Below are 57,105 nucleotides of genomic sequence, written 5' to 3'. Positions count from 1 at the left end.
GGGGGGGCGAGGGGGGCGGTGGCGGTGCCGGGGAGCGGCGTGGCTGGTGGGGCGGTGTGGGATAGGGGGTGGGTGGGGGGGGGGGTGGGGGGGTTGGGTGCTCGGGTGTCAGTGGTGGGGGTTGGTGGGTGGGTGGCGGGTGGCGAGGAGGAGGGAGATGTCGTCGGGGCGGTGGGTGGTGTGGCGGGCCAGGGCGGTGAGGCGGTCGGCCATGCCGGCGAGGGTGCGGCGGCTCGGGCGGGTGGCGGGGGCGCCGACCTTTGACAGGGCGACGCGCAGGGCGGTGATGCCGTCGTCGATGTCGACGCCGGGGCGTTCCACGAGCCCGTCCGTGTAGAGGGCGAGGACGGCGCCGGGCTCGATGTGGAGTTCGGCGACGGGGTAGTGGGCGTGCGGATCCACTCCGAGTACGACGCCGCCGGGCAGATCCAGCACCTCGGTGTGCCCGTCCGGCTGCCGCAGCAGCGGCGGCGGATGTCCGGCCCGGGCCACCCGTGCCTGACCGGAGGCCGGGTCCAGCCGGATGTAGCAGCAGCTCGCGAACTGGCCGGGGTCGAGGTCGATGAGCAGATGGTTGGTACCGCTCATCACCTCGTCCGGCGCCCGGTCGCCGAGCGCGAACGCCCTTACCGCACTGCGCAGTTGACCCATGGTGGCCGCCGCCTGCACACCGTGCCCCTGCACGTCGCCGATGACCAGCGCCAGCCCGTCGCCCGCCTCGACGACGTCGTACCAGTCACCGCCCACCTCCATGCCCTGGGTGCCGGGCAGATACCGCCCGGTGGCCTCCACCTGCGGGTGCACCGACAGCCGGCGGGGCAGCAGCGCCTGCTGCAGCCCCCGCGCGAGCGCCGCCTCGGTCTCGTAGCGCTGGGCCTTCTCCATCGCGTGCGCGATCAGGCCCGCGAGCGCGGTGAGCACCGTGCGCTCCTCGGTGCTGAAGCTGCGGGAGCGGTCGAAGCCGAGGATGCAGGAGCCGACCGGACGCCCGGAGGCGATCAGCGGCAGGAACGCGCGCGCCCCCTCGTTCGCGTCCAGCGCGATCCCCGGGTACGCCTCCTCCAGCTGCCTCATCGAGTCGAAGAAGATCGGCCGGCCCGTGGTCAGGGTCTCCACCCCGGGCAGCCGGGCGTCCAGGCCCACTCCCTCGAAGGGCGCGAGGAACCCCTTCGGGAAGCCGTTCTCCCAGGCCAGATACAGATGGCGGTCCTGCACCAGATAGATGGCGAGCCGGCGTCCGCCGAACGCCGGCAGCACCTCCCGCGTGACCACGGCCGCCACCTGACGCGCGGTGACCGCCTCGGTGAGCGCGATGGCGAGCACGATGGGCCGGTACAGCGGGGCCATGGACGGGCTCGCGGGTGGCGGGGAGGGGGGTGGGCCGGTCGGCGACACGGCTGTGGCCGACTCGGAGTCCGACTCCGACAGCCCCACCCCCGGCTGTGACGCGAGTTCCCCGGCCTCCGTCACACGGCTCGCCGGACGGAACACGCACGTCAGAACGTCAGGCCCTGGATAGACGCACACATCGAGCCGGTCACCTTCGTACGTGCCCGGATCGCGCTCCCCGCCGGTGGGAACCGGCCGCTCCACATGGAAGCGCACCGGGTCGGGGCAGAGCAGCGCGCTGCGCAGATGGTCCTCCACGGCGGGCTGGTTCAGCCAGGGCACGCCGTCCCAGAGCGAGTGGCTGAGCAGCTGGGTGCGGGAACGCCGCAGCAGCTGGCCGGCGCGCGGGTTGGCGTAGAGGATCAGCCCGAGCCGGTCCAGGCAGAGCACCCCCTCGGGCAGCAGGTCGGCGGCGGCGTCGGCGGCCGCGCCGGGACCTGGATCGACGACGAAGCCGCGCACGGGATGTGCGCCGGAGGGGGTGCCGGGCGGGGACGGGGAGGCGTACGGGCTCCACAGTTCGACGAGCCGCAGGGCGCCGTCCTCGGACCGTACGTACAGGGGCAGCGGGGGTGGTCTGCCGCCTGCCGTCTCGCGCAGCGCGGTCAACACTCGCTGCGCCTCGGCGGGGGCTACGGCGTCCGCGAGCGCCTGCACGGACGTGGCGAACTCGTCCGCGGGCACCCCGAGCAGCGCGGGCAGCCGCTCGTCCGCCGTCACGACGTCCGTCACCGGGTCCCAGGCGAAACCCCCGGCGCGCCCCGCGGGCGGGCGGGCGCCCGGCGGCCGTACGCACACGGGCTCGCCGTCCCAGGCGACCGACGACCTGCCGCCGTCCTCCAGGCGCCGCAGCGACGCGCCCAGGTCCTCGGCCAGTCGCACCATACGGTCGCGGTGGTGCAGCAGTTCGGTCGCGTCCGTAGCGGAGGGGCACAGCACGGTCAGCACGCCGAAGGTCGTCGTACCGGCCACGACCGGGACGTACAGCGAGCCGAACTGGAACGGCAGACCCGCCGCGAACTGGGGATAGCGGCGCATCGTTTCCGTGGCGTTCGGCAGGACGACCTGGAGGCCGAGCCGGTAGGCGTCTGCCACCGGGAACGGCCGGTCCACATGCATCCGCCACCACGGCCGGAACAGCGGGCCCGGAAGTCCCGTGAGCACCGCCAGGCGCAGCAGACCGGGCGTGCCGGAGCGCAGATAGACCCCTCCCGCATGGCCTCGGGTCGCTCCGACCGCCTCCGTGGAGACGTCGATCAGCAGCGAGGCCAGCTGACCGGGCATCCGGTGTGCGTCCTCCGCGCTCCCACTCATCGGCCCTACCTCGTCCATGCCCGCCGCCCGACGGGTGACACAGCAAGAATGCGCCACGAGGGGGCCCGGGCGCACCTGGGCGGACGCAGCCCGCAGGAGAATCACGCCTCCCGGCATCGCACGGGTGCGCCGCCATGGCCGCGGACCGAGACCTCACCTCCGGCACGGAGCACCGGGGCGTGACCGGGCTTCCGGGCGGGCGTCGCGAACCCGGGGTGCGGTTGATCAGTGCGGAGCGTGATCCAACCTTCTGGGGCATGACCGGGTCCGTCGGGCGTGGCGAACCGTTCCGGATGTGATCGCCCCCTCTGGAGCGTGACCGCACCCACAACAACCCCCACCCCCCAACACCAACCAACACCCAAGCAACACCCCGGTGTTCCAAGTCACGGCTTGGCCAACTCCTCCCCGTGCATTGGCCGCATGTTCATCAGCAGCCCCTGACGGGCCCCGTCGTCCCGGGCGGAGAGTGATCGACGGCCCGCGACCCCCCCGGCGGGCCGGCCCTCACTCCGCAGAGCTCGTTTCGCTCAAGAAGGGGCAATCATGGCCGAGTTGACACGCCGTAGACTCCTGGGTTCGGCCGCCGGTGCGCTGGGCGGTGCCGCGGCCCTCTCCCTCCTGCCGCCGAGCGTCCAGAAGGCCGTCGCCGCCGAGCCGCCGAAGAACGGCTCGCTGCGCGACATCGAGCACGTCGTCATGCTGATGCAGGAGAACCGGTCCTTCGACCACTACTTCGGCACCCTCTCGGGTGTCCGCGGCTTCGGCGACCAGCACGCGCTCAGGCTCGACAACGGGCGATCCGTCTTCTACCAGCCCGACTCCGTGAACCCGAAGGGCTATCTCCTGCCCTTCCACCTCGACACGCACAAGTCCAGCGCACAGGCGATCCCCTCCACCAGCCACGCCTGGTCCGTGCAGCACCAGGCCTGGAACGGCGGCAGGATGGACCAGTGGCTGCCGGCCCACCGCAAGGCCGACGGCGTCAACGGCCCCTACGTCATGGGCTATTACACGCGCGAGGACATACCGTTCCAGTTCGCGCTCGCCGAGACCTTCACCATCTGCGACAACTACTACTGCTCCGTCTTCGGCCCCACCTGGCCCAACCGCCTGATGTGGATGACCGGTTCGATCGACCCGGGCGGCACCCAGGGCGGCCCGATCATCAGCAACGTCGCGCCGACGCCGTACCGCTGGACGACGTACGCCGAGCGTCTCCAGGCCGCGGGCGTCAGCTGGAAGGTGTATCAGCAGGACGACGACTACGGCTGCAACATGCTGGAGCAGTTCGCGACGTTCAAGAACGCGCAGCCCGGCTCCGACCTGTATGAGCGCGGCGTACGCCCGCAGCCCGAGGGCACCTTCGAGGACGACGCCCGCAACGACCGGCTGCCGGCGGTCAGCTGGATCATGCCGACCAGCTACCAGTCCGAGCACCCCGACTACCTGCCCGCCGCGGGCGCCGACTTCGTCGCCTCGAAGATCGAGGCGATCGCCGCCAACCCCAAGGTGTGGCGCAAGACGGCGTTCATCCTCAACTACGACGAGAACGACGGCCTGTTCGACCACGTGGCGCCGCCGACGCCGCCCGCGGGGACGCCCGACGAGGTCATCCAGGGGCTCCCGATCGGCGGCGGGTTCCGGGTCCCGGCGATCATCATCTCGCCCTGGACCGTGGGCGGTTGGGTCGCCTCGGAGGCCTTCGACCACACCTCCGCGCTGCAGTTCCTGGAGCGCTTCACAGGGGTCGAGGAGCCCAACGTCAGCGACTGGCGGCGCGAGACCTTCGGCGACTTCACGACGGCCTTCCGCTTCCGAGACGCCCGCCCGCGCTCGCCGCGCCTGCCCGACGACACGGCGGAGCAGCTGGAGAAGGCGAAGGAGGAGGTGGCGACCCTCCCCAAGCCCACGCTTCCCGGGGCCGACCAGAAGTTCCCGCACCAGGAGCGGGGCCGCCGACCGCACGTGTGACACCGGCGCGAGGGCCCGGGCCCAACGCCCGGGCCCTCACCCGCACGGCAAGGGCCCGCGCCCGCACCCACACTCTTGTGGGAGCGCTCCCAAAGGGGCGACGATGCTGCGATGACTCCGACTCCCGCCATCCGCCCGTACCGCCCCGACGACCGCGCGGCCCTCGACGACATCTGCATCCGCACCGCGCACAACGGCCAGGACAGCAGGCCCGTCTACGCCGACCCCACCATCTTCCCGACGATCTTCGCGGCTCCGTACGTCCACCTGGAACCGGAGCTGGCCTTCGTCCTCGACGACGGAGAGGGTGAGGCGGTCGGCTACGTCCTCGGCACCGCCGACACACCCCGCTTCGTCGAGGCCTTCCGCTCGAAGTGGCTGCCCCTGGTCGCGGACCGCTACCCGGAGCCCGCCGGACCGCCGCGCACCCCGGACGAGGCCATGATCCCGCTCCTCCACGAACCGGAGCGGATGATCGTCCCCGAGGTCGCCGCGCACCCGGCCCATCTGCACATCGATCTGCTCCCCGCCTGGCAGGGCCGCGGTCACGGCCGTGCCCTGATGCGCACCCTCCTCGCGGCCCTGCACGACCGGGGTGTGCCCGCCGTGCACCTGTGCATGGTCACGGCCAACACCCCGGCCAGGGCCTTCTACGACCGTCTCGGCTTCCACGAGATCGATGTGCCGGACCCCGGCCCGGTCACCTATCTCGGCCGTACGACAGGGGAGTTGGAGACGCTGTGACGACCACGAGCTCCCACTCCCGTCTCAGATCCAGGTGTCCAGCCACATCCGGGCGTGCCAGTCGGAGTACGGGATCGTCGTGCCCGTGTAGATCGGATAGAAGTAGATGAAGTTCCACACGATCAGCAGCACCAGCACGCCCGCGCTCACCGCTCCGACCAGCCGGCGCCGCTCGTTCGCGCCGGACGGCCCGAGCAGGGCGCCCACCATCATGGCCACGGCCAGACAGAGGTACGGCACGAAGGCGACGGCGTAGAACGAGAAGATCGTGCGGTCCTGGTAGTTGAACCAGGGGAGATACCCGGCGGCCACCGCGCACAGGATCGCGCCCGCACGCCAGTCCCGGCGCAGCGCCCACCGGAACAGGAGGTAGACCACGGCGGCGCAGGCCGCCCACCACAGCAGCGGGGTGCCCAGGCCGAGGATCTCCTGCGAGCAGCCGGAGGCCGCGTGGCAGCCCTGCTCCCCGGACTTGGGCGACTCGTAGTAGAAGGCCACGGGCCGCCCCTGGACCAGCCAGCTCCAGGGGTTGGACTGGTAGCGGTGCGGGGTGTGCAGGCCGATGTTGAACTCGTAGACGGCATGCTCGTAGTGCCACAGGCTGCGCAGCGGAGCGGGGATCCACGACCAGGTGCCGCCGCGGCCGTCCGCCCAGTGGCGGCCGTAGCCCTTGTCGGAGAGGAACCAGCCGGTCCAGGTCGCCAGGTACGTCAGCACGGCGACCGGGACCAGGGAGAGCACCGACCAGCCGAAGTCCTTGCGCAGTACGGCCTGGTAGGGGCGGTGGGCGCCCGCCACGCGGCGGGAGCCGACGTCCCACAGAAGGGTCAGGGCGGTGAAGAAGACGAGGAAGTACAGGCCGTTCCACTTGCTCGCGGCGGCCAGCCCCAGCAGGACTCCGGCCGCGAGCCGCCAGGGACGCGGGCCGAGACCGACCCGCTCACCGGTGTGCTCGTCGGGCCGTGCGAAGCCGTCCTCGCCGACGGGCAGGGCTGCCGCGAGGCGGGCCCGCGCCCGGTCCCGGTCGATGAGCAGACAGCCGAAGGCCGCGAGCGCGAAGAACATGACCACCAGGTCGAGCAGGGCGGTGCGGCTCATCACGAAGTGCAGACCGTCCACCGCGAGCAGTGCTCCGGCCAGACAGCCCAGCAGCGTCGAGCGGAACAGCCGGCGTCCTATTCGGCACAGCATGAGCACCGACAGCGTGCCGAGCAGGGCCGTCATGAACCGCCAGCCGACCGGGTCGAGGCCGAACAACTGCTCCCCGACGGCGATCACCCACTTGCCCATCGGCGGGTGCGCGACGAAGCTGCCGGTGTCGGAGAGCGGGATCACCTGCGGGTGCGCCAGGATCTGCGGATCGGCGACCTTGCGGTCGGGCCAGCTGCCCTCGTAGCCGAGCCGGAGCATCGACCAGGCGTCCTTGGCGTAGAACGTCTCGTCGAAGACCACGGCGCGCGGGCTGCCGAGCCGCCAGAACCGGAGCACTCCGGCGAGCACGGCGACGAGGACCGGGCCCACCCAGCCCATGGATCCCGCGACGCGCCGGGCCAGGTCCGGCCCCAGGCCCAGCGTTCGCCAGACACGGGTGCCCGGTTCGGGGAAAGCGGGAGCCAGGTGCTCGCGGGTGTCGGTGCGTGAGGCCGGCGTATAGCCGAACCGGCGCAGGCGCTGTGCCCAGGAGGTGGCCGCGGGCTGCGCGGCGCGGCGGGCGTCCTCGTCGGTGCCGGCCCGTGTGGGGGTGTCACTCGTCACCGGTTCATCGTAGGGAACGCCTGTACGGCTCCCGGACGGCCGTCGGGGATCAACCGGGCGAGGGCGAGGGCGAGGGCGCGGGCAGCAGGCCGACGGCCTCGGCGGCCGGCCAGAACCCGGACGGGACCGGGGTCGCACAGCCGGATGCCCGACCGCCAGGCACGGTCGAGGACGGCGGTGGCGTCCCGGTCGGTGACGGGCGTGAACAGCCCGCCCAGTGACGCGAGGCCCAGGCCGAGACGGCTGACGCGCAGCCCGGTGCGGCCCGGCGGCACCGGCTCGTCGGCCCTCATGGCGACCTCCCGGGGCGGCCGTCGTCCACGCAGTGGTGGCATACGACGGCCGCCGTTCAGCATGCCGGGAGGTCGGGGGTTCGCAACCCGGCCGGGCTCAGCTCACTCGGGCAAAGTGGCCGGGTTCGTCGCCCATTGGGTGTTCGGCTGTTCCGCGAGCCGGAAGTCGAGCCGTCCGCCGGAGAGGGGCAGGCCCGGGCCGGTCCACGACCGGTCGAGGGTGCGGCCACCGAGGCGTACGGCGTCGACGTAGATGTGGGTGTCGTCGGCGTCCGGTGCCGTGATCACGATGTCCTTGCGGCCCGGCCGGTCGATCACGGCCGAGGGGAAGACCGGTGCGCCCAGCAGCATGCGCGCGGTGCCCGGTGTCTGCGGGTAGATGCCGAGCGCGGAGAAGACGTACCAGGCGGACATGGTGCCCAGGTCGTCGTTGCCGGGCAGGCCCGAGGGCCCGGTGCCGTACACGGTGTCGACGATCTGCCGCACGGTCGCCTGCGTCTTCCAGGGCTGTCCCAGGGCGTTGTAGAGCCAAGGCGCGTGGATTCCGGGCTCGTTGGTGGGGTCGTAGCGCAGCGCGTCGCCGCCCCGCACCGACCAGGAGCCGTCGGCCTTGTGGAAGAAGCCGTCGAGCCGGTCGGCCCCCGCCTCACGTCCGCCCATCGCGTCGGCGAGGCCCTGGACGTCCTGCGGCACCATCCAGGTGTACGTCGCGCTCGTGCCCTGTGCGAAGCCGAGGTCGCTGCCCGGGCTGAACGGCGTCACCCACGAACCGTCGAGCTTGCGGGCCTGGATGTACCCGGTGTCCGGGTTGAAGACGTTGCGCCAGTAACCGCCGCGCTCGCTGAAGACCTTGGCCTCGGTGTCCCGCCCCAGCAGCTTCGCCCACTGGGCGAGCGCGGAGTCGGCGACGGCGTCCTCCAGGGTCTCGGCGGCCCCGCCCCAGCAGTGGCACACGTCCTGGGCTGCGTAGTGGGAACTCAAGTACTGGGCCAGATTGGGGCGTTGACCGACGCACTGGCCGGGGCAGCCGGCGTCCGAGAGTCCGTCGGGGTTGGGCACCGTGGCCTGCCGGACCAGGGAGTCGAAGGCGCCCTTGTAGTCGAAGTTGCGCACCCCCATGGCGTAGAAGGTGGCCAGGGTCGCCGCCGAGGGGTCGCCGGTCATGACGTGGGTGGCGCCGCTGATGTGCACCCAGCGGTCCCACACTCCGCCGTTCTGCTGGGCGAAGTTGTAGAGGGACTGGGCGAAGTCGCCCGCCACGGTGGGCTTGAGCAGGGCGAGCAGCTGGATCTGGGCCCGGTACTGGTCCCAGCCCGAGAAGTTGCTGTACTGCGCGCGCTGTCCGCGGGCCAGCCGGTGGACGGCCTGGTCCATGCCCCAGTAGCGGCCGTCGGTGTCGCTGATCAGGTTGGGCTGCATCAGGGAGTGATAGAGCGCCGTGTAGAAGGTCTGGCGGCGGGCCGCGCTGCCGCCCCGCACGCGGACCACGTCCAGTTCACGGTCCCAGGCCCGCGCTCCCGCCTCGGCGACCTGCGCGACGCTCGCGTGCGCCGGGATCTCCTCGCGCAGATTGGCCTCGGCGCCCTTCTGACTGACGTAGGAGATGCCGATCCGCATGTGGACATCGTTGTCAGCGCTGGTGTCGAAGCCGACCCAGCCGCCGGAGCCGCGCCCGGCCCGGTCCGCGCCCGTCGCATAGCCCTCCCCGCCGGAGGCGGAGGTCGAGCCGGGGGAGACGGTCGCGTCCTTCCAGGTGCCGGTCGAGGAGAAGGCACGGTCGAAGGAGGCGCTGAAGTACAGCTTGTAGTAGCTCTTGCGGTTGTTGACCCCGCCGTTGGCGCGGCGCCCGCAGAACGCGCCGGTCAGCACCCAGCCGGTCACCTTGCGGTGCGCGGCGTCGATGTCGACGTGCGCATCCTCGCTGCCGTTCAGGGAGTTGGAGACACGGAAGAGCAGATTGGCCGGACGGTCGTCCGGGAAGCTGAAGTCGGCGACGCCCGCGCGCTCGCTGACCGCGAGGTCGGCCTTGGCGCCGGACGCGAGGCCGAGGGTGTAGCGGCCCGGCGTCGCCTTCTCGTCGGCGTGCGAGAAGTTGGACGCGTAGACGGCGTCCTTGGTGTCCGCCGACGGCGAGGACGTGACATCGCCGACGAACGGCATGATCGGTACGTCCCCTGCCGCGCCGGGGTTGCAGCCGGCGCCGTTGACATGGGTGAGGCTCAGACCGCGGATGCGGGTGGCGTTGTACTCGTAGCCGTTGGCCGCCCCGGTGCTCGTCTGGTCCCCGGTGGTGCTGGTCGGCGACCAGCCGATCATCCCGTACGGCAGGGTGGCGCCGGGATAGGTGTTGCCGCCGCCGGAGGAGCCGATCAGGGGGTCGACGAGCGAGGACGGACGCTCGGCGGCGTCGGCCCCCACGGACGGGAACGGAACGCTCAGGGCCACGGCCGTGGCCAGGAGGACCGCCGCGGATCTTGCACCGGATCGCCGTGCTGCGCGCAGCCGTTGAAGGCGCATGCGTGAGCCTTTCGATGACGGGACGTGGGCCCGGAAGGCTTCCGGGCCGCGCGCCAGACTAGGAGCCCGTCGGATGAAAGGGGAGCGCCCGTGGGGTCGTTGTGGTGAAGGCGGGGTGAACGGTGCCGGTACTCAGCTCTGAGCCGTCAGCTGAAAACTCTGTGCCGCCGAGCCGTCGCAGGTGCGCTGGGTGAGCCGGAGACCGTCGGCCGCCGTCGCGGCCGCGCTCAGACATCTGCCGCTGTGCCGGGCGACGAAGTGATAGCGCCCGGCGGCCTCCCGCACGGGCTGCCACTGCTGGTTCTGTCCGCCGGAGTACGACCACAGCTGCACCGGTGCGTTGTCCGCCGTGGAGCGGTCGGTGACGTCGAGGACCTGCTGCGGGTTGCCGCGTGCGGAGACGCGGACGTAGCCGCTGTCCGTGGTGCGGAACTGGTACTGCTGCGCGGTGGTGCCGTTGCACGCGTACTGCTGGATGGCCGTGCCGTTGGCGGTGGCCGCCGCCTTGGCGTCCACGCAGGTGCCGTTGGCGGTGTTGCGCACCGTGTACCAGGCGGTCTCGGAGATCGAGTCGGCCGGGGGCTGGGTGGAGTCCGCGCCGCCCAGCCATTTCAGACCGTCGAGCAGGAAGCGGTTCTGGGTCGCGCTGGCGAAGGTCGACGACAGGGTGGTGTTGGTGTCGTAGTCCATCGCGTTGTGGCCGAAGTTGGCGTACAGCATGCGGTACTTCGTGTTGGTCCACAGGATCGGGTAGTAGCCGTCGTACCAGGTCTGGTTGGGGTCGGTGCCGAGCGGGAAGCTGCTGGGGTCGACCGAGGCGAGGATCTTGATGTCGGGGTTCTTGCGCAGGTCGTTCGACCAGCTGTACCACTCGCTCACGGACGAGGTGAAGGTGTCCGGCAGGTTCTTGGTCGCGGGGTTGGTGTGGTCCTCGACCTTCAGGACCGCGGTGGTCGGACCCCAGGTGTTGGAGACGAAGTTGCCGCTGCCGAGGAACTGGTTGTGGTACCAGTCCCAGCTCTGCGCGTCGGTGGTGAAGGCGGAGACGTGGAAGCCCATCCAGGCGCCGCCGCCGCGCATGTAGCTCTCGAATCCGGTGCGTTGGGCGGCGGTCTGCGGCAGGTCGTCGAGGAACAGCACGACCTGGTACTGGTTGACGCCGCCGTTCGCGAGCAGGTCCCAGTTGTTGCTGGCCGTGTAGGTGAAGCCGTTCTGCGCGGCCTGCTCGGGGAACCACTCGTTGGCCTCGTGGACGAAGCTGATGTGCGCCGCGTCGTAGGTGCCGTTGTAGAGGGCGAGCACCTTGAACGGCTGGGCGGCCGCGTGGGCGCGGGGGACACTCAGCGCGGTCAGCAGGATCGCCAGCAGGGCGAGGATGCGGAGGGTGCCGGATCTTATGGCGTGCATCGGGTGATGCCTCCTCTCCGGGGCCGGCCCGGGTTCAGGTCCGGGCCGGCCGCGGGTCAGGGTCCGGTTCGGGGATACGGGTCAGGTCCCGGTTCAGGGATAGCTGACGAGATCGGCCACGTTGGTGGACGAGTTGGACGGCCCGCCGCGGTCGTTGACGACGTGGCGGATGGTGCCCGTGCCGCCGAGCGAGACGGTCACCATGTCGGTGAAGCGGACGTCCGGCTTGTTCGGTGCCTCGATGGCGTGCTCGGCCGTCACGCTCGGGTTGGCGTTGAAGAAGCAGTAGCTGCCGAAGCCGTAGACCTGGTGGCTGGTGACGGAGTCGGCGACCTTGTAGGCGGCGTAGCCCTCGGTGGAGCCGTTCATCCAGGCGGCCTGGTCCGGCGGGTCGTAGGGCATCTCGTTCTGGTAGAAGTACGTGCGGCCGCCGTTGCCGTTCCAGATGGTCTGGTGCTTCTGGTAGTGCTCGACGAAGAGGCCGTACATCGTCACGTCGTCGCCGTCGACGACGAGCCCGGTGTCCGCGGTGTTGGTGTTCCAGCCGACCCCGTCGCCGTGGTCGGCGCGCCAGATCCACAGATGGTCGCCGATGACGTCGTCGCTGTTGACCGTCAGGCTGGTGGTCGCCTTGCCGACGCCCGCGCCGCCGACGCGGAAGAACACGTCGTGCAGGGAGCTCGGATCGCCGCTGTGATCCGCGGACGAACCGCTCGGGCCCATCTCCAGCAGCTGCTCGGAGTTGGTGGTGCCGGCGTCGATGAGCAGCCCGGCGAGCTGGACGCCGCTGACGTCGGCGACGGTCATGGCGGTGATGCCGTTGTCCGGGACGAGCGTGGCCAGCCCGAGGCCCAGGACCACGGTGTCCGGTTTGGTGACCTTCAGGGTCTGGTCGAGGTGGTAGACGCCCGGGGTGACCAGCAGGTGCTTGCCCGCCGCGAGCGCGTCGTTCATCTGGGCGGCGGTGGCGCCGGGCTTGACGACGAAGAAGTCCGACAGGGGCAGCGACGTTCCCTCGGGCGTGCCCGAACCCCAGCTGACACCGCTGGAGTTGGTCCGTGCCGCGGGCACGAACACCTTCCAGGCGCTGTCGGAGTCGACGTACAGGAACGGCTTCTCACGGGTCACCGGGCTCTTGTCGACCGTCGTGTACGGCGGCTGGGGGAAGCTGGTGGCGGGCACGCCCTGGCTGCCGACGAAGACCATGTTCCAGTTGGAGCCGGTCCAGCTGCCCAGCTGGGAGTTGCGGGTCAGCCACTGCTGCTGTGAGCCCGAGCGGACCTGGCCGTCGACCTTGGTGTCGGCCATGTACCCGCCGCTGGACCAACCCCCGTCGTCCAGCGCGAGGTTGCCGCGCAGATGCATCCGGCGGTACGGCGCCGCCTGCGAGACCGCCCAGCGGTCCGTGCCGGAGGCCGGGGTGACCGAGAGGTTCTCCGCCGAACGCCAGAAGTTCTGGGTGGCGTTGCCCTGGAACCAGTCGGCCTCGGCGTGCACCGCGCCCTTGATGTTCACGTCGTCGGGGGACAGGCCGAGACCGGCGACCTGGGTGTAGAACCCCACGTTGGCGTCGGCGTCGTAGGTGCCCGGCTTGAAGAGGAACGCCTTGCGGGCGGTGCCGAACTGGTTCTTCTCCTGCTCCTTGAACGTGCTGTCCAGGCTGTTCTGGATCGTGTCGGCGGGGGTCGACGGGTCGAAGACGGTGACGTTCGGGCCCAGGTCGGGGTCGGTCGCCGCCGCCTGCGCGCCCTGGGTGAGGTGCGGCAGGACGACGGCGGCACCGGACCCGGTGGCGGCGAGGACCAGAGCGGTCAGCAGAATCCGCAGACGGCGGCTTCCGGCGTGTCTCTTGCTTCTGAACACGGCTGTCTCTCTTGGGGTGTGGGGGGTGGCAACTGGGAGGGACCGCAGCGGAGTTGAGCGGGCGGTGCAGTTCAGCCGGTGTACTGCGCGAAGACGCTCGTGTACTCCCAGTCCTTCTGGTCGACGCCGGAGCAGCTGTCGGCGCTGCCTCCGGTGCAGGGGCGGTCGCGGTTGGCGGACCAGAAGGTGAGCCGGGCCAGGTGGTGCTGCTGGGAGTAGCCGAGGATCGTCCTGAAGTCGTCGACGGTGACGGTCTCGTTGTTGTCGGTGATGCCGTTCATCGACGAGATGCCCATGTCGCGGTAGGCCTGGTCGTCGCTGTAGCCGTAGGCGCTCTTGAGGGCGTTCTTGAGGCCTTCGGCGGCCTGGGTGGTGAGGGTGCCCATGTTCTGGCCGGCGCCGCCGAAGTCGAACGGCATGATCGCCCAGGCGTCGACCGACAGGCCGGAGTCGGCGGCGCGGTTGATGAGGCTGGTGTCGGGTCCGTTCTGGCCGGTGCCGATGGTGATGTAGACCTTCAGGCCGTCGTTGTTCGCCTTGATGGTCTTCAGGGCGTCGACGGTGCGCTGCTGGACGGTGGGGTCGCTGTAGGCGTCGGCCTCGATGTCGATGTCGATCGCCTTGAGGCCGTAGGCGTCGATGACCTTCTGGTAGGCGCCGGCGAGTGCGTCGGCGCTGGAGCAGGAGCTTTCCAGCTTGTTGCCGCTGTAGCCGCCGAAGGACGGGATGACGTCGCCGCCGTTCGCGCGCACGGTGTCGATGGTCTGCTGGTCGACGCCGCCGCTGAGCGGACGGCTGCCGTCCCATTGCGGGTTGCAGGTGCCGTTGCTGAGGACGAAGGCGAGGGTGAACCACTTGACGCCGGTGGCGTCGGTGATGGTGCTCGGGTTCGGCGGGTCGCCCCAGCCGTTGTAGAGGTAGGGCGCCACGGCCATGGGCGCGGGCTCGGCGGCTCCGGCGGGACGGGCGTTGAGTGTCGCGGCGGAGAGCGCGACCAGAGCCACGGCGAGGCCGCCGCGCAACGCGGCCGCTTTGGTGGGGGACTTGAAGGTCATGAGTGGGGTCACAGCCTTTCGGCAGCAGCGGACGGTGGGGGGAGCACTCCCAGACGTGCAAGGCGTTCATGTGGGTGAACCTTGGGCGTGCTTGTGAAGCTGCGTGACCCGGAACCTAAAGGTCTGAACCAGACACGTCAAGAGATGAAGCAGGCGTTCGTCGCGAAGAGTTGGGGCGTACACGGCATGAAGACGGCCGTGCCGCCCACCTGACGCGTGTCGAGTGCGGTGCTCGGTGAGGCGGACGCGGTGTTCAAGAAATAGCGGTGTCCCTTACGCGGTGCGCAGGGTCCGCTTCGCCAGTTCGAAGGCGGGCAGCATCGCCCGGTGTTCCTCGGCGTCCAGTCCCCCGAGGTGCACGACGACCGGCCCCCGCGCGGTGGTGACGGCGAGGGCACGCTCCGGTTTGGTCTCGTCCAGGAGCTCGCTCGTGTACTCGTACGACACCTCTACGCCGTTAAGGCCGCCCGCCTTCACCTCGCGGTACTCGGCGTGGCTCGCACCGTCCTCGGCCGCCACGAAGGCCTTCAGCACGGTGCGTGCGTCGTCGTCGCCGGGCTTGCCGGTCCAGACGCGCAGGAAGCCGATGTTGCCCGCCGGTTTGGCGTCGACCTCGCACGCGGCGGTGACCGGGCCCTGGCGCAGAAGGGCGTCGGAGGCCGCCCCCGCGTCGACGGCCTCGGCCTTCCAGCCCTTCGCGATGTCGAACGTGACGGGAAGCTCGCAGGCCGAGCCGGACGCCCCGATCGTCCCGCCCCGCTCGGCCACGGCACCGCTCCCGGCCGACGCCTCGGATGCCGTGTCCGACGCCTCGGACGTCGCGCCCGGCGCCGACGAGGTCGCCCGGGTCTCCCCGTCCGACGCCTGGCTGCAGCCCGCCAACACCCCGGCCAGCAGAGCCACTTGGACCATCCTCCGCCGTGCCGTCCCCGCCCCGACCAGCATCGCGCCGTCTCCTTCCGACCAGGCGCGACACCATATCCGAGAGCCCGCCGAGGATCCGACTGGCAGGATGAACCGGTGACCTCACTGACCTTCGACGACTACTGTCAGGCGATCGTCTCCCAGACCGATCTGCTCAGCCGCCGTATCCGAGGGGCGGACACGGCCACCCCGGTGCCCACCTGCCCGGGCTGGGACCTCGGCCGGCTGCTGCGGCACGTGGGCGGGGACCACCGGTGGGCGGAGGAGGTCGTACGGACACGATCCGTCGAACCCGTCCCCGCCGACCCCGTCGACGACCCGGCCGTCTACGCCCACCTGGACGGCGACGCACTGGTCGACTGGCTCGGTGAAGGCGCCGAGGCCCTTGCCGCCGCCCTCCGCGCCGCCGGACCCGGCACCCGGGTCTGGACACCGGCGCACGAACGCTCCACCGCGCTGTTCTGGGCCCGGCGCATGACCCACGAGACCGCGCTCCACCGCGCCGACGCGCTCCTTGCGACCGGCGCGGAGTTCACCCTCGACAGCGCTCTGGCGCTGGACGCGGTGGAGGAGTGGCTGGAGTTCTCGACCGTCCCCGAGGCGTACGAGCCCACCCCGGAGGCGCCCGGATTGCTCGCCCCGGACCGGACCCTGCACTTCGAGGCCGACGGTGCCGGCCAGTGGCTCGTCGACCTCACCGGCGAACAGCCCACTTGGCAGCCCTGGCAGCAGGGCACCGCCGACGCCGCCGCGACCGTCCGCGGCCCGCTGACGGACCTCCTTCTGTTCCTCTACCGCCGCCCCGCGCCCGCGGTGGAGACCCGGGGGGACAAGGACCTGCTGGAACTGTGGTTGAGGCGGACGGGGTTCTGGCTGGAGGCGTAAGCGCGCGGCGCCTCCGGGCTCGGTGGTGGACGACCTCGGCCGTAGGCCTTCACGTCTTCGCGCCCTTGCGTCCCCGCACCGCCCAAGCGCGCGCCCGCAACGCGATCGAGCCGTCCGCTCCTTCCGGTACCCGCTCGCGCAGTTCGTCCCGCAGACGCTCCCGGGCGGCCGGTGCGAGCGCGGTCACGTAGCCCGGCGCGGGGCCCTGTCCGGCCAGGAACGGGTCCCAGAGGTCGGTGAAGTCGCCGAAGGCGGTGGGGACTTCGACGGGGGCGACGTGGACGTCGGTCAGCCCGGCCGCGGTCCAGAGTGCACGCAGGGGGGCCGGGCGGCACAACGGGAAGCGGCGGCCCTCGTCCAGCGCTGCCGCCGACTCCGGGTCCACCGCGGCCACGGCGTCCCAGAAGTACCGTAGGAACCCCATGCCTTCGGCGTAGTCCCACACATACGCGGCGACCAGTCCACCGGGTGCCACCGTGCGAGCCGCCTCCGCCACCGCTGCACCGGGGTCGGGCAGGAAGTTCAGGACCAGCCCGCTGACGGCCGCGTCCACCGTGGCGTCGGCCACCGGCAGCGCCTGGGCGTCGGCCAGGACGAAGTGCGCCGGGGGAGGGGTGTTCGCCCGCGCCGCGGCCGCGAACCCGGCGGATCGTTCCACGCCGAGCAGCGCCCGGGGCCGGCAGCGGGACGCCACCGTCGCGGTCAACGCGCCCGAACCGCAGCCGATGTCGAGCCAGCGCGCGTCCGGTGCGCACGCCAGCCGGCCGAGGAACTCGTCGGCGACGAGCCGGCTCCACCGTCCCATGTACCGCTCGTAGGCATTTCCGGCGGTCCATACGTCAAAGTCGCGTTCGGTCACGTTTTCACTTTTCCGTGCCGTGCGACGGCGCGCCACAGGAGAACGCGTGCGCGCACGCGCTTACTGGGAGGTTCCTATGAATCTCCGAGAGGTTTCTATGAATCTGTGAGGCGGTTGAACACCCACGGGCCGCCGTCCGTATGGAGCGAGGGATTTTCATGCTTGACCGCCGTGATCCGTAGGAGATTTCTCGTGGGACGCAATACGCGCAGACGCCCGACAGGCCCGCGCCGTGCAACCTTTGCGGCATTCGCGCTGATGCTGGGTGGAGGCGGCCTGGTCGCGGCCAACGTCTACGCCTCGGCGACGGAGGACGGCTCGGGTACGGATGCGCAGACGCGCAGTGCCGCGGCCGCCACGATCGACTGCCCCGACGTCGGCAACAAGTTGACGGAGGTTCCGGAGAAGGCGCGCGGGGACGTCGACAAGGAACTCGCCACGCTGGACCAGCAGGTGGCCGAGGCGTACCGGCAACTGCAGTCGGCGACGCCCGAGCAGCGCCAGGACAGTGGCTACACCGACGAGAACGTCATGAAGCCGCTGAAGGAGAAGCGGAGCGAGACGCTCGACCGCATTGGCAACGCCATGGACCAGGCCGGGCAGCGCCCCGACGGGCTCGACTCGATGGCCGACTGCTCGATGCGCACCTGGCAGAACGGCGGCCAGGACAACGGCCAGAACGGCGACGGTCAGGGCGACGGCCAGAACGGCGACGACCAGAACGGTCAGAACGGCCAGGACGGCAACGGCGATCAGCAGGGCGGCAACGGCGGCCAGGCAGGCAACGGCCCCGTCGCGGCCGACTTCGTGGACATCACCAAGGTCGCTCCGAACGTCCAGGCCAAGCCGCAGAACTCGAACAACGCCTCGACCGGTTCGTTCACCACCAACTGCGGTGTCAACGCGAACAAGAACTTCAACAGCGACAACGTCATCGCGGCGCCCGGTGTGACCAACGGCGCGCACCACACGCACGACTACGTCGGCAACCAGAAGATCAACGCGTTCTCGTCCAACGACAACTTCCTGCAGGGCGGGACCAGTTGTGACAACAAGGACGACCTCTCGTCCTACTACTGGCCGGTGGTCCGGCTGCAGGACGGCACGCAGGAGTTCGACCAGAACAACGACGGCGGCGGCAAGGAGGGCAACGTCGGCAAGATCCTGACCCCCGTGCAGGCCGAGATCAAGTACGTCGGCAACCCGACCAGCAAGGTCGTCGCGATGCCGCAGTTCCTGCGCATCATCACCGGTGACGCCAAGACCACCACCAACGGCCTGGCGAACGCCAACGCGCACTGGAGCTGCACCGGCTTCGAGGACAAGGTCCAGCTGACCGAGCAGTACCCGCTGTGCCCGCAGGGCAGCAAGGTGGTGCGTACATTCGCCTTCCAGAGCTGCTGGGACGGTCGGAACATCGACAGCGCCAACCACCGCACGCACGACGCGTTCGTGGATCCCAAGACCGGTGCCTGCCCGAACGGGTTCCAGGCGATTCCGCAGCTGACGGAGCGCATCGTGTACGACATTCCGACCCCGACCATCGAGAACGGTCAGGTCAAGAACCCGTACGCGGTCGACAGCTTCCCGGAGCAGCTGCACAAGCCGGCCACCGACCACAACGACTTCATCAGCATCACCACCGGTGGTCTGGCCGACAAGATCGCCGACTGCATCAACAGCGGCCGTGACTGCGGTGCGGGCGGCGGTGGCGACCAGGGTTCGGGCGGCGACGACCAGGGCTCTGGCGGCGGGGCGACCGAGCAGCCGTCCGAGCAGCCTTCGGACCAGCCGAGCGACGAGCCGACCGCTCAGCCGACCGAGGACCCCACCACGCCGCCCGCCGGTGACGACAACGGCAACGGCAACGCGGGCAACGACGGTTCGGGCAAGGGCAATGGCGACAACGGATCCGGCAAGGGTGACAACGGCGGATCCGACGACCAGACGGCACAGCCCCCGGCCACGCAGACGCAGCAGCCGTCGGACGACGACCCCACGATGTCCAGCACGACGGACCCCGAGGTCTACGCGTCCGCCAAGGCCAAGGCCTCCAAGAGTGCCGCGGCCGGCGCGGAGCAGGGCGGGTCGGGCAACGACGACGACAACGGTGACGGTTCCGTCCAGGCCCAGGGCACGGGCGGCAACGGCTCCGTCGTCGGCAACCAGGCCGAACCGCAGGGCGGCGACCTCGCGGAGACCGGCACGACCCTGTGGCCCGCGGCGGCCGGCACGGTCCTGCTGATCGGCGGTCTGTTCCTGCTGACCCGTACGCGCCGGCGCTACTAGCGACGACGCCCCAAGGGCGCCCGGACCGGCCTCCGGTCCGGGCGCCCTGTGTTGTCCGGAGCGGGGTGGGGGACCATGCCGTTCCGGAGCCGGGCGGGGCCCGCAGCGTGGACCATGGGACGGGGACCCGCAGCCGACCGCGGAGGACACGATGACCGATGCGACGCCGGATCCGACGCCCGATCCGGAGCCGAAGCGGGAGCCGGAGCCAAACCGGGATCGGGAGCCGAGGTCCGCTCCGACGCCCGAGGACCGCGACGCGATCATGTCCACGGTCTTCGGGCACATGGAGGCACAGATCCTCGGCGCGACGGTACGCCTCGGAATCGCCGACAGTCTGGGTGACCGGGAGCGGGACGCCGCCGACGTGGCCGCCGATCTGGGCACCGATCCGGATGCCACCCGACGCCTTCTGCGTGCGTTGGCGGGGTCGGGCCTGGCGGTCGAGGTGCGCCCCGGCGTGTTCGCCCTCACGCCCAGGGGAGCGCTGCTGCGCACCGACCGCCCGGACTCGGTGGCCGCCTTCGTCGCGATGTTCATGGACCGGACGACGGTGGGCGCCTGGAGCCATCTCGACGACAGCGTCCGCACCGGGCGTGCCGCCTTCGACGAGCTGTACGGGACGGACTTCTTCGATCACCTCGCGACCCACCCCGCGCTGTCACGGGCGTTCAACGCCGCGATGCGCCAGGGCACCGGGGCGAGTGCCCACGTCCTGACGACCGCGCTCGATCTCGCGGGCGCCACCTCGGTCACCGACGTCGGCGGCGGCGACGGGACGCTGCTCGCGGCGCTCCTGACGGGGCACCCGTACCTGCGCGGCGTGCTGTTCGAGACGTCCCAGGGAGCGGCCGAGGCGGGCCCACTGCTGACGGCCGCCGGCGTCGCCGGTCGCTGCGAGGTCGTCACCGGCGACTTCTTCATCTCGGTGCCCTCCGGGTCGGACGTCTATCTGCTCAAGGGCGTCGTGAAGGACTGGGACGACGACCGGGCGACCACCGCCCTCGCCACGATCAGGTCGGCGATGCCGCCCGACGGACGCCTGTTGATCATCGAGGTCGTCATGCCGGAGACCGTCGACGGCTCGGTCCCGTCCGTCATGTACACCGGCGACCTCCACCTGCTCACTCACGTCACCGGCCGCGAACGCACCGAGCCGGAGTACCGCTCCCTGTGCGCCCGCGCCGGCTTCTCCGTCCCCCGAGTGACCCACCTGCCGCCCCCGTCCCCGCTCTCGGTGATCGAGGCGGTGCCCGTTTGACCCCCTCCCTGTTGGCCAGATCCCGCGGGATGTGGCAGACCCTGGCCCGGGTGCCGGTGTCCTTCGCGCCGGCCGGGGGCGTGAGCGTGGTGGTCTCCCCGGAATCCGGGCTCTGCCCGGCCGGATGGGTCGGGGTCGTGACTCTCGGCGGATCGGCGATTGCGACCGTGCCCAGTGAGAGAACCGCCGTGATCGTGCGCCAGGCGCTGGCGAGCCTGCCGGTGCAGGCCGTCGCGGACGACGTGCTGGTCCGCCAGGTGCTGTCGGTCGCCCGTGTCCTCGGACCGGCCACCCTTTCGTACGTGTCCCGGGACGGCTTCCGCCCGGCGGAGGACGGCCCCTGGACGGTGGTGCAACGGCCCGCCTCCCACCCGGAGCTCCGGGCCCTGGAAAAGACGGCCGGTCAGGCGGATGCCGACGAGGCCGCGCTGGACGAGATCACGTCACCCGCTTTCGTGGTACGTGCGCGGGGACGGATCGTCGCTGCCGCCGGCTACCGGACCTGGCCGTGCGGAACAGCCCACGTCGGCGTGCTGACGGCACCGCAGGAACGTGGACGGGGGCTGGCCCGCGTCACGGGCTCGGCGGCGGCCGCGCACGCTCTCGACGCCGGTCTGCTGCCGCAGTGGCGGGCACGGCTGCCCGCGTCCCGGCGTGTTGCGGACGCCCTGGGCTTCGTGGAGCTCGGCCGCCAACTCAGCGTCGAGCTGTCGTAGGGGAGGGCACGCGGTGCCGCGCCGCAAAGCTCAGCGCGCCGGATGCTTCACCACCTCCCGCACAGTGGCCTCCACCTCGTTGCGGGGCTTTCCCGACTCCCTGGCGTACTCGTTGAGCGAGGTGCGGGCCTCGCGGGCGAGGTCGCGCCAGGCGCGCAGGGCGGTTTCGTACGTGTCGGTCTGGCGTCCGGTCCAGCCGCCCGGCTGGGAGGGCGGGCCGTACGAGTGGCGCAGTTGATCGACCCGGTGGTGTGCCTGCTCGGCCGCGCGCTGCTTCTCCACCAGCTCGTCGAAGGTATGTGTCACGCAAATGGAGCATAGGGGGATTTGTGGTGGTTTGCGAGGCGAGCCGGCCGTCCACGGTCCGCGGGGGACCGGCGCTCAGCCCTGCCGCGCGGTGGCCCCCTCCAGCAGCTCGCGCACCGTCTCCAGGGCCGCGGCGCGGTCCGCGGGGACCAGGCCGATGCGGGTCCTGCGGTCGAGTACGTCGGCCTCGTCGAGAGCGCCCTCGTGGCGCATCGACCACAGCAGTTCGGCGACGGTGACGGGATGCCCCGGCAGGACCCTCTCGCCGAGGCGGGGGTCGTGCTCGGCGAGCGCGAGGACGGCGGGGGCCTCGGTGCCGTAGCGCAAGACGAGGTGGCGCGGCGCGCCCAGTGCGTCGAGGGCCCGCGGGGATGCCGCCCCGACGAGCGGGAGAGCTGCGGTCGGGGACGGGCCCGCGGTGAGGCGGCGGGCCGCGACGGCGGCGTCCACCGCGTCCTCGGCCATGCGCCGGTACGTGGTGAGCTTGCCGCCGACCACGGTGATCACACCCTCGGACGAGGTCAGCACCGCGTGCCGCCGTGAGATGTCGGCGGTCCTGGCTCCGGCGCCGCGACGGTCCGTGGTGTCGAGCAGCGGGCGCAGCCCCGCGAAGGCGCCGACGACGTCCTCGCGCCGCACCGGGAGGCTCAGCACCGAGCCGAGGACGTCCAGCAGGAACCCGATGTCCGTCTCGGGCACCTCCGGCACATCGGGGATGTCGCCGTCGACGGGCTCGTCGGTGAGGCCGACGTAGACCCGGCCGTCGCCCTGCGGCAGGACGAGGACGAAGCGGTTGGTCTCCCCGGGGACCGGGATGTGCAGACCGGCGGGCAGCGGGCCGAGGTCGTCGGAGCGCAGGATCAGATGTGTGCCGCGCGAGGGGCGGATGCGGATGCCGTCCACCAGGCCGCCCGCCCAGACGCCGGAGGCGTTGATGACCGCGCGGGCCCGGATCTCGCCCTCCTCGCCGGTGAGTTCGTCCCGGACCCGGGCGCCCGTGCCGGTGAGCTCCAGCGCCCGTACCCGGGTGAGGACGCGCGCGCCGTGTGCCGCCGCGGTGCGGGCGACGGCGGTCACCAGACGGGCGTCGTCGACGAGCCGGCCGTCCCAGGACAGCAGTCCGCCGCGCAGTCCGCCGGTGCGCAGGGCCGGAGCGAGATGCCGGGTCTCCATCGCGGACAGGCGCCGCGGTGCGGGCAGCGTGGCCCTGGCCGTGCGGGCCGCCACCCGCAGGGCGTCACCGGCCCGGAAACCGGCCCAGGCGAGTGCCCCCTGCCCGCGGGACACCAGCGGCGTCAGGGGCAGGACGAACGGCTGCGCGCGGACCAGGTGCGGCGCCGTGCGCTCCATCAGCGTGCCCCGCTCGACCGCGCTCTCGTGCGCGACGTCGAACTGACCGGAGGCCAGATAGCGCAGCCCGCCGTGGATCAGCTTGCTGCTCCAGCGTGAGGTGCCGAACGCCAGGTCGTGCGCGTCGATGGCGATCACGCTCAGGCCCCGGGCCGCCGCGTCGAGAGCGGCTCCGGCGCCGGTGGCGCCGAGCCCGACGACGAGGACGTCCACCGCGGGACCGCCCACGGACTCGGTCAGCTCGCGCGAGCGCCGGGCCGTGGACAGGGACGAGCCGGGAGCAGGGTGGTGGCTCATGGGGTGAGGGTCCTCTCCAGGATGGAGCGCAGCTCGGTGAGGAAGGCCGCGGAGTTCAGTTCCGCGTCCTCCTCGTCGGTCATCGTCCGCAGGGACAGGGTGAAGGACTGCACGATCAGCAGCACGGAGCGGGCCTGGCGCTCGGGATGCCCGGCCCGGACCGAGCCGTCGGCGTGGCCCTCCTTCAGGCTCTCGGCGAGCAGCTCCAGCAGCGCGTTCTGGCTCGCGCCCCGCCGGTCGAGCACATAGGGGAGCAGCAGCTCGGGGTCGACGTCCACGATCTTGCGGAAGAGCGGATGGGCGCGGAAGGAGTCGACCCCGGCCACGAGCCCGTCCACGAGCAGCCTGCGTGCGTGCGCCCCCTCACGGCGCTCCGGTATCGCCCGCGTGGCCACGTCGATCCACTCGCGGGTCATCAGATCGCCGACCAGGGTGCGCACGTCGGGCCAGCGCCGGTACAGCGTCATCCGGGAGACGCCCGCGCGGCGGGCCACGTCGGTGAGTGTCGTACGGCGGACCCCGACGGCCAGGACGCAGTCCCGGACCGCGTCGAGCACCGCGTCGTTGGCGGAACTGCCGCCCGAACCGTTCCCCGAGCCGTTGCCCGAGCTGTTGTGACGAATAGGCGCCATGTGTCACAGTGTAACGCCTCGGCGCCCCCGGGCGTCGACGGGAGAGAGAATCGCTCGAATCGACCGGTGAGGACGACAGTCATGGACATGCTGTGGAGCGGCTGGGGCGACCCGGCCAAGGCGGCACCGCTGCCGGACACGGTGATCGGGCTGTTGCGCGATCTGCTCGGCGTCAAGCCACGCAGCGCCGAACCGGTCGGCCTCGCGGACATCGCCGTACCCGAAGGGCAGTTGGAGCCCGCCGCGCACCGCGCCCTCGTGGCCGCCGTCGGCGGCGAGGAGTTCGTGCGCACGGACGCCGAGTCCCGGATCCGGCACACCCGCGGCAAGTCCACCCCCGACCTGCTGCGCATCCGGGAGGGCGACACCCTCGACACCCCGGCGGCCGTCCTGCTCCCCGCCGGTCACGACGAGGTCCTTGCCGTCCTGCGGGTCTGCGCCCAACACCGGCTCGCCGTGGTCCCGTTCGGCGGCGGCACCTCCGTCGTCGGCGGTCTGGCACCCGGACGACGCGGCCCGTTCGTCGCCCTGGACCTGCGGCGCATGGACGGCCTGCTCGCCCTCGACCCCGTCTCGCGCACCGCCACCCTGCAACCCGGCCTGCGCGCCCCCGAGGCCGAGGCGCTGCTCGCCGAACACGGCTTCACCCTCGGCCACTTCCCCCAGTCCTACGAGTGGGCCACCATCGGCGGGTTCGCCGCCACCCGCTCCAGCGGCCAGGCGTCCGCCGGCTACGGCCGCTTCGACGAGATGGTCCTCGGCCTCACCCTCGCCACCCCCGAGGGCACCATCGACACCGGCCGCGCCCCGCGCTCGGCCGCCGGACCCGACCTGCGTCAGCTGTTCCTCGGCTCGGAGGGTGCGTTCGGCGTCATCACGTCCGTGACGGTCCGCATCCGCCCGGTCCCCGAGGTCCGCCGCTACGAGGGCTGGCGGTTCGCCTCGTTCGAGGAGGGCGCCGCGGCGCTGCGCCGGCTCGCGCAGGACGGTCCGCGCCCGACGGTGCTGCGCCTGTCCGACGAGACCGAGACCCTGATCGGCCTCGCACAGCCCGACGCCATTGGCGCCTCCGACGCTCCAACGGCCGTCGGCTGCACGGCCATTGCCGGTTACGAAGGCACGCAGGAGGACACCTCCCACCGACAGGAGCGCGCCGCGGCCGTGCTGCGCGCGTGCGGTGGCGCACCCCTGGGCGAGGAGCCGGGCGAACGCTGGGCGCACGGCCGCTACTCGGCGCCGTATCTGCGCGACGCCCTGCTGGACGCGGGCGCCTTCGCCGAGACGCTGGAGACGGCCACGTTCTGGTCCCGCGTTCCGGAGCTCTACGCGGCCGTGCGCGACGCGCTCACCGCCACCCTCACCGAGGCCGGCACCCCACCCCTGGTCATGTGCCATGTCTCGCACGTCTACGAGAACGGCGCCTCCCTGTACTTCACCGTGGTCTCGGCCCAGGGCGAAAACCCCGTCGCGCACTGGGCGCGGGCCAAGCACGCCGCCAACGAGGCGATCCTCGCCGCGGGCGGCACCATCACCCACCACCACGCCGTGGGCACCGACCACCGCGACTGGTACGTCCGCGAGGTCGGTCCACTGGCCGTGGAGGCGCTGCGCGCAGTCAAGCGACGGCTGGACCCCGACGGACTGCTCAACCCCGGCATCCTGCTGCCCCTCGACGACTGACCGGGACCGCGTCCCGGCCACCGACCGCCATCTCGTCCCCCGTCCCGCACAACCGGCACGTCCGCCCCGGAGGCACATTGATGCGACAGTTCACCGCCGTCGTCAACCCCACCGCGGGCGGGTCGAGTTCGGCCGCCGCGCTGCTCGCCGTGGCCCGGCTGCTGCGCGAGGCGGGTGCCGAGCTGCAGACCGAGTACAGCCGCAGCCTGGCCCATGCCCAGGAACTCGCCCGGCAGGCGGGGCAGCAGGGCCGGATCGTGCTCGCCGTCGGCGGGGACGGCATCGCGGGTGGCATCGGCGGTGCCCTCAGCGGCACCGGTGCCACCCTCGGCCTGGTCCCCGCAGGCCGCGGCAACGACTTCGCCCGCGCCCTCGAACTCCCCACGGAACCGGAGGAGCTGGCGAAGGTCCTGCTCCACAACGATCCCCGCGCCGTCGACACCATCGAGGTCGAGTCGGCCACCCATGAGCGCACCGTCGTCCTCGGCAGCGTGTACGCCGGTGTCGACGCCCTGGCCAACCGCCACGCCAACCACGCGAAACTGCTGCGCGGTTCGGCCTCCTACTACGCCGGCGGACTGCGCGCCGTCACCACCTGGCGCCCCGCCCGCTATCGCGTCACGGTCGACGGCGAGGAACACCTGCACGTCGGATACACCGTGGTGGCCGCCAACTCCGGCTACTACGGCTCCGGCCGGCTCATCGCCCCGGACGCCCGCGTAGACGACGGACTGCTGGACGTGGTGATGATCAGCGAGGCGCCCCGGCGGCTCTTCTTCGCCATGATGAACGAGCTCAAGACCGGCACCCACGTCCGGCGGCCGCAGGTGCGCGTCCTGCGCGGCCGGGAGATCGCCATCTCCGCCGACCGTGATGTGCCCTACGGCGCCGACGGAGAGGTCGACGCCGTCCTGCCCGTCACGGTCAGGGTCCTGCCCGGGGCGCTGCGCGTGCTGTGCTGAGCGCCCGGCCCGCCCCGGGCGTGAGCCTCGGCTTCAGCCGAGGTTGCCCAGCCGGGCGTCCCGCCACAGGTCGACGCCGCCGTCGGTGGCGTACTTGTCGATCTCGGCCAGTTCCTCGGCGCTGAAGTCGAGGTTCTCCAGCGCGGCGACGTTCTGCTCCAGCTGCTCGGTGCGCGAGGCACCGATGACGAGCGAGGTGACCCGCTCGTCGCGCAGGGCCCAGGCCAGCGCCATCTGGGCGAGCGTCTGCCCGCGCCGGGCCGCGACGTCGTTCAGCGCGCGCAGCCGGCCGAGCATGTCGTCGGTGAGCCACGACCGGTCGAACGACGTGCCCGCCGCGGCCCGCGAACCCTCCGGAACACCGTCCAGATAGCGCCCGGTCAGCAGGCCCTGGGCGAGCGCCGTGAAGCCGATGACCCCGAAGCCCTCCTCCTGGGCGACGTCCAGGAGGCCCTCCGTCTCGATCCAGCGGTTGAGCATGCTGTACGACGGCTGGTGGATCAGCAGCGGGGTACCCAGGTCCCGCAGGATCGCGACCGCCTCACGGCTGCGCTCGGCGTCGTAGGAGGAGATGCCGACGTAGAGGGCCTTGCCCTGGCGCACGGCCGTGTCGAGCGCGCCCATCGTCTCCTCCAGCGGAGTCGTCGCGTCGAGCCGGTGCGAGTAGAAGATGTCGACGTAGTCCAGGCCCATGCGCGTGAGCGACTGGTCGAGCGAGGCGAGCACGTACTTGCGGGAGCCGCCGCCCTGGCCGTACGGGCCGGGCCACATGTCCCAGCCGGCCTTCGTGGAGATGACCAGCTCGTCGCGGTACGGCCCGAGGTCCTGCTTCATCAGACGGCCGAAGTTGATCTCGGCGGAGCCGTAGGGCGGGCCGTAGTTGTTCGCCAGGTCGTGATGGGTAATCCCGAGGTCGAACGCGCGCAGGGCGATCTCGCGCTGCGTCTCGAAGGGCCGGTCGTCGCCGAAGTTGTGCCAGTAGCCGAGGGAGAGAAGAGGCAGATCGAGACCGGAGCGGCCGGTCCGCCGGTAGCGCATGGTGCCGTCGTAGCGCTCGGGATGTGCGAGGTGGGTCATGCGTTTCATGCTGCTCGCGCACGATTCTGAAGTCCAACAACTACTCTTCATCGGATTCAGAGGTGTCGCTTCTGAATCCAACCCGAATCGGACACGAGTCCCGTCCGGCGCCTCCACTAGGGTGCCGAGTGTGCCCACCTTGCTGATCGTGCATCACACACCCTCGCCGAACTGCCAGGCCATGCTGGAGGCCGTGGTCTCCGGCGCGACCGCACCCGAGATCGAGAACGTCGACGTCGTACGGCGTCCGGCGCTCGCGGCCACGGCGTCCGACGTGCTCGCCGCCGACGCCTGCCTGCTGGGCACCCCGGCCAACATCGGCTACATGTCCGGGGCCCTGAAGCACTTCTTCGACCAGATCTACTACCCGTGCCTGGACGCCACCCAGGGCAGGCCCTTCGGGTTCTACGTCCACGGCGGCAGCGATGTGACGGGCGCGGTGCGGGGGATCGAGACGATCACGACCGGCCTCGGCTGGCGCGCCGCCGCGAAGCCCGTCACGGTGACGGGCGAGCCCTCCAGGTCCGATCTGGAGGCGTGCTGGGAACTCGGCGCGACGCTCGCCGCCGGATTGCTGGACTGAGCCCGAACAGACCTGCCCCAGCCACCACTTGAGCCCCGCGGGCCCCGCACGACAGTGGCCTCCGGGGAACTGGTGCGCTAATTTGAGGTGCAGGTCACAGGCGATGTGCACCCGTGGAGAGCGGGGAGGTTCTCGTTGACCCCGTCACAACTGCGGGCCTATTCGGCGACCGTGCGCCTCGGGTCGGTGAAGGCAGCGGCGGCCGACCTCGCCGTGACCGAGGCCGCCGTCTCGATGCACATCGCGCATCTGCGCAAGGAACTCGGCGACCGGCTGTTCACCCGCACCGCACACGGCCTGGCGTTCACGCCCGGAGGGCTCCGGCTCGCCAGCCGCGCGACCGAGATGCTGGGCCTGCAGGACCGCACCATCCTCGAGGTACGGCGGGCGGGCTCGGGCCGCCGGCTGCTGCGGGTGGCCGCCTCCAGCCTGTTCGCCGAGCACGCGGCGCCCGGCCTCATCGAGCTGTTCGCGCAGCGCGCCGCCGACCTGGACGTCGAACTGAGCGTGCACGACCCGGAGCGGTTCGCCGTGCTGCTCGTCAACCGCGCGGTGGACGTGGCGGTGGGACCGCGGCCCGCCACCCTCGACGACACGATGAGCTGCACCCCCTTCCTCAACTACCAGGTGATCGCGGTCGTCGGCCCCGACCATCCGCTCGCCGCGGGCGGCGTCGGGGTCGCGGAGCTGCGCGGGCAGACCTGGCTGCTCGGTCCCTCCGCCGTCGGCCGCACCGGCCTCGTCCCCTCGGTGCTGCGCCGGCTGAGCGTGCCCGAGCACAACCAGCGCATCTTCCAGAGCCATGCCGCCGCCCTGGACGAGGCCAAGCGCGGCAAGGGGATCGCCCTCGCGGTGGCCTTCGCCGTGGCGAAGGACCTGTCCGACGGGCATCTGCGCCGGCTCGACGGCCCTCATCTGCCGGTCCGCGGTTCCTGGAACCTGCTTTCCCTGCACGACCGGGAGGCGCCCCCGGTCGCGGCGGAACTGCGCCGCTTCGTCACCACGCCCCGGGCCACCCAGGCCATGCTGCGGGGCACGGGAGTGACCGCGGGACGGTTCCGGCCCGCCATCCACGTGACGTTGTGGAGCTGAGCTCTTGGTCTTGGAGCTGCGAGGCTCTCGCTGCGGGTCCGCAAGAGACGCAGGTCACATCGGTGCCCGTCACATCTCGCCGGACCGTGCCGTCAAGGAGGTGTACCCACCGGACCACGGCACACGGGAGTGCACCATGGAAGCTCGGATGAACCTCTTCGAGAACGCCACCACGGGCAAGCTGTTCAAGCACATCAACGCGGCGGGCAAGGTCGTGACGGACTCGACGCTGCCGACCGCCACGGCAGAGCTGGTGAGGCTGCGCGCCAGCCAGATCAACGGCTGTGGATTCTGCACCGACATGCACACCAAGGACGCCCTCGCCGCGGGCGAGGACCCGCAGCGCCTGCACATGGTGGCGGCCTGGCGTGAGGCCAAGGTGTTCACCGACGCGGAGCGCGCCGCGCTGGAGCTGGCCGAGCAGGGCACCCGGATCGCGGACGCGGCCGGTGGCGTGACGGACGAGGCGTGGGCGAACGCGGCCAAGCACTTCGACGAGGACCAGCTCGGCGCCCTCGTGGCCACCATCGCGCTGATCAACCTGTACAACCGCTTCAACGTCATCGTCCAGCAGCCGGCCGGTGACTACCAGCCCGGCATGTTCGGCTGACGCCCGCGCCCGCCACGGCAAGCGACGGCCGGGGCATCCTCCTCGCCCCGGGCCGTTCAGCCGCGGCGGGCGTACCGGGCCACCTCGCCCGGCACCCGCAGCAGATCCGCGAAGCTGTCCGCGGGCAACAGCACGTCCACGTACGGAAGAGCCGCCGTCATCGTCGTCGTACGCGGGACGAACCCCGGGCTCGCGGCGCGCGGGTTCAGCCAGATCACCATGTGCGCACGGCGCCGCAGCCGGGCCATGACGGCGGCCAGCCGCTCCGGCGGATCGCCGTCCCAGCCGTCCGAACCGATCAGGACGACCGCGCCCCGCACCGTGCCGCCGTGGTGCGAGGCGAGCAGCGTGGACAGACAGTGCGCGATGCGCGTACCGCCGAACCGGTCCGCGACCCGCTCCGTCGCCTCGCTCAGCGCCGACTCGGCCGAACGCCGGCCGAGGGTCGTGGTCAGCCGGGTCAGCGAGGTCGCGAAGGCGAAGACCTCGGCGTGCGTGGTCAGCGCCAGCGCCCGCATCAGATGCAGATAGGCCATCGCCTGCGCCTGCATGGACCGGCTCACGTCGCACAGCACCACCACCCGGCGGGGCCGGTGCACGGGTCCGGTGCGCACCAGATGGACCGGGTCCCAGCCGGTACGCCGCGCCCGGGCCGCCGTCTCGCGGATCGCCACCCGGGGGCCGCCCGGCCGCACCGCGTACCGGCGCGAGCGCCGCACGGGCCACTCCCGCAGCCCCCGCTCCAGCCACCGGCCGAGCAACTGCGCCTGTTCGGCGTCGAGTTGCTCGAACGGCGTGTCCAGGGCCCCGGCGAGATCGCTGGGCAGACGCTGCGGCACCGACAGCGTGACGTCGTCGCGGTGCTCGGCGTCCGCGACGGGCGGCAGGGTCACCCACGGCAGACCGCCCCGGTCGGCCGACGCTCCCGAGACGTCGTACGGATCGAGCGGCGCCGGCGACCGGGTGCCGCCCCCGCGCGGGTCCGAACGCCCGCTGTTGCGGCGGGCGTTCGGGTCGACGGACAGCAGTGCCTCACCGAAGACCGCGTCGAAGACCTCGTCGAACCGCGCCAGGTCGGGCCTGCGGCGGACGAGGGTGACACGCGCCGACCAGTACAGCGCCGTCCGGGACAGGGGCGGTACGGCGACGAGCGCACGCACGAAGTCCTGGGCCGCCGTCAGCCCCACTGCCACCCCTCGCTGCCTGAGCCGGGTGGCGAACGCGACGGCGAAGGCGGCCCGGTCGACGGCCGGCAGCAGCGGCCTGGGCCGGGTCACAGGGTCAGCAGGAGGACCACGGCGGCGACGACCACGACGACCACGACCAGCGCGGGGACCAGCCTCCGGTACACGGACCCGCCGGCCAGCCGCACCAGGTCGAGCGGTTCGTCCGACGGCGCCTCCATCCGCTGGAACGCCTCCTCCCGCCGCGGGGACGGGGCTGCCGACGGGACCACGGACGGAGCTGCGGGCGGCTGCGGTTCGGCGACGGCCTGCGGCGCACCCTCCGGCTCGGGCACGGCGGTCGGTTGCTCAGCCAGCAGCCGGGTCTCCACGTTCTCGACGAACTGTGCGAACAGCTTCTGAGAGATCTCCTTGATCATGCCGCTGCCGAACTGGGCCAGCCTGCCGCTGATGTTGAGGTCCGTGCTGACCGTCACCACCGTGCCCGCGCCCTCGGGGCGCAGCCGGGCGTGGATCGTCGCGGAGGCGTTCCCGGCGCCGCGCGTGTCCTTCCCGGCCGCGCTGATGACGGCGATCCGGGCGTCCTCGTCCAGCTTCACGAAGCGCGCCTTACCCGCGAACTGGCTGATGACGGGGCCCACTTTGACCTTCACGCGTCCCTTGTAGGTGTCGCCCTCCACCCCGGTGAGCTGGGCGCCGGGCAGACACGGGGCCAGGCCTTCCAGATCCGTGAGGGTCCGCCACACGCGCTCGACGGGTACCTCGACACCGAACTCCTGGTCGATCTTCATGGTCTCCTCGCCTGTTCGGGACAACCGAGCTCATCGAGGGCTCCGGTGATGGCCATGCGGTCGTCGGGGCTCTTGGCGACCGCGCTGAGGGTGCTGACGACATCGGAGCGCGTCAGCCGTGCCACGCGCAGCGCGGCCAGCGCCGACACCCAGTCGATCGCCTCCGCCATCCCGGGCGCCTTGTCCAGGTCCAGCCGGCGCACACTGCCGATGAACTGCGTCGCCGAGGCGATCAGCGGCTCGTTCGCGGCCGGGACCGAGCGGTGCAGGATCTGCGCGGTGCGCTCGGGGGAGGGGAAGTCGATCCAGTGGTAGAGGCAGCGGCGGCGCAGCGCGTCGTGCAGCTCGCGGCTGCGGTTGGAGGTGAGCAGGACGACGGGCGGGCGTACGGCGGCGAACGTGCCCAACTCCGGTACGGTGATGGACCATTCGCCGAGGAACTCGAAGAGCAGCGCCTCGAACTCGTCGTCCGCCCGGTCTATCTCGTCGATCAGCAGCACGGGCGGCAGCGGTCCCGTGTGCCGCACCGCCCGCAGCAGCGGCCGGTCGTGCAGGAACTCCTCGGTGAACACATCGGCGTCGGCGAGCCGGCCGCCGCGCGCCTCGGTGAGCCGGATGGCGAGAAGCTGGCGCTGGTGGTTCCACTCGTACAGGGCCTCGCCCGGGGTGAGTCCCTCGTAGCACTGCAGCCGGATCAGCGGGGTGTCCAGTGCCTGGGCGAGCGCCTTGGCGAGGCTGGTCTTGCCGACGCCGGGCTCGCCCTCCACCAGCAGCGGCCGGTCCAGCACGGTGGCCAGATAGAGGGCGGTCGCGGTGCCCTCGTCGACCAAGTGGCCGACCGCGTCCAGCCGCTGCCGTACCTCGTCCGCGTCACCGAAGAGCTCGCTCACGCCCTAGCCCACCAGCCCCGCGGCGAACCGGTCCCGGCAGCCCGTGCCGCAGAACCACAACTCGCCGTCGTCCGTGGTGAGATGAGGCGTGCCCGGCGTCACGGTCACGGTCATCCCGCACACGGGGTCCACGGCCTCGACGGGCGGTGCGGGCGGGGGCATCGGCGGCCTCGCCCGTACGGCCTCCACGACCTCCGCCAGGATCGACAGCGCGATCTCGGGTGCGGTGCGGGCGCCGATGTCGAGGCCGGCGGGGGAGTGGACGCGGGCCTTCTCCCTTTCGTCCAGGCCGAGTTCGTCGAACAGGGCGGAGCCGCGCCTGCGGCTGGCGACGAGCGCGATGTACGGCACGTCCGCGTCGAGGGCGGCGCGCACCGACTCCGCGTCGCCGTGCCCCTGTCCCGCCACGACGACGGCCGCCGTGTGCTCGGCGGGACGGCCGCCCGGCAGCGACCGGGCGGTGGCGTAGCCCAGCACCTGGGCCAGGGTGAGGAACGCCTCGGCGATCGGCGTGTCACCGGCGACCTCGACGAGGGGCGGCGGCAGGACGGGCTCCAGGAAGATCTCCAACGCGCCGCCCGACAGACAGGGGTTGACCACGACCTGCGCCCCCGGTGCGTCCGGGAACGCGTCCTCGCCCGCGGGCAGCACCCGCAGCAGCAGCGGTCCGCCGCCGTGCAGGGCGCCCAGTGCGGCCGTACGCACCGAACCCTCCGCGCACTGGCCGCCCACGAATCCGTCGATCGTGCCGTCGCCGTGGACGATGGCCTCGTCGCCCGGATGCGCAGAGGCAGGCGCCTGCGCACGCACCACGCGCGCGTGCACGAACGGCACCCGCCGCCGGGCGAGTTCGAGCGCTCGGGCGCTCACCGTGCCGGTCATCGCGTCCACCTTCAGATCGGCGGTGTGGGCCGGCCCTGCATGGCCTCCCACACCCGGGACGGAGTGAGCGGCATGTCGGCGTGCCGGACACCGAACGGCTTCAGCGCGTCGACCACGGCGTTGACGATCGCCGGCGGTGAGCCGACCGTCGCGGACTCGCCGACGCCCTTGGCGCCGATGGGATGGTGCGGGGACGGCGTGACCGTGAACCCGGTCTCCCAGTCGGGGACTTCGAGCGAGGTCGGGATGAGGTAGTCCATCAGCGACCCGCTCAGGCAGTTGCCGTCCTCGTCGAAGGCGATCATCTCCATCAGCGCCATGCCGACGCCGTCGGTGAGCCCGCCGTGCACCTGGCCCTCGATGATCATCGGGTTGATCCGGGTGCCGCAGTCGTCGACCGCGACGAAGCGGCGGACGGTGACCTTCGCGGTGCCCGGGTCGATGTCGACGACGCAGATGTAGGCGCCGTGCGGATAGGTGAGGTTCTCCGGGTTGTAGCAGATCTGCGCCTCCAGGCCGCCCTCCACCCCGTCGGGCAGATCGCCCGCGCCGTGCGCGCGCATCGCGATGTCCTGGATGGTCACCGAGGCCTTGGGATCGCCCGCCACCTGGAAGGAGCCCTTCTCCCACTCCAGGTCGGCGACGGACACCTCCAGCATCGAGGAGGCGATCAGCCGGGCCTTGTCGCGGACCTTGCGGGCGACCAGCGCCGCCGCCGCACCCGAGACGGGCGTGGAACGGCTGCCGTAGGTGCCGAGCCCGAAGGGTGTCTGGTCGGTGTCGCCGTGAACGACCTCGATGTCCTGCGGCGGGATGCCGAGTTCCTCGGCGACGATCTGCGCGAACGTCGTCTCGTGGCCCTGTCCCTGGGACTGCACCGACAGCCGTACGACCGCCTTGCCGGTGGGATGCACCCGCAGCTCGCAGCCGTCCGCCATGCCGAGGCCGAGGATGTCCATGTCCTTGCGCGGACCCGCGCCGACCGCCTCGGTGAAGAACGACACCCCGATGCCCATGAGTTCACCGCGGGCCCGCTTCTCGGCCTGCTCGGCACGCAGTTCGGCGTAGCCGGCCAGCTGCGTCGCCAGCTCCATGGTGGGGGCGTAGTTGCCGGAGTCGTAGACCCAGCCGGTCTTGGTGCGGTACGGAAACTGCTCGGGCCGGATGAGGTTCTGCATCCTCAACTCGACCGGGTCCATGCCGAGTTCGTACGCGAGACAGTCCACGATCCGCTCGATCAGGTACACCGCCTCGGTGATCCGGAACGAGCAGGCGTACGCCACCCCGCCCGGCGCCTTGTTGGTGTAGGCGGCCGTCATCCTGCAGTACGCGGCCTCTATGTCGTAGCTGCCGGTGAAGACACCGAAGAAGCCCGCCGGGTACTTCACGGGCGCGGCCGTGCCGTTGAACGCGCCGTGGTCGGCGAGGACATGGGTGCGCACGGCGAGGATCTTCCCCTCGCGGGTCGCGGCGATCTCGCCGCGCATGATGTAGTCGCGCGCGAACCCGGTGGTGATGAGGTTCTCCGAGCGGTCCTCCATCCACTTCACCGGCTTGCCGGTGAGCAGGGAGCCGACGATCGCGCACACGTAACCGGGGTAGATCGGGACCTTGTTGCCGAAGCCGCCGCCGATGTCGGGGGAGACGACCCGGATCTTGTGCTCGGGCAGCCCGGCGACGATCGCGTACAGGGTGCGGTGGGCGTGCGGGGCCTGCGTGGTCGACCACAGGGTGAGCTTGCCGTCGACGGCGTCGTAGTCTGCGACCGCGCCGCACGTCTCCATCGGCGCCGGGTGCACCCGCGGATAGACGATGTCCTCCTTGACCACGACGTCCGCGCGGGCGAAGACGGCGTCGGTCTCGACGGCGTCGCCGGTCTCCCAGTCGAAGCAGTGGTTGTCCCGCTTGCCCTCCAGGTCGTCACGGATGACCGGCGCGTCCGGGGCGAGCGCGGTGCGCACGTCGATCACCGGGTCGAGCGGCTCGTACTCGACGTCGATCAACTCCAGGGCGTCGCGCGCCGCGTAGCGGTCCTCGGCGACGACGAAGGCGACCTCCTGGCCCTGGAAGCGGACCTTGTCGGTGGCGAGGACGGCCTGCACGTCGCCCGAGAGCGTCGGCATCCAGGCCAGGCCCTTCTCCGCGAGCATCGCGCCGGTCACCACCAGGCGGACCTTCGGGTGCGCCTCGGCGAGGCTGGTGTCGACGGACACCAGGCGCGCATGGGCGAGCGGCGAGCGCAGGATCGCCAGGTGCAGCATGCCGGGGAGCTGCAGGTCGTCGACGTAGCGGCCCCTGCCGCGGACGAAGCGCGGGTCCTCCTTGCGCAGCATCCGCCCGTGACCGCAGGGTTTCTGGTCGTTGTCGACGAAGGCGGTGCGGTGCCCGTCGGCGGGGACGGTCGTGGTCATGATGCGCTCGCCTCCGTGGCCGTCGTACGGGTGCCGGCCTCCTCGGCCGCCGCCCAGCGGATGGAGCGGACGATGGTGGCGTAGCCGGTGCAGCGGCAGATCTGCCCGGAGATCGCCTCGCGGATCTCCTGCTCGGACGGGTCGGGGTTGCGGTCCAGCAGGGCACGCGCGGTCATCATCATCCCCGGGGTGCAGAAGCCGCACTGCAGACCGTGGCACTCGACGAACCCCTTCTGCACGGCGTCGAGTTCGCCGTCTTTCTCCATGCCCTCCACGGTGCGCACCTCGTGGCCGCCCGCCATCGCGGCCAGCACGGTGCAGGACTTGACGGGCTCGCCGTCCAGCCAGACCACGCACGTACCGCAGTTGCTGGTGTCGCAGCCCCAGTGCGTTCCGGTCAACCGCAGGTGGTCGCGCAGGAAGTGCACGAGCAGCAGCCTGCCCTCGATCTCCCGGCTGACCTCTTCGCCGTTGACGTTCATGGTGACCTGCACGTTCACGCCTCCTGTCGGCCGGCCCGGGCGACCGCCCGGCGCAGTACCCGCACGGTCAGCTCCCGCGCCAGATGGCGCTTGTACTCCGCGCTGCCGCGCCGGTCGGTCGCCGGCGAGCAGGCCTCGGCCGCGATGTCCCCGGCCCGCGCGTACAGCTCCTCGCCCGGTGGACGGCCGCGCATGACGTCGGCGATGCCCGGGATGCCGGCGGTGTTGGGGCCGACCGCGGCGAGCCCCACCCGGGCGTCGGTGATCGACCCGCCGTCGAGCCATACGGCCGCGCCCGCCGAGACGACGGCCCAGTCACCGGCGCGCCGCTCGACCTTCTCGTAGGCGCTCGACCCGCCCGGACGGACCGGGAAGCGCACCTCGGTCAGCATCTCCGCGTCGCCGACCGCCGTTTCGTACGGTCCCTGGTGGAAGTCCTCCATGGGGACGACCCGTTCACCGTCGAGCCCCTGGACGACACAGGACGCGCCGAGCGTCGTGCACACCGCGGACAGGTCCTCGGAGGGGTCGGCCTGGCACAGCGAGCCGCCGAGGGTGCCGCGGTTGCGGACCACGGGGTCGGCGATGACGCGCTCGGCGTCGCGGAAGATCGGGAAGGCCGCGGCCAGTTCGTCGGATTCCAGCAGCTCACGGTGGCGGGTCATGGCCCCGATGCGGATCAGGCCCGGTTCGACGCGGATGTAGCCGAGCTGGTCGTGCAGCTCGTTGATGTCGATCAGGTACTCGAAGTTGGCCAGCCTGAGCTTCATCATCGGGATCAGGCTGTGGCCGCCGGCCACCAGCCGTGCCGTGTCGCCGAGCCGGTCCAGGAGTGCGATCGCCTCGTCGACACTGTGCACCCGCTGGTACTCGAACGGTGCGGGAACCTGCATGTCACACCCCCCTGTCAGGGCCCATTGCGCGCTCGCCGCCCAGGGGTGTCAACGGTTGGTTAACCGTTCACTTAAGTCGCGGACCTGGTATGGACTATTACCGAACACCGCGTCCGCCGTCGGAAATTCACTCATCCGTGCGGTTGATAGTTCAATGGGGGCGCTGCAATACTCCGGTCTTCCGGTCCGCCCCACCCCCTGGCGGGCCGAAGGAATCGGGAAATCGGCCTTTCCGGATTCACGAGCCCCCCACAATGTCCGCACGGGAATGACCTCGGTATTCATCGGGGCATGTGTGCGGCACCAGGAATGCGGAGAAGGTGTGCCGACATGAATGTCGAGCAGACAAGACGACGCGTGATATCCGAAAGCAATGAATTCAGGCTGCTGCGCCGCGCGCACCGGCGCTCCGGAGTCCGGATGACGTTACTCGCCGTCGGCGGGTTCCTGCTGTACGTCCTGCTCTCGGGTTTTGCCCCCGGTCTCATGAACACCCCACTCGGCGGTCATCTCACACTCGGACTCGCCCTCGGCCTCGGGCAGTTCGCGATCATGGCGGTGATCGCACGACGGCGGCTCGTGCACCTGCGGACGCACGCCGATCCGCGGGCGCGCGGCTTTCGCACCCGGTTCGTCCGCCGCCACCCCTACGGGCCGGACGAACCGGCCTGGCACCCCGACCGGCCACCCGCACCGGCCCGACGCCCCGTCTCCCACCGCGCCGGAGGGTTCCGCGCATCCGGAGGGTTCCGCGCATCCGGAGGGTCCCGCACGTCCGGAGGGTCCCGTGCGTCCGGAGGGTTCCGCACATGGTGACGACCGCCGTCGTCGTCGCGGACCGGGTCAGTCTGCAGCTGACGTTCCTGCTCTTCCTCGGCGTGGTCGTCGTCACCCTGTTCAGCGTGCTGCTGACCGCGCCCCACCGCGACGAGATCGACGAGTTCTACCTCGGCAACCGCACCATGACGCCCCTGCGCAACGGCCTTGCGATGTGCGGCGACTACGTCTCCGTCGCCACCCTGCTGGGCAGCACCGGCCTGGTCGCCCTCACCGGATACGACGGCCTGCTCTACCTCTGCGGCACCGCGGTGGCCTGGATGATGGTCCTGCTGCTGATCGCCGAACCCCTGCGCAACGCGGGCAGGTTCACCCTCGGCGACACCGTGGCCCTGCGCATGCCGGCCCGGCAGCGGTCGGTCCGGCTCGCCGTGTCCCTGTGCACGCTCGCCGTCGCCACCCTCTACCTCGTGGCCCAACTCGTCGGCAGCGTGGCCCTGCTGACCCAGTTCACCGGCGAACCCAGCGCGGCCACCAAGACGTTGTGCGTCGTCGTCATCGGCACGATCGTCATCGTGTACGCCGCGCTCGGCGGCATGCCCGGCGCCACCTTCATCCAGATCGTCAAGGCCGTGATGCTCGTCGCCGGGGTCGGCGTGACCGCCGTGATGGTGCTGCACCGCTACCACTGGAACATCGGCGCCCTGCTCACCGCGGCGGCCGACCACAGCGGCATGGGCACCCGATTCCTCGAACCCGGCCTCCGCTACGGCGCCGGCACCACCAGCACACTGGACTTCTTCAGCCTGCAACTGGCGATCGTGCTGGGCCTCGCCGCACTCCCGCACGTCATGATGCGGCTGCTCGCCCCGCGTTCGAGCAGCGTCCTGCGGACCTCGGTGGTGTGGGCGATCGGCCTGGTCGGCTTCGTCTGCCTGGCGGCGGGCGTCCTCGGCCTCGGCGCCACCGCCGTCGTCGGACGGGAGACGATCGCGCGGACGGACCACACGGGAGACGCGGCCGTCCTGCTGCTCGCACACGCCCTCGGCGGCGGCCTCCTCACGGCCCTGCTGTCCTGTCTGGCCTTCGTCACCCTGCTCGCCGTCGCGGCCGGACTCACCCTCGCCGCGGCCTCCTCGCTCGCCCACGACCTCTACGGCGAGGTCATCCGCAAGGGACGGGCCGACCAGAGCGAGGAACTCCTCGTCGCCCGGCTCGCCGCCGCCGTCATCGGCGTCCTCGGCATGCTGCTCGCCCTCGTCTCCTGGGGCGCCAACAGCGCCACCCTGGCCTTCCTCGCCTTCGCGATCGCGGCCTCCGCCCTGCTGCCGACCCTCGTCTACACCCTGTTCTGGCGGCGCTTCACCGCGACGGGAGCCCTTCTCAGCCTCTGCGGCGGCCTGCTGTGCTCGATACTCCTGGTCGTCTTCTCACCCGTCGTCTCCTCCACCCCGAACTCGCTCTACCCGTCAGCTGATTTCGCCTGGTTCCCACTCCAGAACCCCGGCATCGTCTCCATTCCGGCCGGATTCCTCCTCGGTTGGCTCGGGACGGTCCTCAGCCGGCCCGAAGTCCCCGGGGTCTACGAGGACTTCGAGATCCGCGCGCTGGTCGGTGCCGAGTGACGACGGGTCCCGGAACGGATCACCGCGCCGCCCCGGACCTCGCGGAGCGCATCACCGCGAAAGCGGCGCCCGTCCACTCCGCCCGCTCCCTGTCCCCGGCCGGGGCGGGCACCAGCTGAAGGCGGGGTGCCTCGCGTCTCGGGGCGTCGTCCGCCGCCGTCCGAGAGGGTGCGAGGAGGCTGAGGCGGCGCCAGTGCGGGCAGCCGCAGCCCAGCGGGCCACCGGCGACGAGAAGGGCATGGAGCACAGCGCGTCACCTCCTGCACGCCCTCGGGCTGTTTCCTTCATGCTCGGCCGACGGGCCCCGACGGTCGTCGTACAGGGGAAGCGGGTTGTCGCTACTTCCGCCGCACCGGGCGGCTACTGCGCCGGGAGTAGCGCGCGGCGGCCGTACGGCGACGCCTGCCGGGGGTTCGGGCATTGGGCCGGATGCAGCAGCCCGGAGAGACCGGCGCCGGGCGCGGGGAAAGGCTGGGCCAGCAACTCCGGCCAGCCACGGGAGACATGATGCCCCTTCGATTCGCCCCGGCCCACCCGCGCCCGCGTGGTGCGCGGTGGAGCCGCCTGCGCGCGACCTGCGTGATCGCACTCTGCATGACGGCGCTCTGCCAGGCCCCCACCCGCGCGGCCACCGCCGCTCCCCAGCCGCGCGACGCCGACCTGCTGCAGCAGATCGAGCAGCTCGTGCAGTCCCCCGGCGGGCCGCCCGGCGTCATCGCCGTGCTGCGCAGGGACGGACGCGCACGCGTCGTACGGGCGGGCGTCGCGGACCTCACCACCGGGCGGCCACCGGGCATCCGCGACCACATGCGCATCGCCAGCACCGCGAAGGCCTTCAGCGGCGCGGTGGCGCTCAGCCTGGTCGACCGGCACGCGCTGCGCCTGGACGACACGCTCGGCCGGCGACTGCCGGGCCTGCCCGCGGCCTGGCACCGGGTGACGCTGCGGCAGCTGCTCAACCACACCAGCGGGCTGCCGGACTACACGGAGAGCGCCGAGTTCCGGAGCATCCTCGCGGCCGACCCGCACCACCGCTTCGACTCCCGCAGGCTCCTCGACTTCGTCGCCGACCGGCCCCTCGAATTCCCCCCGGGCAGCCGGTACCACTACTCCAACTCCGACAACATCGCCGTGGCCCTGATGGCCGAGGCGGCGACCGGAACCCCGTACGAACAACTCCTGCGCACCCTCGTGTACCGACCCCTGGGCCTGCGCAGCACGAGCCTGCCCCAGGGCTACCGCATCCCCGAGCCCTACCTGCACGGCTACGACACGACGACCTCGCCCCCGCAGGACGTCAGCGAAGTCCTCGGCGCCTCCGGCTCCTGGGCGTCGGGCGGCATCATCTCCACGCCCGCCGACATGACCCGCTTCATCCGCGGCTACGCGGGCGGCGCGCTCTACGGCGGAGACGTCGTGCGCGAGCAGCGGCGCTGGATCGCCGGCGCGTCCGAACCCGCGGGCCCCGGCGAGAACATGGCGGGCCTCGCCCTCTTCCGCTACGCCACCCGGTGCGGCGTCGTGCTCGGGCACACCGGCAACTTCCCCGGCTACACCCAGCTGATCGCCGCCACCCCGGACGGCCGCCGGTCCCTGACCTTCTCCGTCACCTCGCAGATCAACGCGTCCGTGAACCCGGAGCTGCTGAGCCGGCTGCGGGCCGTTCAGGAGAACTTCGTCTGCGCGCTCCTCGGGCGCCCCGGGCACTGACCCGCTCTCCCGTTCCTCCACCGTGACGAGGGAAGATGGGGCGGCAAGCGTTCAGGTCAACCGATGTGGAGGAGCGGGCACATGCAGCACGAGCGAGCGGGCCGCCCGGCCGGCCCCGAGGATCTCGTCGACGTCGCCCGGCTGGTCACCGCGTACTACGCGCTGCACCCGGACCCGGCCGACCCCGGGCAGCGGGTGGCGTTCGGCACGTCAGGACACCGCGGATCGTCACTGGCGACCGCGTTCAACGACGACCACATCGCCGCGACCAGCCAGGCGATCTGTGAGTACCGGGCCCGGCAGGGCACCGACGGCCCGCTCTTCCTCGGCGCCGACACCCATGCCCTGTCCGAGCCCGCCCGGGTGACCGCTCTGGAGGTGTTCGCGGCCAACGAGGTGACCGTGCTCATCGACAGCGCGGACGGCTACACGCCCACACCCGCCGTCTCGCACGCGATCCTCACCCACAACCGGGGCCGCACCTCCGGGCTCGCGGACGGTGTGGTGGTCACCCCCTCGCACAACCCGCCCGCCGACGGCGGCTTCAAGTACAACCCGCCGAGCGGCGGCCCGGCCGCCTCCGACGCCACCTCCTGGATCCAGGACCGCGCCAACGAGATCATCGCGAGCGGCCTGAAGGACGTACGCCGCGTCCCCTTCGCCCGGGCGCTCGCCGCCGAGACCACCCGCCGCCACGACTACCTCGGGGCCTACGTCGCCGATCTGCCGAACGTGCTGGACCTGGACGCGGTCCGCTCGGCCGGCGTCCGGATCGGCGCCGACCCGCTGGGCGGGGCCTCGGTGGCGTACTGGGGCCGTATCGCCGAACAGCACCGGCTCGACCTGACCGTGGTCAACCCGCTCGCCGACCCCACCTGGCGGTTCATGACGCTCGACTGGGACGGCAAGATCCGCATGGACTGCTCGTCGCCGTACGCGATGGCCTCCCTGATCGAGCAGCGCGACCGCTTCCAGGTCGCCACCGGCAACGACGCGGACGCCGACCGGCACGGCATCGTCACCCCGGACGCCGGGCTGATGAACCCCAACCACTATCTGGCCACGGCCATCTCCTACCTGTACGCGCACCGCACGGAGTGGCCCGCCGACGCCGGCATCGGCAAGACCCTGGTGTCGTCCGGCATGATCGACCGCGTCGCGTCCGACCTCGGGCGGCGGCTGGTCGAGGTGCCCGTCGGGTTCAAGTGGTTCGTGGACGGCCTGGTCGACGGCTCCATCGGCTTCGGCGGCGAGGAGTCGGCCGGGGCGTCCTTCCTGCGCCGGGACGGCTCGGTGTGGACCACGGACAAGGACGGCATCATCCTCGCGCTGCTCGCCTCCGAGATCATCGCGGTCACCGGCAAGACACCGTCGGAGCACTACGCCGCCCTGACCGCCCGCTTCGGTGAGCCCGCCTACGCGCGCATCGACGCCCCCGCGACCCGCGAGGAGAAGGCGCTGCTCGCCAAGCTCTCGCCCGCGCAGGTCACCGCGGACACCCTGGCCGGAGAAGCGGTCACCGGGGTGCTGACCGAGGCACCGGGCAACGGCGCGCCCATCGGCGGCATCAAGGTGAGCACCGAGAACGCCTGGTTCGCGGCCCGCCCCTCGGGCACCGAGGACGTGTACAAGATCTACGCCGAGTCCTTCCGTGGCGCCGACCATCTGCGGCAGGTGCAGGACGAGGCCAGGGACGTGGTGAACGCGGCCCTCGGCGGCTGATGGGCGGCAGACCGGCGCCTGACCGGCGGCTGACCGACGGTCTGCTCTGCGTGATATGTCGTTATCATCTCCTTAGTCCCTAATCAGGGGTTTTGCGCAGAGGGGGCCGTGGCCCACGGCCCCGCCGGAGTGATCCATGTCCCTCGAGCGTCCGACAGAGGACGGTGACGAGCTGCTCGCCAGACTCGGGTCGCTGACCGCCCAGGCACGCGAGCTCGCGGAGATGCAGCGCTCCCGGGTCGAGCTGGCCCTCGCACTGCAGCGCGGCATGCTGCCCCGGGACCTGCCGCACGCGAGCCGCTTCCATGTCGCCGTCCGCTATGTGCCGGCCTGCCACGGCCTCAACGTGGGCGGCGACTGGTACGACGCCTTCGCGATGCCCGACGGCCGTGTCGGACTGTCCATCGGCGACGTGCAGGGCCACAACATCGAGGCGGCCGCCTTCATGGGCCAGGTCCGGGTCGGCCTGCGGGCGCTCGCCTCCGTCACCGGCGACCCCGGCGAACTCCTCTCCCGGACCAACGACCTGCTGCTGACCCTCGGCACCGACCTCTTCGCCACCTGCACCTTCATGCGCCTCGACCCGTCCACGGGGGTGCTGGAGAGCGCACGCGCCGGGCACATCCCGCACATCTGGGCCACGGCCGACGGAAAGTCCGGCATCGCCGAGGACGAGGGCGGGCCGCCCCTCGGCATCCAGGAGGGCATGCAGTACCCGGTGACCCGCTACCGGCTCACCACGGGCGGCGTCTTCGTGCTGCTCACCGACGGCGTCGTGGAAGGGCCCTCGCTGCACGTCGACGAAGGGCTCGACCAGGTCGTGCGGCTCGCCGGCGTCGCCGCGGTCGCCGGCATGGACGCGGACGCGCTCGCGGCCGGCGTGATGCGCATCGCGGAGCGCGTCGGCCACGAGGACGACGCGGCCGTGCTGGTGGTCGGCCACGACCGGATCGACGTCCGGCCGTAGGCCCGTTGCCGCCACGCCTCGCCTCGCTGACCGGGCCGCGGCGGTGTCTGATGGCAGCTGTGGTGGCTCTCCAGGACCTGCGGCGGCCGGCCGTCTACGCCCTCCAGACGCTGGCCGTCGCCGCCTGCTACTACGCCGCCGGGCGGCTCGGACTGCTGCGCCGGCTCGTCGTCGAGGACGCGGTGGTCACACCCATTTGGCCGCCCACGGGCGTGGCCGTCGCCTGTCTGCTCCTGTTCGGGCTGCGCACCTGGCCGGGCATCGCGCTCGGCGCCCTCTCCGTCGTCCTGTCCATCAGCTCCGTGCAGCTAGCCGTGGTCGGCACCCTGGTGGGCAACACGGCCGCCCCCGTCTGCGCGTACTACATGCTGCGCAAGGTGGGCTTCCGCACCGACCTCGCCCGGCTGCGCGACGGTGTGGCCCTGGTGTTCCTGGGGGCCCTGACGGCCACGCTGGTCAGTGCCACCGCGGGAGCCGGACTCCTCGTGCTCACCGGCAAGCTGGCCTTGGACGCCTTCTGGCTCGTCTGGTCGGCCTGGTGGGCCGGTGACGCGATGGGCGTCCTGATCGTCACCCCGGTTCTGCTGGTGCTCCACGGGGCCCGGCGCCAACTGCGCGCGCCGCGGTGGAAGGAGGCCCTGGCGCTGACCGTCGTGGCCTGCGTCGTCGTCCCCTTCGCCACCCACAGCGATTTGAGCATGCTGTTCCTCGTCTACCCGCTGCTGATCTGGGCGGCGCTGCGGTTCCAGCTGGCGGGCAGCATGCTGTGCGCCCTGTTCGCCTCCGTGATGGCCACGGTCGCGGCGACGGACCCGGTCGGGCCGTTCGAGCGGCTGACCCACATCCAGGTGATGATCCAGCTTCAGGCCTTCAACGGAGGGATGGCTTTGACCGCGCTGCTGCTGTCCGCGCTGATCACCGAGCAGCTCCACACCAGACGCTCGGTGGAACAGGCCTGCCAGGAACTGGTCGAGGTCCTGGAACACCTCACCGCGGGGGAGACCCCGCCGGACCGGCCGCCGACGAGCGCGGACGACCGCCTGTGACACCGCCGGGCGACGGGCTCAGTCCCACAGGGGATACGTCACCGTCCGCGCGAAGCCGTCCGGCCTGTCGCCCTGGTACTCCAGGGTGATCCGGCTGTAGTGCTGCACCTCGGGGTGCTTTTTCCAGGGCTTGACGCGGTCCAGGCGGACGACGACGCGGTAGGAGTGGAACTTTCCGGCCGCGCAGTAGGGCCTGCAGTCGTTGACGACGTTGACGCCCTCGGCACTCGCCGAGCCCGTGCTCCACTTCGACCAGTGCAGCGAGGTCAGCCGGCTGTTGCCGTCACCGCAGGCGAGCATGAAGTCGGCGGGGCGTACGTTCGCGTGCCAGAAGCAGTCCACGATCACGGGGGAACGGGGCTCCTGACGCACCGTGTCCGCGGCCGGGGCCGCCGTGGGGCGGGCGGACGACGGTGCGCCCGCTGCCGCCGCCAGCGAGGCCGCGAAACAGAGCGTCACCGCAGTCCTGAGTGCGTAGCTGCGCATATCCGCTGCCCCCTGTCGTCACGAACCGACCCTACCGACGCTACGACCGTAGGTGGGGATGCACCACTCGGACGGAGCAACGCGAGCTACTGCGGGGACCGGCCCACGGGACGGTTCAGCAGGTCGGTGACGTGGTCGCGCACGACCTGCCACGCCGTGGAGTGCAGGGTGCCGAGGGGAGTGGCGCCCAGGGCGGCGATCGCCTCGTCGCTGCCGGTGTGGCAGGGGACGTCGTCCGCGAGCACGTCGTAGCCGTCGCGGACGGCGACATGGAGCCGGGCGGGCGCGTCGTCGGGGGTGTGCACCGCGGCGGCGACGACGAACGGCGGCGGGCCGCCCGCCTCGGCGGGCAGCTTGCGGTAGCTGCTGGCGACCGGTTCGGGCCAGTGCAGGCTGAGCAGCAGATGGTTCTTGGCCACGACTTCGGCGAGATCGGTCTCGAAGACCCGGTCCCGGTCGAGCACCCTTGCCCGCGCGGTCAGCACCAGGGCGGCAGGCAGCAGACAGCGCAGGGTGCTGCCGACGATGTTCCCGCCGACGGTGGCCGTGCGGCGCACGGCGCCCGTCCCCACCGTGGCCGCCGCCCGGTGCAGCACCTCGGGCACACGGTCGTCGATCCGGCCCAGCACCACGGCGGCGCCCAGCGCGCCGCGCGCGAGCACATTGGCCTCCGGCAGGTTGCGCAGCGACATGGCCTGTTCGGGGAATCCGTCGCGTTGCCAGCCGGCCCACACCAGGGTCGCCCCGCCGATCGGTACGGCGCCTTCGGCCATGCACTCCTGCGCTTCGGACACGGACTCGGGCAGACGTAGCAGCACGGCAGCCGACCTGCTTTCTTGGCGAGTTGGAGCTGAGGTGCACCGGGCCGCGGTCACGGGAGCGCGGACGTGGCGCATTTTCCCCGCCCGCGTGGAGGCGCGTACAGGGCTCACTGATCTCCGGCGTGCGCCCCTTGCTGCACCACCTCACAGGATCTCCGGGGGAGGATGGGGGTCCGCAACGGAGAGGTGCCGTACCGGTGGGACGCGCAGGAGCAGTGCAGCGGGGGGCGTCCGCGCTGATCGTGCGGCACATGCCCCGCGATGCCGCGTCCGGCGCGATCGTGACGCTGCACGGCGGCAGCGAGCTGAACCACCGGCCGGCGCGCCCCTGGCAGCTCGCCGTGCTCCGCATGCATCCGCTGCTGCGGGTGGCCGCAGCTGCCGCGCCGCCCGACACCCTGCTCGGCCGGGTCCGTTACCGGCACCGGGGCTGGAACGACGGCGATCCCGCCGACGACGCGCTGCGGGCACTGGACGAACTGCGCCGCCTCGCGGGGGACGTGCCCACGGTCCTCGTCGGGCACTCGATGGGCGGCAGAGCGGCGCTGCGGGCCGCGTCGCACCCGCTGGTGCGCGGGGTGCTGGCACTGGCGCCGTGGTGTCCGCCCGAGGACTCGGCCCGCCATCTGACGGGCGTCCGCCTGGTGGTGCTGCACGGGGACCGCGACCGCGTCACGCCTCCCGCCGAGTCCGCGGACCATGTGCGCAGGGCGAGGCAGGCGGGGGCGTCGGCGGGCCTGGTGACCGTGCAGGGCGGCGATCACGCGATGATCCGCCGCATGGGGGACTGGCATCGCGCCACGGCCGGGATCGTGGCGGAGATGCTGGGCGCGGATCCGGACACCGAGGGGCTGACGGCGCGGGCGTGCGCGGCGGACGGTGCCGTCCACCTGTAGCGGCGGACGGCACCGTGGATCCGTAGGACCGTCCTCAGCAGGCGCCCTCGTCCTGCCACACGCCCCAGTCGGAGGCGGCCGGCGCCTCGTTCTGGGTCCACCACTTGGCCTTCCAGTTGTGCTTGTTGTAGGAGACCTCGTCGCCCGCGTTGTAGACCGCGCTCGAACTCCAGGCGGTCTTGCAGGAGGTGGGCGTCGGCGTGGGGGTGGGCGTCGGGTTCGTCTCGGGAGGTGTGGCGCCCGCGAACTTCACCGAGTACTTCGCGAAGTCCCAGGAGTTCTGGGTCACGCTGGAGCAAGTGCCGGACGTGCGGCCGCCGTTGTCCGGCGGGTTGCACTGGCGGTCGCGGTTCAGGGACCAGAAGGTGAAGCGGTCCATGTGGTGACTGGTGGCGTAGTCCAGCACGGTCTGGAAGTCGGACTGCGTGAACATCTCGCCGGTGTCGCTGCGCCCGTTCATCCCCGAGAAGCCCTCGTGGGCGTAGGCCGTGGCCTGGTCCCAGCCGAAGGTCGACTGCAGGATGGAGTTGAAGTTGGTGAGCGCGCTCGTCTGCGAGGCCGCTCCGTTGAAGCCGCCGTCGAACGGCATGATGGAGAAGTTGTTGGGCGTGAAGCCCTGCGACTTCGCCTCCAGCAGCATCTGCTTGCCGAACCAGCCGGTGCCGTCGGCGGTACCGGCGGTGGTGACGGAGACGTACAGACCGGGGTTGTTCTGCTGGAGGATCTTCGCGGCGCCGATCTCGTTCTTGATCGCCGCGGTGTTCTCGTACTCCGGCTCCTCCAGGTCGAAGTCGATCGCGTGCAGGCCGTACTTGGTGATGACCTGCTGGTACGCCGCCGCGGTCGAGGCCGTGTCGGAGCACGCCTGACCGAGCTTGGTGCCGCCGTAGCCGCCGATGGAGACGGAGACGTCGCCGCCCTTGCCGCGGATGGTGTTGATGACGGACTGGACGGCGGTGTCCGAGGAGACGGGTGCGGTGCCGCCCCAAGTCGGCGTGCAGCCACCGCCGTTGGGGGCGAGGACGAAGGCGAGCTGGAAGGCCTTGAGGCCGGTGGCGTCCATGATGGCGCCCGGGTCCGGCGGGTCGTTGTCCAGCGGCATCAGATAGGGAGCCGCCGCGTACCAGCGGTTGTCGAGCGCGCTGGTCGCGCCCGAGGCGTTTCCTGCGATCAGAGCGGTGGTGCCCGCGGCGGTGAGTCCAACTGCCGCGGCTGCGCCCAGACATGCGCGAAGACGTCTCACGATGTGCCTCCGGTGGGGGTGGGGAGAGGGCCCCAGCTTCCTGCTGCCGGATCACCCCGTCCATCGGTTGGACTAGACCAAACACGCTTTTGGTCTGGACCATGCAATTTCTTTGCCCACGAAGACGACTTGTGCCTTACGGCCGTTGTGCGGTATTTCGTGAGGGGTGACCTATTACGACCTCGGCAGCCACGGCCGGCGTGTGACGACCACGTCCGCCGAGGCGCAGATGTGGTTCGACCGCGGACTGAACTGGACGTACGCCTTCAACCACGAAGAGGCCGTGCGCTGCTTCGAGGCCGCCGCCGCGGCGGACCCCGGCTGCGCCATGGCCGACTGGGGCGTCGCCTATGCACTGGGCCCCAACTACAACAAGCCCTGGGAGTTCTTCGACGAACAGGACCTGGCGCGGACGGTGGAGCGCACCCACGCCGCGGTCGAGCGCGCGCACGAGAAGGCCGCCGGTGCCACACCCGTCGAGCAGGCCCTCGTCGGCGCCCTGCGCGCCCGCTATCCGCAGCAGCGGGCCCTCGACGCCGAGACCTGCTCCGTGTGGAACACCGCCTACGCCGACAGCATGCGGGACGTCCATCAACTGGCCCCCGACGACCTCGACGTGGCGACGCTGTACGCGGACGCCCTGATGAACCTCACCCCCTGGCAGCTGTGGGACCTGCGCACGGGCACACCGGCTCCCGGGGCGCGCACCACGGAGGCCCGGGGTGTGCTGGAACGGGCGATCGCCACGGAAGCGGGCGCAGGCCACCCGGGGCTGCTCCACATGTACATCCACCTGATGGAGATGTCCCCGACCCCCGAGGCCGCCCTGTTCGCCGGCGACCGGCTGCGCGGCCTGATGCCGGACGCGGGACATCTGCAGCACATGCCCTCCCATCTGGAGGTGCTCTGCGGCGACTACCGCCGGGTCGTCTCCGACAACACCACGGCGATCGAGGCCGACGAGAAGTTCCTGGCCAGGGCCGGGGCGATGAACTTCTACACCCTCTACCGGTGCCACAACCTCCACTTCAGGATCTACGGGGCGATGTTCCTCGGCCGCTACGAGGACGCCATCGAGACCGTGCGCCGGCTGGAGGCGGCCGTCCCCGAGGAACTGCTGCGCGTCGAGAGCCCGCCCATGGCCGACTGGCTGGAGGGCTTCCTCGCCATGCGCGTGCACGTGCTCATCCGCTTCGGCCGCTGGGACGACATCCTCGCCCTCGCGATGCCCGCGGACCCGCGGCTGTACTGCGTGAGCACGGCCATGCTGCACTACGCCCGCGGGGTCGCGCTCTCGGCCACGGGCCGAGTCGACGAGGCCGAGACCGAGCGCGGACTCTTCCGCGAGGCAGCCGCCCGCGTCCCGGAGACCCGGATGCTGTTCAACAACACCTGCGCGGACATCCTCGCGATCGCCGGGGCGATGCTGGACGGCGAGCTGGAGTACCGCAAGGGGCGCCACGACGCGGCGTTCGCGGCGCTGCGCCGATCGATCGAGCTGGACGACGGACTGCCGTACGACGAGCCGTGGGGCTGGATGCAGCCCACCCGGCACGCCTACGGGGCGCTGCTCCTCGAACAGGGCCTGGTCGCGGAGGCCGAGGCCGTCTACCGCGCCGACCTTGGCCTCGACGCCACCCTGCCGCGCGCGCAGCAGCATCCGGGCAACGTCTGGTCCCTGCACGGCTTCCACGAGTGCCTCACGCGCCTCGGCAAGGACGGCGAGGCCCGGATCGTGGCCCAGCAGCTGAAGATCGCCACGGCGACGGCCGACGTACCGATCGAGGCGTCCTGCTACTGCCGGCTGGAGACGAAGGCGGCCGCCGCGCCCGACGGCGCGTGCTGTGCGGACGAGCACGGCCTCGCGGCCGATTGAGCCGATGCCGCCGATGAGCGGCGGATGGTGCGTACGACGCTCTGGTTTGTCACGACTCATACGTCTTCGGTGTCGTGCGGTTGCTCCGCCCGCTCCGCGGCCCCGCGGCGGGCGACGCGGCCGGGCGCGCGGACCCGCGCGTCCCGGCGAACGATCCCCCGGGTCCCGGCCGGGACGCTGCTGCGGCTGCTGACGGGCATCGGCACCACGCTCGACGAGGACACCACCTGCGCCGAACTGACCTGGAGGGCCTGCCGCCATTTTCGCTGCTCGGCGGCGGCCGTACGGGTCGACGGGACGAGCGTGCCGGGCCACGCGGCCATCGCGGGCGACCCGGACGCGCTGCCGGACCCGCGGTGGGTGGCGGCCGTGGCTCGGGACGCGGCATTCCCGGCGGCCGAGCACCCGGAGGACCGGGACGGTGCCGGGGACGGGGGAGTGTGGTACCGCGCCCACCCGGTGGCCGACCGGTCCCGGCCCGTGCTCTGCGTCCCCCTCGCCACCGGCGAACACCGCTACGGCGTCCTCGTGTGCGCACGGGAGGGCAGCCCCTTCCCACGCGCCGACGCGCGGCTCCTCGCCCTCTTGGCCGAGCGAACCGCCTCGCACATCCGGCACGCCCGGGAGTACGCCGGGGTCAGTCGCACCGCCTGTCTCGCGCCCGACCGCAGCGTCATCCGACGCGGATCGAGGGGCGGTTGCTCGGTGCCGGCGGGCCCGGTCACCCCACGTGCTGCGGCCTCACCGGACCCGGCACCGGTCTCTTCGCCGTGAAGCCGTCGCCCGGTGTGTGTCCGCGTAGTCGTCGCCATGCCCAGGGGCCGACGTGGTCGACGGTCCAGCGCAGGTCGGCGCCGAGGGCTTTCAGGGTGGGGGCGCGTGTGGTCGGGGGGAGGGGGTGTGACCAGGTGGCGTGGCCCGGGAGGGCGAAGGTGTGGGCCATGCCTGCGGCGATGCGGGTGTGGCCGGTGGGGCTCGCGTGGAGGCGGTCGTCGCTCCACATGCGGGGGTCGGCCGTGAAGGGGAGGGGGAAGAGGTCCAGGAGGGCGACCTCGTAGCGGCTCGCCAGGTCACGTAGACGCGCGTTGAGGTCGAGGATGCGGGGGCGCACCCGGCGCGCGACGGGGGAGATCTTGCCCAGGTCCGGGAAGGTCATGGTGGCGACCCGCGCACCCGACGCGGTGAGCCGGGCGAATGTCTCCTCGATGTTCGCGGCGACCGCCTCGGGGTCGTACCGCGGCCGTACGACGTCGTTCATGCCCGTCGTCACCGTGACCAGGTCGGGGCGCAACGCGAGTGCGGGGCCGAGTTGGTCTGCCGCGATCTGCGTGCTGGTCTTGCCGCGCACCGCGAGGTTGCCGTACGTGAGGCCGGGTTGTGTCTGCGCCAGGATCTCGGCGAACCGGTCGGCCCAGCCGCGGTGCACGCCCGCCGGGCCGGGATCGCCGATGCCCTCGCTGAGACTGTCACCGATCGCGACATAACGGGTGAACGCATGCGAGACGGTCATGCTGTGCGAGTCTATCGGCGGTTCATCGCACGTTCACGCGCGCACGGTCGACCCCCGCTCGCGCATCCGCGGAGCGCACAGCACCCGCTTCTTGCGCACCCGCCTGCCCTCGATGGCGGCCACGGTCAGCCGTGCCGCCTCCTCCGCGATCTCGCTCAACCCCCAGTCCACCGTGGTCAGCGGCGGTGTGAGCACCCGGGAGACCGGATGGTCGTCGTAACCCACCACGGAGACGTCCCGGCCCACCTCCAACGAGTCCTCCGCCGCGGCCGCGTACACCCCGTACGCCAGTGAGTCGGAGAAGCAGAACACGGCGGTCGGCGAGTGCGCGCTCTGCAGCACGCGCCGTGCCACCGCCGTCGCCTCGCCCAACTCCTGTGGACAGGGGACCAGTTCGGCCCGCAGCCCGAGCCGCCCGGCCGCCTCGCCCACATACACGTCGGCCGGCCGGTCCGGAGTGCTCGGACGCGTCGGCGTCAGAACGGTCACCCGGCGGTGGCCGAGCCCGTGCAGATACTCCAGTACGGCGTCGATGCCGGCGCGGTTGTCGAAGATGACCTGCCCGGCGGTGCGGGCCCGGCTCAGTGAGTCGCCCACCGCCACCACCGGAAGTGCGTCGGCGATCGCGGCCCACCCCTCCGCCGCCGGGTTCACGGGGGAGACCAGGAGCGCGTCGACGCGCTGGTCGCGCAGCTGCTTGGCGAGCGCCAGCTCACGGTCGGGGTCACCGCCCGCGTCCAGGATCAGCGCGTACCGGTCGCCGGCCAGCAGCTCGCGCCCGATGGCCGCCATCAACTGCTGCAGCCACAGGTCCTGCAGGTCGCCGGCCAGCACACCGACCATGCTGGTGCGGCCGCTGGCGAGGGCGCGGGCGATGGGATCGGCCTCGTAGCCCAGTTCGGCCGCGGCCCGGCGCACCCGTTCCTCGGTCTCCTTGGAGACGTGCTTGCCGCGCAGGGCGTAGGAGACGGCTGCGGTGGAGAGGCCAGTCGCCTCGGCCACCTCACGAAGGGTGGTGCGCTTGTTGGGCCTGGCCATGCGGGGAAGCCTACCGGGGCGCGTGCGCATCGGGGGCGTGCGGCCCGCCGAAGGCGCCGCGGAACCCCGTCCGCGGCCGGTTGCCGCTGACCCCTTTTTTACCGTCGCAGGGTTGACACGGTCTCTTGTTAAGCGATTAAGTTAACCGCATCAGTGAAACGCTTAACACGACTCCCTCAACCCTCCCCGCCCCGCTCGCCCAGAGGACCGTCCCGCGTGCTCACCGACGTTCACCAGCACATCTGGCCACCCGCCTTCGTCGAGCTGCTGCGCTCCCGCACCACACCCCCGCACTTCGACGGCTGGACGCTGCACCTGACCGGCGAACCGCCCTACGCCGTCGACCCCGCGGACCACGACATCACGGCCCGCACCCGCCTCGCCGCGTCCGACGGACTCGACCTCGCCCTGGTGTCCCTCTCCAGCCCCCTCGGCATAGAGCATCTGCCGCCCGCCGAGGCCACCCCGCTGCTGACCGCCTTCCACGACGGCGCCCTCGACCTCCCGGCCCCCTTCGGCGTCTGGGCCTCCTGCTGCCTCACGGCACCGGACCCCGACGCCGTGGCACACGAACTGAGCCGGGGGTGCGTGGGCCTCCAACTCCCGGCCTCCGCGCTCCTCGACGCGGCGGGCTGGGCCCACTGCGCACCCCTCCTGGACGTCCTCACCCGCCACGACAAGCCGCTCTTCGTCCACCCCGGCGCCGCCCCGCCCGCCGCCGGCACCCCGCCGTGGTGGCCGGCCCTGGTGCCGTACGTACAGCAGCTGCACGCCGCCTGGTTCGCCTTCCGCGCCTTCGAGCGCACCCGCCACCCACGCCTTCGGGTCTGCTTCGCCGCCCTCGCGGGCCTCGCCCCCCTGCACGGCGAACGGTTCGCCGCGCGCGGCGGCGGCCGCGGCGAGATCGACTTCGACGTGTTCTACGAGACCTCCTCCTACGGCACTCGCGCCGTCGACGCACTCGTCCGGGCCGTCGGCATCGACGTCCTCGTCAGCGGCAGCGACCGCCCCTACGCACCACCCGTCGTCCCCGACCTCGGCGCGGACGCCGCCGTCCACGCCCTGCGCACCGCAAACCCCGCCCGCCTGCTGCACGGCCGCACCCCGGACGTGCACCGAGCAGGACGCGTTGAAGAAAGGAGCCACTCATGACGTACGAGTCCCTGCCGCAGAGGACTCTCGACAAGCGCGAACTGCAGGAACTCGTGGGGAAGTTGGCCACCCGCCCCGACCTGTGGCGCGCACAGGTGGCCTTCTCGGACAGCAAGCGGCACTACGCATCCCTGTACCGCGACGAGTACGTCGACGTCTGGCTGCTGTGCTGGACCCGCCAGAACGACACCGGCTGGCACGACCACGACACCTCCTCGGGCGCCGTCACCGTCGTCCAGGGCAGGCTCAACGAGGGCACACCGCGCATCGGCGGCACCCATCTCTGCGTCACCTTCGAAGCCGGGGAGTCCTTCTGCTTCGGCCCCGAGCACATCCACCGGCTCACCGGCGCGAGCGACGACGCCGTATCGATCCACGCCTATTCACCGCCGCTGTGGCGCCTGGGGCAGTACGACATCGCCGAGGACGGCCTGATGCGCCGGATCTCCGTGTCGTACGCCGACGAACTGCGGCCGCTGGACACACCGGCCGCCTGACGCAGGACCGTGACGGCCGGCGCCCGCTCAGGCCGGCAGCGCGAGGACCGCGCGCACCCTCTTGCCGCCGCCGGTGACCGCGGCGACGTCGAGGCGCTGGGACAGGCAACGCACCATGGCGAGCCCGCGCCCGTGCTCACCGTCGGCGGTGAACGGCCGTACGCGCGGCGGGAGCGGGCTGTCGTCGTAGACCTCGACGGTCACCCGCTCCTGGGACACGTGCAGCCGGAGTCGGCAGGCGCTGCGGCCGTGCCGGGTGGCGTTGGCGACCAGCTCGGACACGACCAGCTTCACGTCGTCGAGCTGCTCGGCCCCCGCCCCGGTCCGGGCCCGGGAGCGGGCGAGGAACTTCGAGGTGAGCCCTCGGGCCCGGCCTGCCGATGCGGCCTCGTCGAGCAGCAGGTACTCCACTCGCACGGAACGCCCATGGGTACGCCTCTGCGCACGCACGGCGGATCACATCCCCTCCTAGGACACCCGGTCTCCCCGCGGCCTGTCGGCCCGACCGGGGGCCGCACCCTGTCCGCGCGGCCGGTCCTGCCCACTCCTGATGCCCTGTGCCCGCGATCCGCAACCCTTGACGCTCCCATTCGGTGTCGTACGGGTCGGGAAATATCGGTCCTGGGGCTCAATTGGGTAAAGGGCCGGTCCGCCCTCGGGCCAACTGGCAGGCTGTGGAGTCCGAGGGTGAATGAGGGGCCCCTGCGGAAGGTGGCTCCCGGGTGGGCGCGTCGCCGATGGAGCACAGGATGGCCGCAAAGAAGCCGCAGCGCAGCCAGACGCTGCTGGTACGGCTGCCCGCCGTGGTCATGGCCGTCGTCGCGGCCGGAGACCTTCTCACCGGCCCCGGGGTGGGGTTCCTGCCGCTCGCCTCGCTCGGCCCGGCCTTCGCGGGACTGGCCGGCGGATGGCGGCGCACCGCCTGGTACGGGCTGGCCGCCCTGCTGCTGTGCGTGGGACTCGGCCTGTACGACGGGCTGTTCCAGGAGCGCCGGGGCTTCATGGCGATGGTGTCGGTGGTGGGCGTGACCGGCGCGAGCGTCGTGGCCGCCGTGATGCGCGGGCGCCGGGAGGCCGAACTCGCCAACGTGCGCTCGATCGCGGAGGTCGCCCAACGCGTCCTGCTGCGGCCGGTGCCGCTGAGCGCGGGCCCGCTGCAGGCGGCCGTGTCGTACACCTCGGCCGTGGCGGAGGCCAGGATCGGCGGCGATCTCTACGAGGTCGTCTCCTCCCCGCACGGTGTGCGGATGATCGTGGGCGACGTACAGGGCAAGGGACTTGCCGCGGTGGAGACCGCCGCGGTGGTGCTCGGCGCCTTCCGTGAGGCGGCCCACGACGAGCCCGACCTGGTGGGCCTCGGTGAGCGCCTGGAGCGCAGCGTGTCCCGGGTGCTGGAGGGGGAGAAGTTCGTCACCGCGGTCCTCGCCGAGGTCGGTGAGCGGCACGAGGCCGTCTTCCTCAACTACGGCCACCCGCCCCCGATGGTCGTACGGGAGGACGGCACCGCCCACTTCCCCAAGCCGCCGGCCTACGCGCCGCCCCTCGGCCTCGGGATGCAGTCGAGCGGCGGCCCCAAGCCGTTCTCCGTGGGCTTCGCGCCGGGCGAGCAACTGCTGCTCTACACCGACGGAGTGAGCGAGGCGCGCGACGCCAACGGCGACTTCTATCCGCTCGGCGAGCGCGCCGACCTCCTCAAGCAGGCCGACGCACAGGACGCGCTGGACGCCCTGCGTGAGGACCTGGTCCGGCACACCGCCGGGCCGCCCCACGACGACGCGGCCATGCTTCTGCTGCGCTACCACCGTCATGCGGCCGGCGAATCAGCGGGCGAGCCGTGACGCGGCATTAGGGTCGTGACCATGACCGACGACTCCCTGCGCTCCGTCACCGTCGAGCGCATCAGCACCGGACACTTCGTCGCGACGAACGCGCGCGGCGGCACGCTCAGCTTCGGCAGCGGGTCCGATCCGGACGGACAGAACGCGTTCACCCCGGTCGAGCTGCTGCTCGCCGCGCTCGGCGGCTGCACGGCGGTGGACGTGGACATCGCCACTACCCGCCACGCGGAGCCCTCCCGGTTCTCCGTCGCCGTGACCGGAAACAAGGTCAGCGACGACCTCGGCAACCGGCTGACCGACCTGGCGGTCACCTTCACCGTCACTTTCCCGGACGGTGAGGGCGCGGACCGGGCGCGGGCGATCCTGCCCCGGGCGGTCAAGACCTCCCACGACCGGCTCTGCACGGTCAGCCGCACGGTCGAGACCGGCACACCGGTCACCGCGCGCGTCGAGGACGCCTGACCCCGCGGGACGGCTGAGTGGCCTCTGCCGAGAGCGGAGGGGGGCTCTCAGGCAGGGGGCCGCGGAGTAGAC

At 71.7% G+C, this 57,105-nt stretch carries 49 protein-coding genes and 1 pseudogene; 24 read left to right on the top strand and 26 right to left on the bottom strand.

The genetic code is table 11. The features are described 5' to 3' along the window. Positions 1-108: 108 nt before the first annotated feature. Positions 109-2,703 carry a SpoIIE family protein phosphatase gene (locus MQN93_RS19450; RefSeq protein ID WP_242710507.1) on the bottom strand — a complete coding sequence of 865 codons (2,595 nt, stop codon included), beginning with the start codon at positions 2,701-2,703 and terminating at the stop codon, positions 109-111. A 546-nt stretch (positions 2,704-3,249) separates the two neighbouring features. Between MQN93_RS19450 and MQN93_RS19445 the strand changes: the two genes are divergently transcribed. Together MQN93_RS19445 and MQN93_RS19440 are read left to right on the top strand one after the other, a co-directional pair. Next, positions 3,250-4,677 carry an alkaline phosphatase family protein gene (locus MQN93_RS19445; protein ID WP_242710506.1) on the top strand — a complete coding sequence of 476 codons (1,428 nt, stop codon included), beginning with the start codon at positions 3,250-3,252 and terminating at the stop codon, positions 4,675-4,677. A gap of 111 nt (positions 4,678-4,788) precedes the next feature. Beyond that, complete coding sequence (locus MQN93_RS19440) at positions 4,789-5,421, top strand: GNAT family N-acetyltransferase (protein WP_242710505.1); 633 nt, start codon at positions 4,789-4,791, stop codon at positions 5,419-5,421. 24 nt (positions 5,422-5,445) lie between these two features. Here MQN93_RS19440 and MQN93_RS19435 read toward each other — a convergent pair whose 3' ends face one another. The 7 genes and pseudogenes from MQN93_RS19435 to MQN93_RS19405 all read right to left on the bottom strand — a co-directional run bounded on the left by MQN93_RS19435 (position 5,446) and on the right by MQN93_RS19405 (position 15,256). Continuing rightward, entirely contained in the window at positions 5,446-7,176 is a 1,731-nt protein-coding gene (locus MQN93_RS19435; RefSeq protein WP_242710504.1) for a dolichyl-phosphate-mannose--protein mannosyltransferase, read from the bottom strand. Continuing rightward, positions 7,173-7,469, bottom strand: a complete 297-nt coding sequence (locus MQN93_RS19430) for a hypothetical protein (RefSeq protein WP_242710503.1) — start codon at positions 7,467-7,469, stop codon at positions 7,173-7,175. The genes MQN93_RS19435 and MQN93_RS19430 overlap by 4 nt, the downstream gene beginning before the upstream one ends. 102 nt (positions 7,470-7,571) lie before the next feature. Further along, positions 7,572-9,986 carry a GH92 family glycosyl hydrolase gene (locus MQN93_RS19425; protein WP_242710502.1) on the bottom strand — a complete coding sequence of 805 codons (2,415 nt, stop codon included), beginning with the start codon at positions 9,984-9,986 and terminating at the stop codon, positions 7,572-7,574. A 132-nt stretch (positions 9,987-10,118) separates the two neighbouring features. Beyond that, the gene (locus MQN93_RS19420; RefSeq protein ID WP_242710501.1) at positions 10,119-11,393 is read right to left on the bottom strand and encodes a ThuA domain-containing protein; all 1,275 of its coding nucleotides are present in this window, start codon (positions 11,391-11,393) and stop codon (positions 10,119-10,121) included. A 93-nt stretch (positions 11,394-11,486) separates the two neighbouring features. Continuing rightward, positions 11,487-13,256: a pectate lyase-like domain-containing protein gene (locus MQN93_RS19415; protein WP_242710500.1), complete on the bottom strand. Its 1,770-nt coding sequence runs from the start codon at positions 13,254-13,256 to the stop codon at positions 11,487-11,489. A gap of 71 nt (positions 13,257-13,327) precedes the next feature. Then, a pseudogene (locus tag MQN93_RS19410) lies at positions 13,328-14,212 on the bottom strand (chitinase); the annotation flags it as partial. A gap of 372 nt (positions 14,213-14,584) precedes the next feature. Further along, positions 14,585-15,256, bottom strand: coding sequence for a lipoprotein (locus tag MQN93_RS19405; protein ID WP_242710499.1), 672 nt, complete (start codon positions 15,254-15,256; stop codon positions 14,585-14,587). 75 nt (positions 15,257-15,331) lie between these two features. On the opposite strand from MQN93_RS19405, the gene MQN93_RS19400 reads away from it, so the two are divergent. After that, complete coding sequence (locus tag MQN93_RS19400) at positions 15,332-16,120, top strand: maleylpyruvate isomerase family mycothiol-dependent enzyme (RefSeq protein WP_242710498.1); 789 nt, start codon at positions 15,332-15,334, stop codon at positions 16,118-16,120. A 49-nt stretch (positions 16,121-16,169) separates the two neighbouring features. On the opposite strand, the gene MQN93_RS19395 is transcribed toward MQN93_RS19400, so the two are convergent. Next, a complete protein-coding gene (locus tag MQN93_RS19395; RefSeq protein WP_242710497.1) occupies positions 16,170-16,979 on the bottom strand; it encodes a class I SAM-dependent methyltransferase in 810 nt (269 codons plus the stop codon). A 192-nt stretch (positions 16,980-17,171) separates the two neighbouring features. Between MQN93_RS19395 and MQN93_RS19390 the strand changes: the two genes are divergently transcribed. From MQN93_RS19390 to MQN93_RS19380, 3 genes are all read left to right on the top strand, one after another. Then, positions 17,172-19,268, top strand: coding sequence for a DUF1996 domain-containing protein (locus MQN93_RS19390; protein WP_372504391.1), 2,097 nt, complete (start codon positions 17,172-17,174; stop codon positions 19,266-19,268). A gap of 151 nt (positions 19,269-19,419) precedes the next feature. Continuing rightward, positions 19,420-20,529 carry a methyltransferase gene (locus MQN93_RS19385; RefSeq protein WP_242710495.1) on the top strand — a complete coding sequence of 370 codons (1,110 nt, stop codon included), beginning with the start codon at positions 19,420-19,422 and terminating at the stop codon, positions 20,527-20,529. A 167-nt stretch (positions 20,530-20,696) separates the two neighbouring features. Next, the gene (locus MQN93_RS19380) at positions 20,697-21,245 is read left to right on the top strand and encodes a GNAT family N-acetyltransferase (RefSeq protein ID WP_308404349.1); all 549 of its coding nucleotides are present in this window, start codon (positions 20,697-20,699) and stop codon (positions 21,243-21,245) included. 30 nt (positions 21,246-21,275) lie between these two features. On the opposite strand, the gene MQN93_RS19375 is transcribed toward MQN93_RS19380, so the two are convergent. From MQN93_RS19375 to MQN93_RS19365, 3 genes are all read right to left on the bottom strand, one after another. Further along, positions 21,276-21,551, bottom strand: a complete 276-nt coding sequence (locus MQN93_RS19375; RefSeq protein ID WP_242710494.1) for a hypothetical protein — start codon at positions 21,549-21,551, stop codon at positions 21,276-21,278. A 75-nt stretch (positions 21,552-21,626) separates the two neighbouring features. Continuing rightward, positions 21,627-23,198 (bottom strand): glycerol-3-phosphate dehydrogenase/oxidase, encoded by a 1,572-nt coding sequence (locus MQN93_RS19370; protein WP_242710493.1) that lies wholly within the window; start codon positions 23,196-23,198, stop codon positions 21,627-21,629. Next, entirely contained in the window at positions 23,195-23,830 is a 636-nt protein-coding gene (locus MQN93_RS19365; protein ID WP_242710492.1) for a TetR/AcrR family transcriptional regulator, read from the bottom strand. Before MQN93_RS19365 ends, MQN93_RS19370 begins: the two co-directional genes overlap by 4 nt. 81 nt (positions 23,831-23,911) lie before the next feature. Between MQN93_RS19365 and MQN93_RS19360 the strand changes: the two genes are divergently transcribed. Together MQN93_RS19360 and MQN93_RS19355 are read left to right on the top strand one after the other, a co-directional pair. Further along, positions 23,912-25,510, top strand: a complete 1,599-nt coding sequence (locus MQN93_RS19360) for an FAD-binding oxidoreductase (protein WP_242710526.1) — start codon at positions 23,912-23,914, stop codon at positions 25,508-25,510. An 80-nt stretch (positions 25,511-25,590) separates the two neighbouring features. Then, positions 25,591-26,472, top strand: coding sequence for a YegS/Rv2252/BmrU family lipid kinase (locus tag MQN93_RS19355; RefSeq protein WP_242710491.1), 882 nt, complete (start codon positions 25,591-25,593; stop codon positions 26,470-26,472). A 33-nt stretch (positions 26,473-26,505) separates the two neighbouring features. Here MQN93_RS19355 and mgrA read toward each other — a convergent pair whose 3' ends face one another. Continuing rightward, positions 26,506-27,549, bottom strand: a complete 1,044-nt coding sequence (gene mgrA, locus MQN93_RS19350; protein ID WP_242710490.1) for an L-glyceraldehyde 3-phosphate reductase — start codon at positions 27,547-27,549, stop codon at positions 26,506-26,508. A gap of 130 nt (positions 27,550-27,679) precedes the next feature. Here mgrA and MQN93_RS19345 point away from each other — a divergent pair, with 130 nt between their 5' ends. From MQN93_RS19345 to MQN93_RS19335, 3 genes are all read left to right on the top strand, one after another. Next, on the top strand, positions 27,680-28,132 hold the full coding sequence (locus MQN93_RS19345) for a flavodoxin family protein (protein WP_242710489.1): 453 nt from the start codon (positions 27,680-27,682) through the stop codon (positions 28,130-28,132). Between the two features lie 135 nt (positions 28,133-28,267). Continuing rightward, on the top strand, positions 28,268-29,224 hold the full coding sequence (locus tag MQN93_RS19340; protein WP_242710488.1) for a LysR family transcriptional regulator: 957 nt from the start codon (positions 28,268-28,270) through the stop codon (positions 29,222-29,224). 136 nt (positions 29,225-29,360) lie between these two features. Beyond that, the gene (locus tag MQN93_RS19335; protein ID WP_016430580.1) at positions 29,361-29,834 is read left to right on the top strand and encodes a carboxymuconolactone decarboxylase family protein; all 474 of its coding nucleotides are present in this window, start codon (positions 29,361-29,363) and stop codon (positions 29,832-29,834) included. Positions 29,835-29,890: 56 nt separating this feature from the next. Here the strand turns inward: MQN93_RS19335 and MQN93_RS19330 are convergent, their stop codons facing one another. The 7 genes from MQN93_RS19330 to MQN93_RS19300 are packed head-to-tail and all read right to left on the bottom strand — an operon-like array spanning position 29,891 to position 37,367. Next, positions 29,891-31,111 carry a vWA domain-containing protein gene (locus MQN93_RS19330; protein ID WP_242710487.1) on the bottom strand — a complete coding sequence of 407 codons (1,221 nt, stop codon included), beginning with the start codon at positions 31,109-31,111 and terminating at the stop codon, positions 29,891-29,893. Next, positions 31,108-31,809, bottom strand: coding sequence for an SRPBCC family protein (locus MQN93_RS19325; RefSeq protein WP_242710486.1), 702 nt, complete (start codon positions 31,807-31,809; stop codon positions 31,108-31,110). The genes MQN93_RS19330 and MQN93_RS19325 overlap by 4 nt, the downstream gene beginning before the upstream one ends. Further along, positions 31,806-32,699, bottom strand: a complete 894-nt coding sequence (locus MQN93_RS19320; protein WP_016430577.1) for an AAA family ATPase — start codon at positions 32,697-32,699, stop codon at positions 31,806-31,808. The genes MQN93_RS19325 and MQN93_RS19320 overlap by 4 nt, the downstream gene beginning before the upstream one ends. A 3-nt stretch (positions 32,700-32,702) precedes the next feature. Continuing rightward, on the bottom strand, positions 32,703-33,581 hold the full coding sequence (locus tag MQN93_RS19315; RefSeq protein ID WP_016430576.1) for an XdhC family protein: 879 nt from the start codon (positions 33,579-33,581) through the stop codon (positions 32,703-32,705). An 11-nt stretch (positions 33,582-33,592) separates the two neighbouring features. Next, positions 33,593-35,992: an aerobic carbon-monoxide dehydrogenase large subunit gene (locus MQN93_RS19310; protein WP_242710485.1), complete on the bottom strand. Its 2,400-nt coding sequence runs from the start codon at positions 35,990-35,992 to the stop codon at positions 33,593-33,595. Continuing rightward, positions 35,989-36,492, bottom strand: coding sequence for a (2Fe-2S)-binding protein (locus tag MQN93_RS19305; RefSeq protein ID WP_308404348.1), 504 nt, complete (start codon positions 36,490-36,492; stop codon positions 35,989-35,991). The genes MQN93_RS19310 and MQN93_RS19305 overlap by 4 nt, the downstream gene beginning before the upstream one ends. Beyond that, positions 36,489-37,367: an FAD binding domain-containing protein gene (locus MQN93_RS19300; protein ID WP_242710484.1), complete on the bottom strand. Its 879-nt coding sequence runs from the start codon at positions 37,365-37,367 to the stop codon at positions 36,489-36,491. The genes MQN93_RS19305 and MQN93_RS19300 overlap by 4 nt, the downstream gene beginning before the upstream one ends. A gap of 330 nt (positions 37,368-37,697) precedes the next feature. Here MQN93_RS19300 and MQN93_RS19295 point away from each other — a divergent pair, with 330 nt between their 5' ends. From MQN93_RS19295 to MQN93_RS19270, 6 genes are all read left to right on the top strand, one after another. After that, complete coding sequence (locus MQN93_RS19295; RefSeq protein WP_278190911.1) at positions 37,698-38,183, top strand: DUF485 domain-containing protein; 486 nt, start codon at positions 37,698-37,700, stop codon at positions 38,181-38,183. Continuing rightward, positions 38,177-39,769: a solute symporter family protein gene (locus MQN93_RS19290; RefSeq protein WP_242710482.1), complete on the top strand. Its 1,593-nt coding sequence runs from the start codon at positions 38,177-38,179 to the stop codon at positions 39,767-39,769. Before MQN93_RS19295 ends, MQN93_RS19290 begins: the two co-directional genes overlap by 7 nt. Before the next feature lie 507 nt (positions 39,770-40,276). After that, on the top strand, positions 40,277-41,479 hold the full coding sequence (locus tag MQN93_RS19285; protein ID WP_242710525.1) for a serine hydrolase domain-containing protein: 1,203 nt from the start codon (positions 40,277-40,279) through the stop codon (positions 41,477-41,479). Positions 41,480-41,560: 81 nt separating this feature from the next. After that, positions 41,561-43,201, top strand: coding sequence for a phosphoglucomutase (alpha-D-glucose-1,6-bisphosphate-dependent) (gene pgm, locus MQN93_RS19280; RefSeq protein WP_242710481.1), 1,641 nt, complete (start codon positions 41,561-41,563; stop codon positions 43,199-43,201). 136 nt (positions 43,202-43,337) lie between these two features. Next, complete coding sequence (locus tag MQN93_RS19275; protein WP_016430567.1) at positions 43,338-44,168, top strand: PP2C family protein-serine/threonine phosphatase; 831 nt, start codon at positions 43,338-43,340, stop codon at positions 44,166-44,168. A gap of 50 nt (positions 44,169-44,218) precedes the next feature. Continuing rightward, entirely contained in the window at positions 44,219-45,214 is a 996-nt protein-coding gene (locus tag MQN93_RS19270; RefSeq protein WP_242710480.1) for an MASE1 domain-containing protein, read from the top strand. An 18-nt stretch (positions 45,215-45,232) separates the two neighbouring features. On the opposite strand, the gene MQN93_RS19265 is transcribed toward MQN93_RS19270, so the two are convergent. Then, a complete protein-coding gene (locus MQN93_RS19265; protein WP_016430565.1) occupies positions 45,233-45,700 on the bottom strand; it encodes a hypothetical protein in 468 nt (155 codons plus the stop codon). 86 nt (positions 45,701-45,786) lie between these two features. After that, positions 45,787-46,518 carry an FAD binding domain-containing protein gene (locus MQN93_RS19260; RefSeq protein ID WP_016430564.1) on the bottom strand — a complete coding sequence of 244 codons (732 nt, stop codon included), beginning with the start codon at positions 46,516-46,518 and terminating at the stop codon, positions 45,787-45,789. 254 nt (positions 46,519-46,772) lie between these two features. Here MQN93_RS19260 and MQN93_RS19255 point away from each other — a divergent pair, with 254 nt between their 5' ends. Continuing rightward, positions 46,773-47,417: an alpha/beta fold hydrolase gene (locus tag MQN93_RS19255; protein WP_063747863.1), complete on the top strand. Its 645-nt coding sequence runs from the start codon at positions 46,773-46,775 to the stop codon at positions 47,415-47,417. 34 nt (positions 47,418-47,451) lie between these two features. On the opposite strand, the gene MQN93_RS19250 is transcribed toward MQN93_RS19255, so the two are convergent. Next, positions 47,452-48,660 (bottom strand): chitinase, encoded by a 1,209-nt coding sequence (locus tag MQN93_RS19250; RefSeq protein ID WP_242710479.1) that lies wholly within the window; start codon positions 48,658-48,660, stop codon positions 47,452-47,454. A gap of 166 nt (positions 48,661-48,826) precedes the next feature. Here MQN93_RS19250 and MQN93_RS19245 point away from each other — a divergent pair, with 166 nt between their 5' ends. Both MQN93_RS19245 and MQN93_RS19240 read left to right on the top strand, forming a co-directional pair. Next, positions 48,827-50,536 (top strand): tetratricopeptide repeat protein, encoded by a 1,710-nt coding sequence (locus MQN93_RS19245; protein WP_037779923.1) that lies wholly within the window; start codon positions 48,827-48,829, stop codon positions 50,534-50,536. Between the two features lie 24 nt (positions 50,537-50,560). Continuing rightward, on the top strand, positions 50,561-51,310 hold the full coding sequence (locus tag MQN93_RS19240) for a GAF domain-containing protein (RefSeq protein WP_016430560.1): 750 nt from the start codon (positions 50,561-50,563) through the stop codon (positions 51,308-51,310). On the opposite strand, the gene MQN93_RS19235 is transcribed toward MQN93_RS19240, so the two are convergent. Beyond that, a complete protein-coding gene (locus MQN93_RS19235) occupies positions 51,258-52,046 on the bottom strand; it encodes an SGNH/GDSL hydrolase family protein (protein WP_242710478.1) in 789 nt (262 codons plus the stop codon). The two genes, MQN93_RS19240 and MQN93_RS19235, sit on opposite strands and share 53 nt — an antisense overlap. Positions 52,047-52,079: 33 nt before the next feature. Further along, positions 52,080-53,084: a LacI family DNA-binding transcriptional regulator gene (locus MQN93_RS19230; RefSeq protein WP_242710477.1), complete on the bottom strand. Its 1,005-nt coding sequence runs from the start codon at positions 53,082-53,084 to the stop codon at positions 52,080-52,082. A 216-nt stretch (positions 53,085-53,300) separates the two neighbouring features. Between MQN93_RS19230 and MQN93_RS19225 the strand changes: the two genes are divergently transcribed. Beyond that, positions 53,301-54,236, top strand: coding sequence for an amidohydrolase family protein (locus MQN93_RS19225; RefSeq protein WP_242710476.1), 936 nt, complete (start codon positions 53,301-53,303; stop codon positions 54,234-54,236). Then, positions 54,233-54,733, top strand: a complete 501-nt coding sequence (locus MQN93_RS19220) for a cysteine dioxygenase (RefSeq protein WP_242710475.1) — start codon at positions 54,233-54,235, stop codon at positions 54,731-54,733. Before MQN93_RS19225 ends, MQN93_RS19220 begins: the two co-directional genes overlap by 4 nt. 27 nt (positions 54,734-54,760) lie before the next feature. On the opposite strand, the gene MQN93_RS19215 is transcribed toward MQN93_RS19220, so the two are convergent. Then, positions 54,761-55,150, bottom strand: coding sequence for an ATP-binding protein (locus tag MQN93_RS19215; protein WP_016430555.1), 390 nt, complete (start codon positions 55,148-55,150; stop codon positions 54,761-54,763). Between the two features lie 332 nt (positions 55,151-55,482). Between MQN93_RS19215 and MQN93_RS19210 the strand changes: the two genes are divergently transcribed. Together MQN93_RS19210 and MQN93_RS19205 are read left to right on the top strand one after the other, a co-directional pair. Further along, entirely contained in the window at positions 55,483-56,571 is a 1,089-nt protein-coding gene (locus MQN93_RS19210; RefSeq protein ID WP_242710474.1) for a PP2C family protein-serine/threonine phosphatase, read from the top strand. Between the two features lie 21 nt (positions 56,572-56,592). After that, the gene (locus MQN93_RS19205; protein WP_242710473.1) at positions 56,593-57,033 is read left to right on the top strand and encodes an OsmC family protein; all 441 of its coding nucleotides are present in this window, start codon (positions 56,593-56,595) and stop codon (positions 57,031-57,033) included. The last annotated feature ends 72 nt before the right edge of the window (positions 57,034-57,105 follow it).

Origin of the sequence: Streptomyces spinosisporus (assembly GCF_022698145.1) — a bacterium.
In the GTDB taxonomy this organism is placed as follows: Bacteria; Actinomycetota; Actinomycetes; order Streptomycetales; family Streptomycetaceae; genus Streptomyces; species Streptomyces spinosisporus.
Note: the sequence above shows the minus strand (reverse complement) of the source record. Positions and strands in the feature narration are given on the sequence as shown.

Excerpts from the sequence above, each read along its gene's own strand:
- MQN93_RS19290 (WP_242710482.1), top strand. The coding sequence starts at position 38,177 with ATGGTGACGACCGCCGTCGTCGTCGCGGACCGGGTCAGTCTGCAGCTG.
- MQN93_RS19230 (WP_242710477.1), bottom strand. The coding sequence starts at position 53,084 with ATGGCCAGGCCCAACAAGCGCACCACCCTTCGTGAGGTGGCCGAGGCG.
- MQN93_RS19300 (WP_242710484.1), bottom strand. The coding sequence starts at position 37,367 with ATGCAGGTTCCCGCACCGTTCGAGTACCAGCGGGTGCACAGTGTCGAC.
- pgm (WP_242710481.1), top strand. The coding sequence starts at position 41,561 with ATGCAGCACGAGCGAGCGGGCCGCCCGGCCGGCCCCGAGGATCTCGTC.
- MQN93_RS19325 (WP_242710486.1), bottom strand. The coding sequence starts at position 31,809 with ATGAAGATCGACCAGGAGTTCGGTGTCGAGGTACCCGTCGAGCGCGTG.
- MQN93_RS19365 (WP_242710492.1), bottom strand. The coding sequence starts at position 23,830 with ATGGCGCCTATTCGTCACAACAGCTCGGGCAACGGCTCGGGGAACGGT.
- MQN93_RS19295 (WP_278190911.1), top strand. The coding sequence starts at position 37,698 with ATGAATGTCGAGCAGACAAGACGACGCGTGATATCCGAAAGCAATGAA.
- MQN93_RS19355 (WP_242710491.1), top strand. The coding sequence starts at position 25,591 with ATGCGACAGTTCACCGCCGTCGTCAACCCCACCGCGGGCGGGTCGAGT.
- MQN93_RS19360 (WP_242710526.1), top strand. The coding sequence starts at position 23,912 with ATGGACATGCTGTGGAGCGGCTGGGGCGACCCGGCCAAGGCGGCACCG.
- MQN93_RS19385 (WP_242710495.1), top strand. The coding sequence starts at position 19,420 with ATGACCGATGCGACGCCGGATCCGACGCCCGATCCGGAGCCGAAGCGG.
- MQN93_RS19255 (WP_063747863.1), top strand. The coding sequence starts at position 46,773 with ATGCCCCGCGATGCCGCGTCCGGCGCGATCGTGACGCTGCACGGCGGC.
- MQN93_RS19270 (WP_242710480.1), top strand. The coding sequence starts at position 44,219 with ATGGCAGCTGTGGTGGCTCTCCAGGACCTGCGGCGGCCGGCCGTCTAC.
- MQN93_RS19405 (WP_242710499.1), bottom strand. The coding sequence starts at position 15,256 with ATGCTGGTCGGGGCGGGGACGGCACGGCGGAGGATGGTCCAAGTGGCT.
- MQN93_RS19450 (WP_242710507.1), bottom strand. The coding sequence starts at position 2,703 with ATGAGTGGGAGCGCGGAGGACGCACACCGGATGCCCGGTCAGCTGGCC.
- MQN93_RS19210 (WP_242710474.1), top strand. The coding sequence starts at position 55,483 with ATGGCCGCAAAGAAGCCGCAGCGCAGCCAGACGCTGCTGGTACGGCTG.
- MQN93_RS19430 (WP_242710503.1), bottom strand. The coding sequence starts at position 7,469 with ATGAGGGCCGACGAGCCGGTGCCGCCGGGCCGCACCGGGCTGCGCGTC.
- mgrA (WP_242710490.1), bottom strand. The coding sequence starts at position 27,549 with ATGACCCACCTCGCACATCCCGAGCGCTACGACGGCACCATGCGCTAC.
- MQN93_RS19285 (WP_242710525.1), top strand. The coding sequence starts at position 40,277 with ATGCCCCTTCGATTCGCCCCGGCCCACCCGCGCCCGCGTGGTGCGCGG.
- MQN93_RS19425 (WP_242710502.1), bottom strand. The coding sequence starts at position 9,986 with ATGCGCCTTCAACGGCTGCGCGCAGCACGGCGATCCGGTGCAAGATCC.
- MQN93_RS19335 (WP_016430580.1), top strand. The coding sequence starts at position 29,361 with ATGGAAGCTCGGATGAACCTCTTCGAGAACGCCACCACGGGCAAGCTG.
- MQN93_RS19420 (WP_242710501.1), bottom strand. The coding sequence starts at position 11,393 with ATGCACGCCATAAGATCCGGCACCCTCCGCATCCTCGCCCTGCTGGCG.
- MQN93_RS19220 (WP_242710475.1), top strand. The coding sequence starts at position 54,233 with ATGACGTACGAGTCCCTGCCGCAGAGGACTCTCGACAAGCGCGAACTG.
- MQN93_RS19240 (WP_016430560.1), top strand. The coding sequence starts at position 50,561 with ATGGTGCGTACGACGCTCTGGTTTGTCACGACTCATACGTCTTCGGTG.
- MQN93_RS19205 (WP_242710473.1), top strand. The coding sequence starts at position 56,593 with ATGACCGACGACTCCCTGCGCTCCGTCACCGTCGAGCGCATCAGCACC.
- MQN93_RS19275 (WP_016430567.1), top strand. The coding sequence starts at position 43,338 with ATGTCCCTCGAGCGTCCGACAGAGGACGGTGACGAGCTGCTCGCCAGA.
- MQN93_RS19265 (WP_016430565.1), bottom strand. The coding sequence starts at position 45,700 with ATGCGCAGCTACGCACTCAGGACTGCGGTGACGCTCTGTTTCGCGGCC.
- MQN93_RS19440 (WP_242710505.1), top strand. The coding sequence starts at position 4,789 with ATGACTCCGACTCCCGCCATCCGCCCGTACCGCCCCGACGACCGCGCG.
- MQN93_RS19445 (WP_242710506.1), top strand. The coding sequence starts at position 3,250 with ATGGCCGAGTTGACACGCCGTAGACTCCTGGGTTCGGCCGCCGGTGCG.
- MQN93_RS19235 (WP_242710478.1), bottom strand. The coding sequence starts at position 52,046 with ATGACCGTCTCGCATGCGTTCACCCGTTATGTCGCGATCGGTGACAGT.
- MQN93_RS19315 (WP_016430576.1), bottom strand. The coding sequence starts at position 33,581 with ATGACCGGCACGGTGAGCGCCCGAGCGCTCGAACTCGCCCGGCGGCGG.
- MQN93_RS19370 (WP_242710493.1), bottom strand. The coding sequence starts at position 23,198 with ATGAGCCACCACCCTGCTCCCGGCTCGTCCCTGTCCACGGCCCGGCGC.
- MQN93_RS19310 (WP_242710485.1), bottom strand. The coding sequence starts at position 35,992 with ATGACCACGACCGTCCCCGCCGACGGGCACCGCACCGCCTTCGTCGAC.